We start from the raw sequence: 57671 nt of genomic DNA, 5'->3' as shown, positions 1-57671 counted from the left end.
CTCGCGCCGCTCACGGTCGGCGATGATCGAGAGATCAAGCACCTTCTGTAGATTGGCGGCATGGCGGAAATCGGGGTCGGCAACGCCGCCTTCCATCACCGCTTTGGCGAATTTTTCGTAATTCGTTGCCACCGGATCGACGTCGATCGTCTTCCAGATTGCCTTTTCCACATCTTCGCCGATGCAGGCCCGCAGGCTGGAATAGTCAGGCGTGTGGATGACTTCGAGCGCGCCTTTGTCGCCATGGATACGCAGGCGGAGTTCGTTGAGGTGGCCCGTCGCCCAGCGGCTGGCATGGATGACGCCCATGGCGCCGTTTTCCAGTTCGGCGGTCATGGTGAAGCTGTCATTGGCGTCGAGATCGTAGACGCCGATCCTGTTGCCTTCATATTTGTCGAAGGTCTTCAGCCTCGTAAAGATGCGCTCCACATCACTGCCCGCGCCATAGGAGGCGAAGTCGAGAATGTGGATGCCGACATCGCCGAGAACGCCGTTGGAGCCGTGCTTGGTGGAAAGCCGCCACAGCCATTTGCTCTCCGTCATCCAGTCGCCCCAGGCCTTGGAAACGAGCCAGCTCTGGAGATAGGAAGCTTCGAGATGGCGCACCTTGCCGATCTTTCCGGCCAGCACCATTTCGCGTGCTGCCTGCAAGGGGGCGACATTGCGATAGGTGAGGTTGACCATGGCGACGAGGCCCGCCTTTTCGGCCGCATCGGCCATTTCTGCGGCCTTGGCGTAGTTTTCCGCCAGTGGCTTTTCGCAGAAGACGTGCTTGCCCGCTGCGAGCAGTTTCAGGCTGGTGGGGTGGTGGATGGCGTCAGGTGTGACGTTTGCCGCTGCGTCGAATTCGCCCCAGGCAATCGCGTCATCGAGCGAAGTGAAGGAGAGTGGAATGTTGTGGCGCAGCGCGAAGCCCCGCACCACCACATCGTCCACATCCACCGCAGCCACCAGTTCGACGCCGGGGATTTGGGAGAAATATGTGGCATGGTTGTTGGCCATGCCGCCGGTTCCGAGAATGAGAAGTCTCATGGCTTATTACCTGTAACCTGCTTCGCCAGCCTTATGCAGCTTGGGGCCGCGTTCTTCGATCGGCTCCAGCGCCTTGTCGACGGGAACATTGGGGGCAGCATGGATGCTCGTCAGTGCGCCGGCCGGATTATAGGCCCATTTCACCGAATTGCTGATGACCTTCTGCACATTGGCGTCGTGGTAGGTCGGATAGGTCTCGTGGCCGGGGCGGAAATAAAAGATGTTGCCCGCGCCACGGCGCCAGGTGAGGCCGGAACGGAAAACTTCGCCGCCCTGGAACCAGGAGATGAATACGGTTTCCAGAGGCTCCGGCACGGAGAACTGCTCGCCATACATTTCTTCGTTTTCCAGCTCGAAATGCTCGGGCAGGCCGGCTGCGATCGGGTGGCGCGGATTGATCGTCCACAGACGCTCACGTTCACCGGCCTCGCGCCACTTCAGCGCGCAGGGCGTGCCCATCAGCCGCTTGAAAGGCTTGGAGAAGTGGCCGGAATGCAGGACGATGAGGCCCATGCCTTCCCAGACGCGCTTGGCGACGCGCTCGACGATCTCGTCCTGAACCGCGCCATGGTCCTTGTGGCCCCACCAGACAAGAACGTCGGTCTTGTCCAGACGCTCCTGCGAAAGGCCGTGTTCCGCCTCCTGCAGCGTCGCGGTGGTGGCGCTGATCTCGGGGTTCTGGTTCAGCGCGTCGGCAATGGTGTTGTGCATGCCGTTTGGATAGATCGAACGCACCGTCTCATTGATGTGTTCGTGGATATTTTCGCCCCATACAACGGTGTTGATGGTCATTTTCATGCTCCTCGGTGAAAGCCGGGACCTTGGGTGATCCCGGCGAAAGTTGAATGTTCAGGCAGCACCCCGGGCGGGGTTGCGGGCTAATGCCCGGCCTTGCGCGTCGAAACGGTGGATTTGTGCCGCATCCGGCACGATGGCGATGCGTTCGCCCGCCTTGCGGTTGGTCACACCCTCCTCGCGAACGACGATGGGCTCGCCGGCACCGATCTCGACATAGATGTAGCTGTCCGATCCCAGCATTTCCGAATGCACGATCTCGCCGTTCCAGCCATTTTCGCCTGTGTTGATGGTGATATGTTCGGGACGGATGCCGATGGTCGCGGCACCTTCCGTCTCCGCATATTTGCCGGTGAGGATGTTCATCTTCGGCGAGCCGATGAAGCCGGCAACGAAGGTGTTGACCGGGCTTTCGTAAAGCTCGAGCGGCGTGCCGATCTGTTCGACGCGGCCATCGCGCAGAACGCAGATGCGGTCGGCGAGCGTCATGGCTTCCACCTGGTCGTGGGTGACGTAGATCATCGTCGTGTCATGCATCTCCCGGTGCAGCTTGGCGATTTCGAGACGGGTTGCGACGCGAAGCGCCGCATCGAGGTTGGAGAGTGGTTCGTCGAACAGGAACACCTTCGGATCACGCACGATGGCACGGCCGATGGCGACACGCTGGCGCTGGCCGCCGGAAAGCTGCTTCGGCAGACGTTCCAGATAGGGCGTGAGCTGCAGCATTTCCGCTGCCGCCTCTACACGCTTGCGGCGCTGCTCCTTGTCGGCGCCTGATAGTTTCATGCCGAATGCCATGTTTTCAAATACGGTCATATGCGGATAAAGCGCATAGGACTGGAAGACCATGGCGACGCCACGCTTGGCGGGTGGCAGGCGGTTGACGGCCTCTCCGTCAAAGGAGAGCGTGCCGCCAGTGATTTCCTCGAGCCCGCAGATGAGGCGTAGCAGCGTGGACTTGCCGCAACCGGAAGGGCCGACGAAAACCATGAACTCGCCGGAGCGGATGTCCATGTCGATGCCCTTGATGACATCGAAGGCGCCGAAGGATTTGCGAAGATTGCGCAGTTGAATGGTGGTCATGAGATTTCTCCTAGCCTTTGACGCCGCCGGCGGTGAGGCCGGAAATGATGCGTCGCTGGAAGATAAGAACGAGGACGACGAGCGGGGCGGTGACGATGACGGAGGCCGCCATGATCGTTCCCCAGGGGATTTCAAACTGCGAACCGCCCGAAAGAAGTGCGATGGCGACGGGCACCGTGCGCTGTTCGTTCGATGAGGTGAAGGTGAGCGCGAAGAGGAACTCGTTCCATGCCGCAATGAAGGCGAGGAGCCCTGTGGTGACGAGTGCCGGCCACATCAGCGGCATGAAGACCTGGGTGATGATGACCCATGGCGTTGCGCCATCGACGATTGCCGCTTCCTCGATTTCGATCGGCAGGTCGCGCATGAATGTCGTCAGCACCCAGACAGTGAAGGGCAGGGTGAAGATCATGTAGGAAAAGATCAGCGCGAGCGGCGTGTTGAAGATGCCAGCCCAGCGGATAAGTTCGAACAGGCCGGCGAGAACGGCGATCTGTGGAAACATCGAGACCGAGAGGATGGTGAGCAGAAGCAGCGAGCGGCCCCGGAAACGGACACGGGCGAGAGCATAGGACGCCGTTACCGCAAGGAACAGCGACAGTACGACGACTGAAGATGCAACGAACAGCGAATTGCCGAGATTGCGCAGGAACGTGCCGTTGCCGATGACGAAGTTGTAATTGGTCAGCGAGAATTCACGCGGCCAGTAGTTCACCTGGAACAGCGCTGAGCCGGATTTCAGGCTGGTCAGTATCGCGTAATAGAACGGGAATACCGAAATCACCATGATGACGGCGACCAGCGCATAAAAGGCGGTGGTTTTCAGGATGCTTGGCAGGGTCATCGCGAAGCTCCATCTGTGTTGACGCGCCCGAGCCACATATAAACGACTGTTATCGAGGCGATGATGAGGAACAGCATGGTGGAAGCGGCTGCGCCATAGGCGAACTTGTCGAAATCGAACAGGTTCTCACGCGCCAGCACCGACATCGTGCGGGTCTGGGCGTTATTCGGCGTCAGAATGTAGATGAGGTCGAAGACGCGCATCGCATCCAGCATACGGAAGATGACGGCAACCATGAGCGCTGGCCGGATCATTGGCAGGGTGACGCGGAAGAACACCTTGACGGGGTGGATACCGTCCACCTTCGCCGCCTCATACATGTCCTTCGGCACCATTTGCAGGCCGGCGAGAATGAGCAACGCCATGAAGGGCGTCGTCTTCCAGATATCGACAATAAGAACGGCGACCATTGCGGTGTCCGGATTGGCGGTCCATGCGATCTTGTGGGAGATCAGCCCGAGATTGAGGAACAGGTCGTTCAAGATACCGAACTGGTCGTTCAGCATCCACGCCCACATCTGCGCCGAAACGATGGTGGGAATGGCCCATGGAACGAGGATGGCGGCGCGCACGAGGCCGCGTCCCTTGAATTCCGCGTTCAGCACCAGCGCAACGATAAGGCCGAGAACGGTTTCGAAGCTGACCGAAAGGATGGTGAATTTCAGCGTGTTCAGAACCGCGCCCCACCAGGCGGGATCAGCCAACAGGCCGCGATAGATGGTGCGGCCGCTGCTGAGCGTGATCCAGGTGAGGTAGTTCTTGAAGCCAACGAATTGTGCGCCGTCAAGATTGGTCAGCGACGCGTCGGTGAGGCTGAACCAGACGGTGCGCACCAGCGGCCAGCCGGCCACCATCGCAAGTACCAGAAACGTGGGGGCTAGGAACAGCCATGCGGATTTCAGGCGTTCCGACTGAAGGTCGGAGCCGGTGCCGGATGCCGCGGCCGGTCTTTGAAGGGCGGTATCGTTCATGGGGATATCTCGCAGTTGGGGTGTGGGAAACGCTCAGGCTAGACCGCTTCCCACACGGGCCGGATTACCAGCCGTTGCCTTTGAGATCGGTCAATTCGACTTCAAGGAGCTCAAGGTTTTCCGCCGCCGTGCCGTTGCCGGAGAGCGTGTTGTGCACGGCACCCCAGAATTTCGCTGAAACCTCGTTGTATTTCACCTTCGCCGAGGCAGAGGGGCGTGGAACGGCGGTCTGGAAAATCGGCTTCCATGTCGGCATGAAAGGCTGTGCGTCCGCGACATCCTTGTCGTCATAAAGCGAGGCGATCGTGGGCATGTTGGAAAGCTGGATCGCACGCATCTTCTGGGTATCCTTCGATGCGAGGAACTTCACGAGCTGGATGGCAGCTTCCTGATCGTCGGAATATTTCGAAACGGCGAGGTTCCAGCCGCCGAGCGTTGAGGCGGGTGCCGCACCCTCTTCACCGGCCGGCAACGGCGTGACGCCGAATTTGCCCTTGATGGCGCTGTCGGCACCGTTTCCAAGCGCATATGCATAGGGCCAGTTGCGCATGAAGACGGAATTGCCGGTCTGCCAGACGCCGCGTGCTTCCTCTTCCTTGTAGGCAAGCACGCCCTGCGGCGCGATGGTGCCGACCCAGCCCTTGGCGGCTTCAATCGCGGCTGCGGCTTTCTCGTTGTTGATGGAGATGTCGCCGTTGGTCTCAACGATATGACCGCCACCGGCGGATGCGATCCATTCCAGCGCGTTGCAGGTCAGACCTTCATAGGCGCTGCCCTGGAAGACGAAGCCCCAGAGGTCCTTCTGCCCGCCTTCGCGTTCCTTGTCCTGAATTTCCTTGGCGGTCTCGCCCAGTTCCTTCCAGGTTTTCGGAGGCTGCTTGCCGTATTTTTCCAGAAGGTCCTTGCGGTAGAACAGAGCGGGTGCATCGGTGAACATCGGCATGGCGACAAGTTTGCCGTCCACGGTCTGCGACGCAACGATGGAGGGGAAATGATCGCCGATGACGTCCTTGGTCGCTTCGGTCAAATCCACGAACTGGTCGGAGAGCTGCGGCGCCCAGATCACGTCGGTCTGATAGACGTCGACATCCTTGTTGCCGGCCGCGAGCCACAGGCGGTACTGGCTGAATTGTTCGCTTGATGAAGAAGGCATGGTGACGAGATTGACCTTGTGGCCGGTCTCTTTCTCGAAGGCGGCGATCCGCTCCCGGAAGAACGCGATGTTCTTGCCGGTGGAATTGGCGGCGATGGAAAGTTCGGCCGCCTGCGCTGAAACGGCGGCGGAAAGTACGCTGCCGCACAGGAACAAAGTCTTCATGGAAATATTCATTGTCAAACTCCTCCGTTGACGCTTCCGATTGTCCTCAAAATTGAAAGCGCTTTTGACTGAGGCGAGGCTCGCAAAAGCGGACCAATCTGTCAATACTCTTTCTACTTGTGCGAAAATTCGGCATTTCTGACGGTTGTTTTGCGGTGTTTGCATTTCAAAATGACCAACTGTAAGGTTTCAGTTGGATAAAAATTGAAATCGTTTTCAATTATTGTCCGCTTGAAAAATCTGCTGCGGCAACGCATGCAGGGGCAAATTGGCGAAAAACATGAAACTCAAGGAATTCGCAGAAAAGGTCGGGCTGTCGCCCACCACCGTCAGCCGGGCGCTTGGCGGCTATCCCGAGGTGCGCGAGGAAACGCGGCAACGGGTGATGGAGGCTGCGCTGAAATACGGCTACCGGCCGAATGCCAACGCCGTCAGGCTGGCAACCGGCAGGGCGGGCGCCATCGGCGTCGTCATGGGCCGTTCGGGCGGCGGACATTTCTTTTCGGAATTCATGGGGGGCATGGCGACCCGTCTGGAACAGGAAGAAACCGACATTCTCGTCAGCGTCACCGTCGACAATAATCTCGATGAGGAGCTGGCGATTTTCAGCCGGCTGGCGGCGAGCGGCCGGGTGGATGGCATCATCGTGCATTCGCCGCGCCCCGAGGATGAGCGCATCGCGCTGCTTCACCGGCTGGGCGTGCCCTTCATCGTGCATGGCCGCTCCAAGACGCCGTTCGAACATGCCTGGCTTGATATCGACAACCACGATGTAACCTATCGACCAACGATCCATTTTCTGGAGCGCGGCCATCGCCGCATCGCCCTGATCAACGGTCCCGTCGGCCGCACCTTCGTTCAGGACCGCGAGCAGGGGTTCAGGGATGCGCTGGCCACCCATGGCATCACGCCCGATCCGCGTTTCATGATGAACGCGCATTTCAGCGAAGATACCGCCTTCCGCTTTGCCCGCTCGCTGCTGGAACAGACGCCGCGCCCGACGGCCTTCGTCGCGGGCGCGATGATGACGGCGCAGGGTGTCTATCGCGCCGCCACGCAGATGGGGCTGGTGATCGGCAAGGACGTTTCCGTCATCGCCCATGACGACGTGTTTCCCTATCTGACGCCGGAAAGCATTATGCCGCCGCTTTCCACCACCCGCTCGCCCATGCGCATGGCGGGCATTCGGGTGACGGATCTGTTGTTGCAGATCATCGGCGGTCGTCCCGTGCGCGAGGTTCAGGAATTGTGGCCGGTCGAACTGATCCTGCGGGAATCGGTCGGCCCTGCCTGAGCTTCTCGTCATAGCTCACTGATTCCACTCCGTTTTGTGAACGTCAGTTGATAACGTTCGTCTTTCGTCATCTATACGTCCGCGCCGTCTCATGTATAATCCGAACAGTTACGGGTGTTATGGAACAGGACCCGGGCCGGCGCGTTGAGGGGACGTGTCGAAGGAGGTGGACGGATGTTTGAATTTTTAAAACCGCAACAGCAGACTGTGATCGATGACGTCGAGGCAACCGGCACCTATGCCGATGCGCTGCTCAACGTTCCGAGCCCGGAACTTTCCCGTTCGACCGCGCGCGAGCATGGTCACGAGGCTCATTCCCGCGATTATTGCGAAAACCGCGATATTTCCCGCAGCGCGCTCGGTTTCGCCTGAGCGTCGCAAAAACTTCCTTAAAAAACGGAACGGACAGGCCGTGCCCGCGTTTCCCTGTACGACCCGCTGGGCGGCGCAACCGGACCGAAGGGACCTGACCGGCATTTGACCGATGGGCGAATTGGGTGTCGCGCCGCCCGATTGGCGACGGCGCGAAGGCGTTGTCCCGAGAGATAAAAACGCAGCTTGTGTCCATTGCGGCAAAGCGTGTTTATCAGGAGGCCGCGATGCCAGCCGTTCCCGTCGAACCCTATCCCGAACCGCCGATGCCCGTGCCGCCGCAGCCGGATATCCCGCCAGTGGAAGAGCCGGAACCCGATAGGTTGCCGGACGAGGTGCCGGTACCCAACCCCGACGAAAATGACGGGCCGCCGAAGGTGCTCTCGTCTTTCACGGGTCTCCATTCTGGAATTTCTTGCTGACGAAAGCCGAGCCCTTGAGCCCGAAGCGCCACGGGTATTCTGTGGCGCGGCTGATGCCGATTCGCCTGCCGCTGGTGATGGCGGCGGCTTCTTTCGGCAACCGCAGGAAAAACGGCGGTGCGTTCAACGGCGCGCCATCCATCTCTCCCGTAATCGCGAGCGCCTGGCAAAGTCGGCCCGGGCCTGAACATAGAAGTTTCGGCTTGTCAGTTCCCCGGCGCAGTTTCATCATGTCTATACCGGTGATCGGTTCGATGGCGCGCAGAAGCACGGCGGAGCCCGGAGCGCAGACAAAGTTGGCGCACCAGTGAATGCCGTAGGACCGGTAGACATAAAGACGGCCGGCCGGGCCGAACATCGCCCTGTTGCGCGGGGTCTGCCCGTTGAAACTGTGGGATGCCGGGTCGTCCGGATGATAGGCTTCGGTTTCCACGATGATGCCGCCGGTATTGCCGATGCGGAACTCCGCGCCGATGAGGGCGCGGGCCACATCCACCGCATCGCGCAGGAAGAAACTCTCCTGCATTTCCGGGCCAAAGGCCTCATCCATCCGGAACCCCTTCCGCTCTGTGTCGTTCTGAAGTCAGCTTATTCGTTTCCCCGCACCGGTTTTGCCGGTGCTTTCCAAGCCGGAGGGCATGTCATGCAACTTTCGACGACCTATGTAAAACGCAATAACGGGGTTATCTCCGTCGAGTTCGTCGGCAGCGACGGTGACCAGGTCTCTGTTCGCCTTGCCGATGGTCTTGAAGGGATCGACGATGCGGAGGCCATCAAGCGGGCAAGTGCGGTGATGGTGCAGCTCACCGCCTTCGGAACACGCCATGGCGCGGATGCGCCTTCGCAATTTTCCGCTCTCGGCACGGCGCAGGATGAAGCTCCGCACGGTCAGGCGAGCGCCCGCACATCGAAGGATCGCGACGTTCTGGAGGAGGAGTTGGAAGAGGGGCTGGAGGAAAGCTTTCCAGCCAGCGATCCCGTCTCGGCGATCGGCACCTCCATCGCCTCCAGAAAGGGAGGCCTGTAACATTGGCTGACGGCAAAGTCGCTCTCGTCACCGGCGCTGGCTCCGGCATCGGCCGCGCTGCCGCCCTTCATCTGTCTGCGGAGGGGTTCTCGCTCGGCCTGCTTGGCCGCACCGAATCAGAATTGAACGATGTCGCGCGGGAAATACGCGCCGCATCCGGTTCGTCGAAGGTCCTTGTGGCCGATGTGGCGAATGAGGAGGCTATGCGTCATGCGGTCGCAGCACTGGTTGGGGATTTCGGGCGGCTTGATGTCGTGGTGGCGAATGCTGGCGTTAACGGCGTCTGGGCACCCATCGATGAATTGAAACCGTCCGAATGGGACGACACGATCCGCATCAACCTGCGCGGCACCTATCTCACCGTTCATGTAAGCGTGCCGCATCTGAAGGCGGCCGGCGGCGGATCCATCGTCATCATCTCGTCGATCAATGGTACGCGCACCTTCACGTCGCCCGGCGCTACCGCCTATTCCGTGACGAAAGCCGGACAACTTGCCATGGTGCAGCAACTGGCGCTGGAACTGGGGCGTCACCGTATCCGCGTCAATGCGGTGTGTCCCGGCGAAATCGAAACGGCAATCGACGAAAATACCGATATACGCGGGCGGGAAAAAACGGAGGTTCCTGTCCGTTTTCCCGCCGGGGACATTCCTGTGACCGGCGGCGTGGCCGGAACGAGCGACGACGTCGCCGCGCTGATCGGTTTCCTGGCGTCGGATGCATCCCGTCACATTACCGGCACGCCGGTATGGATCGATGGCGGCCAGGGGCTGCTCCGATAATCACGGCATCCAAGCTCAGCGCCAACGGCATCACGGGCTTGTGTCCCTATGATTAACGAATGGGTAACGTCTGTTCACGAGACTTTGTACATGGGCGAGGTTGCCGTGTTGTGGCCACCTTCGATAGTTAAGCGTCTGCCGGAAAGGCGGGCAAATCAGGCGGGCAGAACAATCCATGGGCATGCAGGCATTGCTGGATTTCGCGGTTGCGGGGTTGCGGCATAAGGTAAAGGCAGGGGCAAGAATGGCTGCGGTCGTCGCGATCGGCGGCGGTCTTGCGGCGTGCACCTCCATGGGCCTCGACAGTGTCAAGAAAGACCCGCCGAAACTGTCGTCCAAGATGATGGCGCAGATGTCGGCCAAGAGCATGCGCCCGGAAAGCCCGGTCCTCGTTCGTATTTTCAAGCAGGAGAGCGAACTCGAGGTCTGGAAGGTCGACAAGACAGGAAATTACGCGCTCCTCAAGTCCTATCCCATGTGCCGCTGGTCGGGAAAGCTCGGCCCCAAGATGAAGACTGGTGACCGGCAGGCGCCGGAAGGTTTTTATCATGTCTCGGCCGGCATGCTGAACCCGAACTCACAATATTACGTTTCCTTCAATCTCGGTTATCCCAACCGGCTGGAATCGGCGCTCGGTTACACCGGCGAGGCGCTGATGGTGCACGGCGCCTGCTCCTCTTCCGGCTGCTACGCCATGACCGACGCCCAGGTGGGTGAGATTTACGCTATCGTCGCGCGTGCATTGCAGGGCGGACAGGACCGCTTTCAGGTGCAGGCCTATCCCTTCCGCATGAGCGCCCGGAACATGGTGGCGCATCGGGATGATCCTAACATGCCGTTCTGGAAGACGCTGAAGGAAGGTTACGACTATTTCGAGGTGACGCGCCGGCAGCCCAAGGTTTCCGTCTGCGGCCGCCGTTATGTCTTCAACAGTGAATTTGCTGGCGGCGAGCCTGCCGATCCGCTGGCGGCGTGCCCGCCGGCCGTCAACCAGCAGGATCCGCTGGTGGCGTCAAAACTCGGTGAAGAGCAACAAAAACTTGCCGCCGCGATGAGCGAGGGAACTTCTGCCTCCCTCAGCGCGTATGTGGACGGCGGCATGCATCCAAGCTTCCGGGCCATTCTGAAATCCAGCGGCGCCAAGGCCATGGCATCGCAGGTTTCCGGCACGAAGTACCCTATCAGCCGCCCAGAGGCGGCGCTGGCAGATCCCTTTGCCAGCGTGAGATGACGTAAATGAGGTTTTTCAATTGAACGAGACGACAACGACCCGGCGGGGTTTCCTGCTTGGAGCAGGTGGACTGGCGCTTGCCGGCCTTGCGGGCTGCAACACAACGGCGCGTGAGGCCGCCCGGCCCGCGGCACCTGCCGAAGACCCGATGTATGCCGCCATGTACGGTCCGAGGCCTGACGAGCAGTTCCCGCTGCCGGAAATCCCCTATAAGCGGATTCCGCGCCAGTTCCTGCGGCAGATGGTGGCGAACCCGACCGGTGAACGCCCCGGCATCATCGTGGTCGATACGGCCAATCATTTCCTCTATCTCACCTATGAGAATGGTCAGGCCATGCGCTATGGCGTCGGTCTCGGCCGTGCAGGCTTCGAATGGTCCGGCCGCGGCGTCATTCAGTACAAGCGTCAATGGCCGCGCTGGACGCCACCCGATGAAATGGTCGCCCGCCAGCCGGAACTGGAACCCTATAGCAGCCGTAACGGCGGTATGGAGCCGGGCCTCAAGAACCCGCTCGGCGCGCGTGCGCTCTATATCTTCAAGGATGGCAAGGATACGATCTACCGCCTGCACGGCTCGCCTGAATGGTGGACCATCGGCAAGTCGGTCTCATCAGGCTGCGTGCGCCTGCTGAATCAGGATATCATCGATCTTTATAACCGCGTGCCTGACGGTACGCCGATCGTCGTGACGGCACTCGGCCCTGCGCAGCAGGGCGTGCCGATCGGCCAGGAAGGTGTGCCCGTGGCGCAATACGGCAATGGCGTGATCGGCGACGGCCTGTCGCAGCCGACACAGGCTTATTGATCAAGAAACGTTCACCTCACGGCGCAGGCGCGCCGTGAGGGTGGCCCGCCTCAAGGACTGTATGATGCGAGGCGATGTTCTCGCGTTTCACCATTGCTCTCACGCAACTCGGCGTGTCTCTTCCCGGCTGCCAGTAATTTCCATCTCAAGACGGAAACGCGATACCAGCGCGCGCAGCTTTGCCGTTTCGGCGGCAAGTGTTGCGGAAGCGGCGGTGGATTGTTCCACCATGGCCGCATTCTGCTGGGTGGCGTGATCCATCGAGTTTACGGCCGCGTTGATCTCCGCAAGGCCGGTCGATTGTTCGGCGGCCGATGTGGCTATCGCATTCATATGGCGGTCGATGCCGGCAATGCGTTCGCCGATATCCTTCAGCGCCGTGCCGGTATCGAGAACCAGCTTCACACCGCTTTCTACCTCGACGGATGACTGGCGGATATGATCGCGGATTTCACTTGCGGCCTTTGCCGCGCGCTGGGCGAGATCGCGCACCTCCTGCGCCACCACGGCAAAGCCCTTGCCGGCCTCGCCGGCGCGGGCGGCTTCAACGCCAGCATTCAGCGCCAGAAGATTGGTCTGGAAGGCGATCTCGTCTATGACGCCGATGATGCCGGTGATCTGCCGCGACGAGGTCTCGATGCGGCGCATCGCCTCTTCGGCATGGCCGACCACTTCGACCGATTTCAGCGCGCTTTCGTTGGCGTCTGTGGCGGCGAGCCTTGCTTCTGCGGCGCGCTTGTTGGCGTTCGACACGTTGACCGTGATTTCATCGAGCGCAGCGGCCGTCTGTTCAAGGGAGGCGGCCTGATTTTCCGTGCGGCGGGAAAGATCGCCGGCGCCGGCGGCGATTTCGCGGCTGCTACCGTCGATGGTGCCGATGCCATCGGAAATGGCGAAGAGCGTTTCGGCCAGTTGCCGCACCGAGCTGTTGAAATCGTGGCGCAGGGCTTCAAATTGCGGGGCAAAGGCATCGTCGAGCTGGAAGGCCAGATCGCCCGATGCGAGCCGCTTCAGGCCGGCCGCGAGGCCGGAGGTGGCGATGCGCAGCCGCTCGGAAGCATCTTCCTCCGCCTGCCGCCGCGTTTCCTCCTGGTCGGCTTCCGCCTGCCGGCGGGTGGAAGCTGCCTGCTCTTCGAGCGCCCGGTTGGCGATGGCTGCCTGCCGGAATATCTCGACCGCGCCAGACATGGAGCCGATCTCGTCCCTGCGGTCGGTGCCGGAGGGCGGTTGCGACGTATCGCCGGCCGCCAGGATTTCCATATTCTTCGACAATTGCAGAACGGGGAGGATGATTGACTTGCGGGTGAGGAGGAAAAGTCCGGCGGAGAAAAGCACGGCTAGAACCAGCAGCCCCTTCAAAACGAGGTTGATGGTCGCCTTGGTCTTTTCGCTTTCGGCCGAGGCGGCGTCGGAAAGGGCTTCGATCTGGTCGCCGGCTGTTTCCATCGCTTTTTCAAGCGCCGAAAATTGCCGCGTGAATTCGGGCATCAGTTTGAGAGCCTCTTCCTGACGGGCGCCGGCAAGGCCGACAACCGCATTTGCGGCATCGATATAAGCAAGAAGCGGTTTTTCGGCGCCGTCGATGACGGCCCTGACGTTCGTACCGGCTGACAGAGACCTGTTTTCCTCGATCATTTGCCGGAAGGTGGATTCATGTTCCGCGAGATCGGCTTTTACCGCATTCAGCTCCAGGCCCATCCCTTCATCGGAAGAAAGGATGGCGGCGAGCACGTCGGAACGCAGCGCGTCGTGCATCATGTCCGCTTGCATGTGGTTGCGAAGTACATGGGCCGAAAGCGCCACATATTCGCTATTACGGTTGAGCGTTTCCGTTGCCCACATGCCGACACCTGTGGCGCTGCCGGCGATGAAAAAGATGGCGACGCTTGCCAATATTGTCTTCTGCTGTATCGACGCCATGGAACGCTCCCGCGCTGTTGGTTATGCTGCGAAAAAATAATAGAATATGCTTAATAAATGATCTATTTCGCTCTGCTCTTGATAAAAGCAAAAAAAAGGCTGCAATTTTTATTGCAGCCTTTGCTTTATTAGAAGTTTATACTTTAATTTGCGCGTTTCAGTGCATCGCCGAGGATTGAGACAATATCGTCGAAATGGGATTTTTCGGCGATCAGCGGCGGTGAAAGGGCGATGATATCGCCGGTGACGCGAATAAGCAGGCCGCGCTCGAAGCAATCCGTAAAGACATCATAGGCGCGTGCGCCGGCAGCACCTTCGCGTGACTGCAGCTCGATACCGGCGATGAAACCGATGGTGCGGATGTCGATGACGTTGGGCAGGCCCTTCAGGGAGTGGATGGCGTCGTGCCAGACATCCTGCAACTCCGCCGCGCGGGTGAAGAGGCCCTCATCGCGGTAGATGTCGAGCGTCGCGATGCCGGCGGCGCAGGCTACCGGGTGGCCGGAATAGGTATAGCCGTGGAACAACTCGATCTGGTTTTCCGGCCCATGCATCAGCGCATCATGCACCTTGCGACTGGTGAAGACCGCGCCCATGGGGATCGCGCCGTTGGTCAGGCCCTTGGCCGTGGTGACGATATCTGGCGTAACGCCGAAATAGTTACTGGCGAAGGTGGAGCCCATGCGGCCGAAACCGGTGATGACCTCATCGAAAATCAGCAGAATGCCGTGCTTGTCGCAGATGGTGCGCAGGCGTTCCAGATAACCTTTCGGCGGCACCAGCACGCCGGTGGAGCCGGCCACGGGTTCGACGATGCAGGCGGCGATGGTTTCCGCGCCATGCAGGGCGACCAGGCGTTCCAGATCGTCCGCAAGCTCTGCGCCGTGCTCGGGCTGACCCTTGACGAAGCTGTTCTTCGCCGGATCATGCGTGTGGCGCAGATGGTCTGCGGGGATCTGCGGGAAAACGCGGCGATTGTTGACAAGGCCGCCCACGGAGATACCGCCGAAACCGACGCCATGATAACCGCGTTCACGGCCAATCAGCCGGCTGCGGGTGCCCTGGCCGATGGCACGCTGATAGGCGATGGCGATCTTCAGCGCCGTATCGACTGATTCCGATCCGGAGCCCGTGTAGAAGACGCGATCAAGCTTCGCTCCTTCCGGGCCGGGCGCGATTTCCGCCAGCCGTTCGGCAAATTCAAAGGCAACCGGGTGTCCCATCTGGAAGGAGGGTGCGTAATCCATGGTCGAAAGCTGGTGCTTTACGGCAGAGGCGATCTGCTGGCGGCCGTGGCCGGCATTGACGCACCATAGGCCAGCCGTGCCGTCGAGAACCTGGCGGCCGTCATTGCTGGTGTAATACATGCCTTCGGCGCTCGTCAGCAGGCGAGGATTGGCCTTGAACTGCCGGTTGGCGGTAAACGGCATCCAGTAGCTGTCGAGTGAGGTGGAATTGGATCGGCTCGGATTGTCCATGGTGGTCTCCTGTTCGTTGCCGGTGATTGAAAGCTATTTTTGCGACTGAACAAGCCCTTTTCTCTCTGTGGCCAAGTCATTGAAAATGCTATAGGCCTCAACACAGATTTTCGATATTTCGAACAAGGGCAACGGGGGCTCGGGCATGTCGGTGGATATAGGTGGACGTTTGCGGCATTTGCGGCTGCGCCATAATATTTCCCAGCGGGAACTGGCAAGACGTGCCGGTGTCACCAATTCGACGATTTCGCTGATCGAATCCAACACCTCCAATCCATCCGTCGGTGCGCTGAAGCGCATTCTTGACGGTATACCGATCGGCCTTGCCGAGTTTTTCGCTTTCGAGCCGGAGACAAGCCGGAAGGCCTTTTACCGGGCGGATGAACTGGTCGAAATCGGCAAGGGGCCGATCTCCTTCCGGCAGGTAGGGGAAAATGTTTTCGGCCGCAGCCTGCAAATCCTGAAGGAATGTTACCAGCCGGGCGCCGATACCGGCAAGGTGCCGCTGGTTCACGATGGGGAAGAGGGGGGCATCATTCTCTCCGGGCGTCTGGAAGTGACGGTCGATGATGAGAGGCGGGTGCTCGGGCCGGGGGATGCCTATTATTTCGAAAGCCGCAGGCCGCACCGATTCCGTTGTGTGGGTCCCGTGCCGTGCGAGGTCATCAGCGCTTGCACTCCGCCAACCTTCTGATTCCAGCGGATTTGGCGCTTAGCGCCGCTCGTGAAACGGCTGAGAGGGTGAGGTGGAGAGAATTCGATTGTCAGCTCTTGCATTTTTGCGTAGCTGCCATGATCAGAACGCACTGTCGCGCCACTATTTTGCCGTCTTTGCGCCCTTCTTGCGATTTTTCCATCGTTTTTTATTGGCGCAGTGGCAATGTCGGGCAAAAAAATCCCAGCCAATATGTCAAATTTTATATGCATTGCCACAATCTTGCTGCGCTGCAACAAACTTTAATAGTCTTTTACGGGCATGTCTGTTCTTGGCGTTCCTGTCTCATCTGCGCAAGTCATAAGAAACACATAAGAAAAGACTGTAGACGGCACAAAACCCAATACATGCCGGCGCGACACCCATGCTCTCAACACATGGCCGCCCGCCCATTTGTTGCTTTTTTATGCAACCGTTAATATTGCCCGGACGTTAATCGGCCGCTCGCGCAAGAAATCGCATAGACGGTTATGGGCAATGTGCCTTACAAAAAATCCATTAGCATCAAATTCCGAACACAGACTTGTTATCTCTTTTAGACGGAAAGACGCGCCTCCGGGCACCGACCAATCGCAAAACATAAATGGAGTTCTCTCTATGAAGTCCGCGACCCAATCGGCTGAACAGACACTCAGCAGCTCCGAAGATTTCGATGTCAGTTTCCCTATCGGGGGCATCGCAAAACGCAGCTTCGATATGACATCGGCTGCCCTTGCGCTGCTCATCTTCAGCCCGATATTCCTGTTGATCGCCGCGCTGGTGAAATTGTCTGATCCCGGCCCGATCTTTTATGGCCACCGGCGTGTGGGACATAATGGCCGTTATTTCCATTGCCTGAAATTCAGGACGATGGCGATGAACGGCGATGAGATTCTGCGGCAATATCTTGCCGCCAATCCGGAAGCCGCCGAAGAATGGCGCGCAACCCGCAAGCTCAAGAACGATCCGCGTGTTACGGCCGTCGGCGCCGTGCTGCGCAAGCTCTCGCTTGACGAACTGCCGCAGCTCCTCAACATCATCCGCGGCGAAATGAGCGTGGTTGGCCCACGCCCGGTCGTCGATGAGGAACTGAGCTATTATGAAAGTGCTGCCGCTTATTATCTCAGCACCCGTCCAGGCCTGACCGGCCTGTGGCAGATCAGCGGCCGTAACGACGTCTCCTACAAGACCCGCGTCGCTTTCGACACGCAATATGTCCAGAACTGGTCGATGCGGCAGGATGTCTTCATCATCGTCAAGACCATTCCCGCCGTGTGCCTTTCACGCGGAAGCTACTGAAAACCGATATTGAGTTCGGCTTTATCGATCTTCGTTTCGACACGCACCCCGACCGGGATCCCAAGTCCGGTCTTTGGGTGCGTCATTGGTGCTAATCATACCGGCCGCTTTTTGCGGCGCTGCGCAGCCGGCCTTGCCCGGTTGCGCGACGGCCGGGCCGCCTGCATGGCGATCCGCTAACAGGGAGTTTCCCGATGAACGGCCTTATTGCTGCCGCCCACCGCCCGTTTGTGGCCCTCGTTCTTGTCGCTTCCGTCGCCCTTGCCGCGCCGCTCTCCGCACTGGCTGCGGATGGCGCTCAATATAAGCTCGGTACCGCCGACAAACTGCGTATCCGCGTTGCCGAGTGGCAGCCGGCCGATGGCAGCATCCGCAACTGGGACGTCATCAACGGCGATTATTCCGTCGGCCCGTCTGGTGCGTTGTCTCTGCCTTTCATCGGGCAGCTGGATGTCGCGGGCAAGACGCCCTCGGAGGTCAGCGAACAGATCGGCGCGCAGCTTCAAAGCAAGTTCGCCCTTCGCAACCTGCCTTCGGCCTCCGTCGAAATCGCCCAGTTCCGGCCGATCTTTCTGAGCGGTGATGTGCAGACGCCGGGTGAATATCCCTATGCCGCCAATCTTACCGTGCTGAAGGCCGTCAGCCTTGCCGGCGGCCTGCGACGCTCCGACGCCGGGCAACGTTTTGCCCGTGACTTCATCAATGCCCGTGGTGATGCCGCGGTTTACGACAACCAGCGGGCAAGGCTGCTCGCGCGTCAGGCGCGGCTGGTGGCCGAGGTCAAGGGTGACACGACCATCGCCAAGACGCCTGAAATGGAGAAGATCAGCGAGATCGACGTGCTGCTGGCCAGCGAGAGCGCGCTGATGAAATCGCGAACCGACCGTTACACCCTGCAGCTCAAGGCGCTGACCGACCTGCATGCGCTTTTGCAGAGCGAAGTTGAATCCCTGAAGAAGAAATCAGAGACACAGAACCGCCAGCTGCAGCTTGCCAATGAGGACCGCGACCGCGTCAACCGGCTGAACGAGCAGGGGCTTGCGTTGTCGCAGCGGCGTATTTCCGCGGAAGAACGCGCGGCGGAGGTGGAATCCACCCTGCTTGATATCGATACGCAGTCGCTGCGCGCCAAGCAGGACATCAACAAGGCGACCCAGGACGAGATCAACCTGCGCAACGACTGGGTGGCGCAGCGCTCCAAGGAATTGCAGGACACCGAAGCGGAACTCGACAAGCTCAATCTGCAGCTGACCACCAGCCGCGAATTGATGTCGGAAGCACTGGCGCAATCGGCCGAAGCGATCCGTTTCGATCCGTCGGGCAAGTCCGCGACGATCAGCTATGTCGTGGTGCGTGAGGAAAACGGCAAGCCGAAGGAAGTGAAGGTGGATGAAAACGCACTTCTCCAGCCCGGCGACGTCATCAAGGTCTCGTCCGAAATCCTGATGCAGTGAGGTTTTCATGCGGATCGCCAAATCGGCGCTGATCGATCCCGAACGCAATGAAATCTACGGAATGACGGCGGTTGCGCTGTCATTCTTCGTTTTCGCCTATTCGTCGCGTTTCGGGCAAATCTCGGTTCTGGCCTATTATGGCATGTGGCTGCCGCTGGTGGTGGTCGATTACCGGCGCGTGCTCGGCAACTATCCGCGTTATCTGTGGATTTTCGCCTTCGGCATTTTGACGGTTCTGTCCAGCTTCTGGTCGGAAGCTGCGTCGGTGACCATGCGCGCCTCCATCCAGTATATGACGCATATCGTCTGCGCGCTGATCGCGATGCGGGTGATCTCGATCCGGACGCTGACGCGTGGCGCGCTTATCGGCATCGCCGTCGTTCTGCTCTATTCGCTGCTGTTCGGCATCTACCTCTTTGATGCGCTTGACGGCACCTATAGTTTCGTCGGCGCTTTCTCCTCCAAGAACCAGCTCGGCTTTTATGCCTCGCTCGGCGTCATCTTTGCCGCCGCGTCGGTGCTGGTGCTCAAGCAAAGGGGCATCTGGCTGCCGATTGCCGGCGTCACCGGGCTCCTGTCGGCCTATAGCCTCCTTGCGTCGCAATCGGCCACATCCACTATTACCACGGCGGCGGTGGTCGCCCTCATCATCGGCTTCATTCCCATCGGCATGCTTTCGCCGGCGAACAGAAAGATGACGTTTTTCGTACTCGGTGGACTCGGCGCATTGCTGGCGGTCGCTTCCCTGCAATTCGGCCTGCTTGACGCCATTCTCGGCATTTTCGGCAAGGATTCAACGCTGACCGGCCGCACCTATCTCTGGCAGCAGGGCATCGAGGCGGCAAAACAGACGCCAATCCTCGGCGTTGGTTATCAGGGGTTCTGGGTCGCGGGTTTTCCCGATGCCGAACGCCTTTGGAACGATTTTTTCATTACCGGCCGCACCGGCTTCCACTTCCACAATACCTATATCGAAACCGTGGTGGAAAACGGCTTTGTCGGCATGCTCCTGCTTGGCATGGTGCTTTACGGAACTTTGCTCGGGCATCTGCGCTCGGTGCTGATGCGCAAGAGCGACCCGCAGGGCGTCATCCTGTTTGCAATCTGCGCCCTGTTTGTCGTGCGTTCCTTCGTGGAGATCGACATCATCTTCCCCTACCAGATCGGTTCGTTCCTGCTTTATTTCGCAGCCGGGAAACTGTGCCTCCCGGCAAGGGCCGCAGAGGGTAGCGAGCCTCACCCGGCGATCGGCATGCGGTTACAGACGAGAGCCTAGAGATAATCCGCCGAGACATGCGGACTGGCGTGGATGAAACTCCACATGTCCTTGCTGACCTCCACGATGTCGGCGATTGATTTTTCCAGCTGGCCGATTTCCTTCTCGTCCATGCGCTCGACCTTGCCGTAACGCACCTGGCTGTCATCCTCCACCAGCCGCATCAGCTGTGTGCTGGCGATTTCGCCCTTCTCGTCGAAGGAATAGATGCAGTGATTGTATTTGTTGCGCGTCTTCGCTTCCTTCTTCAGCCGCGCCATGATGGAGAGGATCGTCTTGCGATCCTTCGCATCGGTGGAGGGAAGCTTCGCCAGGCGCTCGATGAGATCCATACGCGCCCGCGTGGTGTTGAGGGTCAGGAATACGACGATGGCCGCTTCCTTCTCCACTTTTAGGAGATGGACGATCAGATAGATCATCAGGCTTTCGGTGTTGGTCCACACGTAATTCAGCCTGCCGACCAGCAGCAATACGTCCGACATCACCGCCATGCCCGCTTCTCCCACCCCAAAGAATTATACGGGCATTATATGCCGACAGGGGCGGGATTGACAGTGTAAATCCCTGTTATCTCTTCATCTTTCCTTGAAGGCGCGGGACATGCTGTCGGAGATCGGCTTGGTCAGATATTCGAAGAAGGTACGCTCCGAGGTCTGGATCAGCACGTCGGCGGGCATGCCGGGCACGGGATGGAAATTATGGACCTTGGCGATCTCTTCGTCAGGTATCTGGACGCGCACGATATAGACGTCCTTGACCTGCAGGCCGGCATTTTCCTCGATGCTATCGGCTGAAACGTAGAAAACCTTCCCATTCAGAACCGGCGTGGTGCGGCGGTCGAGTGCCGAGAGGCGGATCGCGGCGGTCTGCCCCTCATGCAGCTGGTCGATGGAGGTCCTGAGCACCTGTGCCTCGAGGATGAGGGGAACATGGGCGGGCAGGATTTCCATGATCGGCTTGCCTGTCGTGATGACGCCCCCAGGCGTGTGATAATAGGCGCGTACCACGGTGCCGTTGACGGGAGAGCGGATGATGGTGCGTTCCAGCACTTCGGCTGCGCCGCGCACCTGTTCGCGTACGCTGTCTAGATCGGATTCAGCAATTTCCAGCGCGTCGAGCGCCGCCTGCTTGTTGGCGTTGACGGCGATGATCGCTTCCTGCCTGAACTTGGCGATCTCCGCCTCACTCTGGTTCATTTCGCCGCTCAGCCGGGCGATGTCACCCATCACATCGGCAATGGCGCGCTCCAGCGCCAGCATGTCGGTCTTGCGAATGACGCCATCCTTCGCGAGCCTCTCCTTGGAATCGCGCTCCTGCGTCAAAAGCGCCAGTTGCCGGTCGAAGGACTGTTTTTGTCCGTCATAACCCGCATAGCGGAACTCCAGCGACCGGATGTTCTTGTCGATCAGGTTGAGCTGTTCCTCCAGCTTGACGAGCTTGCTGTGGAACACGATGTTCTGGCTCTGGATGATGGCGTTGATGTCAGGATCGCCGGCTTCCTTCATGACGATATCAGGCACCTTGAAGCCCTTTTCCCCCTGCGCTTCGGCGCGCAGGCGCGTGACGATGGTTTCGAGGCGAAGCCGTCTCATCTGCAACATGCGTTCATTGGCAAGTGCCGTCGTCTTGTCCAGCGTCAGAAGAACGTCGCCTTCCTTGACTGTCTCACCTTCGCTGATCATCATTTCCTTGATGATGCCGCCTTCGAGATGCTGGACGACCTTGTTGTTACCGGTGGCGACGAAACTACCCTGGGCGATGATGGCAGAGGAGAGCGGTGCCGTGCCGGCCCAAAATCCGAAACCACCGAAGGAAGCGAGCAGCACGGCAAGACCGATCGAACTATGCAGGCGGATCGAGCGCGGCACTTCGCTATACCATTCGAGCTGGCCCTGGGGTTTGATTTCGGCAACGGCGTTTTTCTTCTTGAACATGACGGTCCTCAACCCTCGATCTGCGGGGACTGGCTGGCCGGGCGGCCATTGCCGGAAAGCGCTTTCAGCACATCCATCCTTTCGCCGAACATGGCGACCGATCCGTCCTTCAGCACCATGATCTTGTCGACGCATTGAAGAAGCGCCGGGCGCTGGGTGATGGTGACGGTGGTGATGCCCTGTCTTTTGGCGTGCAGCAGGGCTTTGGCCAGCGCCTGTTCGCCCTGCGTATCCAGGTTGGAGTTCGGCTCGTCCAGCACCACGAATTTGGGGTCGCCGAAGAAGGCGCGGGCAAGCGCGATGCGCTGTTTCTGGCCGCCGGAAAGCGGCGCGCCGTCGGCGGCGACCACGGTCTCATAGCCCTGCGGAAAACCGGCGATCAGCTCATGCACATCGGCCAGTACCGCTGCCTCGTAAATCTGCCGGTCCTCGATATCGTCGCGCATGCGGCAGATATTGGCCTTGATGGTGCCCGGAAAAAGCTGCACGTCCTGCGGCAGATAGCCGATGCTTTCACCGAACTGCCGCTGGTCCCAGTTGCGCAGATCCATGAGGTCGAGGCGCACATTGCCTGAAGTAGGCAGGATCGAGCCGACCAGCATCTTGCCGAGCGTCGTCTTGCCGGAGCCGGAATTGCCGATGATGGCAAGCGATTCCCCCTTTTTCAGCGAAAAGGAGATGCCGTTCAGGATCACCTTCTTCTGCGGCGGCGGCACGAAGAGGATGCGCTCCACGTCGAGACGCCCTTCCGGATTGGGCAGGCGCAGGCGCGGGAAATTCAGCGGCGAATTGACTAGAAGCTGCTTGATGCGGCCATAGGCGGCGGCCGATTTGTTGAATTGGTGCCAGCCTTCGATTGCCCCTTCGATGGGCGCCAGCGCACGGCCGGAAATGATGGAGGCTGCAATCACCATGCCGCCGGTCAGTTCACCTGATAGCGACAGATGCGCGCCCCAGCCAAGCAGCGCCACCTGGGTGATCATGCGCGCCGCCTTGGAAACGCCCGAGAACATGATGTTGCGATCCTGCGCCGCCACATGAGATTTCAGGGACCCTGCGGTTTCGCGCCCCCACATCTTCACCGCTTCCGGTATCATCGCCAGCGCATTGATGATCTGCGAATTGCGCGACATGGAGTCGAGGTGGAAATTGGCGCGGCTGAGATAACCGGACGCCTCGGAAAACTGTCTCGCGGTGAAGCGCTGGTTCAACCAGGCGATAATGAACAGCACGGCGCAGCAGACCATGATGATGATGCCGAGATGCGGATGGACGAGATAGACCACCACGATAAAAAGCGGCATCAGCGGTGCGTCGAGAAAGGCGATCAGGGTGCCGGAGGTGATGAACGAACGCAATTGCTGCAAGTCCTGCAATGTCTGGTAGTCCTTGCCGCTGCCATGCAGGGAGGCGCGGGCGGCGGCCGAAAGGATCGGCGCGCCAAGCTGTACCTCAAGTTCGACGGCGGTTCGCATCAGGATGAAGCGGCGGATGGCGTCCATGAAGGCTTGCAACAGAACCGCGCCGAGCACGGCAACCGTCAGCATGACAAGCGTATCCATCGAGCGGCTGGTCAATACTCGGTCGGAAATCTGGAACAGATAAAGGGGGATGGCGAGCAGCAGGACGTTGATGGCGACGGTGAACAGCATCACCACCACCATGTTGCGTCGCACGGCGGCGATGCCCTTGGCGAGACTTGCGGCGAAGTTGATCGGCTCGCTGCGCTTATGGAAACCGCTCTTGCTTCCGCCACCGCCACCGCCGCCGCCGCCGCCACCGCCATTGTCCGTCGGTTCCTTGCCGCCACCACCCGTTACCGGCCGGCGCTCGTTTTCACGGATCGGCCCTTCATTGTTATCGATGGTCTTGACGAAAGGCAGGTCGGTATTGTCGATCTTGGCATGTGGTTCCGGCGGAGAGACGGGTTGCCGGTCCTGCTGAGGCGCCGGCTTTTCCGGGGGAACGTCGCGTAGCTGTTCCGCCTGTTCTATTTTTGCATGAGGTTGGGGAAGAGATTGTGGGGGAATGATCTGCGTTGGTGATGAAACGGTTTTTGCGGCCTGTTCCGCGCCGGATAATTGGCGCAGGTTTTCGACGGCTTCATTGATGGCTGAAATACAGGCGTCCGTCAGTTTGCTGTCTTCCGCCTCCTGATCCAGCGGCAAGTCCAGCGAGCGTCCGTCGGCAATGGTTTTTCTTGAAATATGATCCATTTTTTATCGGTCCCCTCGGTGATCTCACGGTGTTTGCGGTTCGGCCGTGACGGGACGCGATTGTCGCCCCGCCAGCCAAATCTACGCGGTCACCGCCTGCATGACGTCGGCCGAATGTCCGTTCGACCATGACAGGTCGTGACCGGCATTGATGACGCCATCGGATTCGTTTTCGATGGTGGCGGGATCGTCGTGAAGAAAGGCGATGACCTCGTTTGCCAGCTGACCCTGCTGGGGTTGCGACGTGTCGTTTTCGATGATGCCGCCCTGAATAAGGATGGCATCGGAATAAACGCCGCCGGCGACATAGGTGGTGGAGCCAAAGCTGTCGTAATCGACGATCTGCGCCAGATTGACGACGGCGTTGCTGCCGGTATCGATGTGGACGGTGGCGTCCTCGTTGTTTTCGAGAACCTTGGCGGCTGCCTGCGTCACGTCGTCGGAATCGCCCAGCACGCTCACCTGCTTGATGATGCTGACATCATAAAGATTGCCGGTGATATAGAGGACGTTCAGCCCCTCATAGCCGGCGAAATTGACGTCATGAGCCAGCGCATCCGGCATGTTGGGGTCGCGCGCGTTGATCGCGTTGACCGTCTGCGTCATGTAATCAGGCATGGTTTCAAAACGGTCGTTGCTGCCAACATTGTGAATGGCGGCATCGTTCCACAAAAGGTTGTTGCCGGACTGGATGGTGGCGCCATCGGGCGCATCGGGATTGGCGCGCGCCCAGTCATTGTCGTAAAGCACGGCGATCTGGCTAATCAGGTTCATGTCCAGCACATTGCCGCCGACGATGATCAGGTCGTATTGCATGCCGATGCCGAGGAAATTCGCAATGTTGAGCGCGGCGTTGCCGCCCGTCAGCAGACTGACGGTAGCGCCCGAGGTTGTTATCGTCATCGTGTCGTTGTCGCTGACGAACTGGTATTGCTCGATCCAGTGCACGAAGGAAACGTCGCCTTCCAGCACGCTGACACGCCAGGCGGTGGGGAATATTGGGGGGGCGCCCGTTTCCTGGCTGTCCGCTGCGGCGTTTTCCGCGCCGGGATAGATGGTGCGCTCGAAGCTGGCGATGTTGAAGGCAACCGTCGCCGCCTGATCTTCCGAGTGTGTGAACACGGAGTCGATCTCGTCCCGGTCGCTATAGATATAGGCCTGGGTGATGGCGTCGATCTGATGATAATCGCCCATGACGGCGGTCACCGAAGTCATGACGCCTGTATTGACCAGAGTAGCGATGTTGGCGACGACGTTGGCGCCTGCGGCGACATCAAGGCTGTTGCCGGCCGGGCTATCCTCATGCAGCGAAACATCGCTCTTTTCCGGCTCTTCCGGCGGCTTGGCGATACCGCGATCGGGCATGTAGTCATCAAGCATCGGCTTTTCGCTGGCTGTCGAGCCATTGACGTAAAGACCGTCGATATCGTTGCCGGCCAGAACGAAATCCTGGTCCGCACCGGTGCCAAGAGAGGTGACATCGTTTTCACGGGCATGGTCGATATAGTCGTGTGCGGATTTGGCGAGCGCCTGCAGCGCATCGTAACTGTCGGTGCGCTGGAAAACGGAAAAAGGCGTAAAGATAGCTGCTTCATTGTAGAACTCGACGGTACGCTCTGTCACGAAGCTGGTGTCGCGCCACACATAGGGGCCATCAGTCATGTTCAGATAGTCGTCGTCCTGAAGAATATTGACCTGCGCTACATGCGCGATGACCGAGCCGGGGCCGGGGTGAACCACAAGTTCATATTCCTCCTCAAAGGAAAGGCGGCCCGGGAAGCGGAAATGTGCGGCGGAAATATCGACCGGAATGGCATTTGCAAGCTGCTGCATGTCGTATTCGACAGCGCGGGCGAAATGCGGTCGGATATAGTCAAAATCATAATAGCCGGCGCTGTATTTGACGCCGGGGTCGTAGTCCTGCAGCGGCACGTCGTAGTTCTTGTCGAGCAGCTTTGCCGCTTCATCGTCCGGCAGGCGGTCCGGATCAGAACGTGCCGGGCCCTCGCTATAGTTGGTTCTCAGACGCGCATCCTCGATCACCGTGTCGAACAGGCCGATGAAATGCGCAATCATGTCCGAAATCTTGTCGATATGCATTGGAGGTCCCTCCCTGATCATCGCGGCAGAGCCTGGGGCTGCGCATGGCACACGTCTCAGAGGCGGTGCTTCGTTTTACGCAAACCCGGTCCTTCAACCGCGAACTGCACCGGCGGGTGCCGGTGCAGCTCTTTTCGTCAAGAGGTGGGTATCAGGAGTGATCCTCACCGACGTCAGAAACATGCGAGTTACCGCCTGTGATCGTGGCGTCAACTGCGTTGGAGAGCATGTTGGCACCCTGCACCAGTTCCAGATGGAAGCCGGAATTTGCAAGGATTGCCGATGCATCTGCAGTGCTGGTACCTGCGGCGTCGTCGCCGGCCTTGAGGTCCCATCCCTTGCCGTCGATGCCTTCGGCGCCGAAGGCGTCACCGGCATTGGCGCTCAGATGGTTTTCCGCACCGCCATTCTGCATCTTGATGTCATAGGCCTCATCCTGATCTGCCAGGTGGTTGGCCTGCACCATGCTGAAGCCGGTGTCGTTGCCGTCGCCATTGAGCGAGCCGTTGAGGATGTTGTCAACGTCCAGCGTGAAGGAGAAGTCGTCACCGAGGTTGAAGGTGAGGTCTCCGCCGGCGATGCCGAGATTGCCGACATCCTTGACGCCCGTGATGTTGCCGAAGTCGTCATCCGACTTGTAGAAACTGTCAGCGGAGTTGAAGCTGTCGGAGGTCGTTGTGGTCTTGGTGGAGGTGTCGTTGTCGGAATAGTTGGACGTCTTCGTGTCCGTATCCGTAATGGTCTTCACATTGGTGTCGTTGTCGCTGTACGACTTGCTTTCATAGCTCCAGTCGTAGTCGACCTTGATATCGGTGTTGGTTTCGGTGCTCGTCTTGGTGCTCGTGTCGTTGTCGCTATAGGACTTGCTGTCATAGCTCCAGTCATAGTCGTTGTCGCGATTGTCACCGTTATTGGCGGAAACATCGACCTTGGCGTCAACATCCACATTGGTGCTGTTGTCGCTGTTGTCGTTGTTGCGGTTTTCACCGTTTGCGGTGCCGACGTTGCTGTCTTCCACCTTGGCGTCGTTGGTCGCCGTGTTGGCAAAACCATCGGAAAGCGCGCCGATCTTGGTGATATCGTCGCCGGACTTTGGATTATAACCCATTTCGATTTCCTCCGAAAAGCTCGGAGCAGCTTTCGAAATCCCTCTCATCTCAAACGGGATTTTTTCGCGCTTGCTCCTGATAGCATTAAGATTGATGTTTGCAGATGCACTCGGTACGCATCATCTGCGGTTCGGTATTGACCCGTGACCGGGCTCTTTTCGTTCAGCCCTTGTGCGCTACTCGGTAAAACGGCGCACAAATCCGTTCCTCGCTCCGATGGGGAGCGCGGTGGCTTTCGTCTTTTTCGCTTTGCATATTTCTTGAAAAGGGACCGGCGTTTTCAAACACACGTCAAGGCCGGAGGTGTCTTTCCATCGGCCGCCGTTCAGCGACGGTCAGACTGTGCCGCAGAAAAATTGCGCTTCCTAGATATCAATTCGGGCTAAACACATCGGCGCCCATCCCGAATATATATGTCGCGAGCGGTGGTCCGGCGGTCCGTTTCGCTGGTTTGGCCGTAGAAAAATGCCGCTGTGCCGGGAGAAACGCGGCTTTTCGAAAAACATGGTTTATTTCGGTGGGAAAAGGCCATTATCCCGAAACGGAACAGCTCCGGGGGTCTTTCGCCGGCGAGCTATGTAAAGGGATATCAACTAAAAGTTATATTTTCCAGGATTGCAAAACCACAGCGAAAGCTTTTCCGACGTGTTTGTTTTTGCAGTGGGTTACCGGATGAATGATTCTATCTCGGCGTAACCTATTTTGTATGTCAATTGTAAAAAATAACCCGTTTGGGCCATTTATTTACACAGCTTTTCGTATTAGCGTGTGTTAATTAACGGGTGATTAATAATAGTTGACATGGCCTGAGGCGGGGAGAGGCCCCTAAAGATCCAGGGGAAAGATACCCGACGGACAACAGACTGCACAACCAAAAGAACGTAATGCGTAAGCGCTTTAGGGAGGCGTCAATGTTCATGGGAACTTCAGATTATGCGGCAAAACAAAAAAACGCCGTTGCTCCTATAAATGGAACTTTATTGGTCATCGCGGATCCGGACCTGTTTTCCGAGTGCCTCATGGAGGCGCTGGGCAAAAAGTTCCCTACATTCGCGGTGGTGAGTATAACCTCGTCAGGGGGGATCGAGGACGATTACGGTAACAATGTGCGGTTGGTTTTGCCTTACCGGATGTCCGGTGAGCGCCTTCATGCCGTTCTTTCGGAGGTTCGGGAAAAGCATCCCGACGCGCCGATCGCGCTCGTCGTCGAAACCATCGACAAATTCGAAGAGCCGCTGAAAAGGCTGGTGGGAATGCGCGTCATTGATGGCGTGCTGCCGCTCAATCTCAGGCTCGATGTCTTTATGGCGGCCGTCGATCTGCTTATGAAGGGCGGGGAACATTTTCCCGCAGCTCTTCTGGGCAAGCTCACGCCCTATTCGCCTTCCATCAATGGCAAGAGCGTTCAAAGCAATGCCGTGATCGCCAATCGTGCCGATGCCCTTGCTGCGAGCAGGGGTGACGTGGCCGCGCTGACGACGCGCGAGGTGCAAATCCTCGACCTGCTTTGCAAGGGAACGCAAAACAAGATCATCGCTGATCGGCTGCATCTGTCCGAGAACACTGTCAAGGTTCACGTTCGCAATATCTATAAGAAAATGAACGTGCGCAACCGCACGGAGGCGGCGTCGCGCTTCTTCAACAAAGACGAAGACACGACCTTCTCCGGCGGCTGGAAGAACTGAGCGTCGGGGCGGCTAGAGCCGTCCGGACGCCAGTTCCCTCCGGTTTCTCTCCAGGAGGCTCAGGGCCTCAGGAAGCAGCGGGATTTCTGCCCGAATCCGCTCGGTGAGCAGATATAGGGAGAAGAACCCGAATAGGACTGCCGCGATGCCGCGGGTGTGCCCGAGGCATCGGCAACAAGCGTAACGGCTGCGTTGCCGGTTTTTTGATAACCGTAGGACGCCTTCGCCGGAGCAACCCGGCTGTTGATCGTGGCGGTATTGGCCGACGCGGTCTTGATGAGAACGGCGTCTTCGACCACTGAGCATGAAGCCGTCGCGAAAGTGAAAGTTACAAGTGCTGCGGCAACAAGCGCAAAACGACAATGGCGGGCTGCTTTGCCGCCATGGGAATAAGGCATTTCATTCATCATGTGTGTCCCCTGAAATCGACTGTCTGTCGCATCTCGCCGGGCGGTTTTGTTCCCGGTGGACCGAGCCTTACAAAACCAGGATAGCCCCGACTGGTTGAGCGAAGCTTGCGCTAATGCTCAATAAGAAAGGCATAATGGAGGCATAGTTAAAAAGTATTAAATGAAGAGACTATTTTGAGTAATTTTGGGTAATCAATTGTAATATTTTGATGAAATTAAGTTGACCTGTTTTCTTCCGCGCCTATCATGAAAGTTGAAATTTATCGAATCGAAATATTAAAACCTCCAGAAGAAGTAAAAACCGGAGGATGATATTCAAGATTTCGTGCAATCGGGAGTTTGATCCAGTTTAGTTGAATCAGCTGCGCTGATTCCTCATGGGGAGGAGTGTGTAATGCGTAATTTCGTTCCCAACGAACATGACAACGGCGTCACCATCTACTCCGAGTGGAGGCCTGGCCAACGTGTTCTCGTCAATGGCGGCGCCGGTTTTCTCGGTTCCCATCTTTGCGAACGCCTGCTGAGTTGCGGTCACGAGGTGATCTGTCTCGACGATCTCTCGACCGGGCGCACTGCGAATGTGGCGCATTTGCGGGACAATAAGCGGTTTTTGCTGGTCGAGCACGATGTGCGCAAACCCTATGACATCGATGTCTCGCTGATCTTCAACTTCGCCTCACCGGCCTCACCGCCAGATTATCAGCGCGATCCCGTCGGCACGCTGCTCACCAATGTGCTTGGCGCCGTCAACGTGCTCGAGGTAGCGCGCAGATGCGGTGCAACCGTAGTGCAGTCGTCGACCTCGGAAGTCTACGGCGATCCGCACGTCAATCCGCAGCCGGAAACCTATTTCGGCAATGTAAATACAATCGGGCCGCGAGCTTGTTACGATGAAGGGAAACGCAGCGCCGAAACGCTGTTTTTCGATTATCACCGTAGCTTCGGTGTCGATATCAAGGTGGGACGCATCTTCAACACCTATGGGCCGCGTATGCGCCCGGATGACGGACGTGTGGTTTCGAACTTCATCGTCCAGGCGTTGAAGGGCGCTGACATCACCATTTACGGCGATGGCAGCCAGACCCGTTCCTTCTGCTATGTCGATGACCTGATCGACGGTTTCCTGCGCTTCTCGGCCAAGCCGAAGGATTGCACCGGGCCGATCAATCTCGGCAACCCGACGGAAATTCCGGTGCGGCAGCTCGCCGATATCGTCATCCGCATGACGGGTTCCCGGTCGCGCATCGTGCATCTGCCCGCCGCGATCGATGATCCGCAGCAGCGTCGCCCCGATATTTCGCGGGCAAAGGAACTGTTGAGATGGCAGCCGCGCGTGCCGCTCGAAATCGGCCTGGAAAAAACCATCGTCTATTTCGATGCACTGCTGGCAGGCAAGACTGTAGCGGAGGCCGTATGAGATGCCCCGCACAATCCTCGTCACGGGCGGGGCCGGATTCATAGGCAGCCACATCTGCAAGGCGCTGGCCCAATCCGGCTTCAAGCCCATCGCTTATGACAATCTCTCGACGGGTCACGCGGATTCTGTCCGCTGGGGTCCCTTCATCGAGGGGGACATTCTGGATCGTGGTCTCCTGAAGGCCACGCTCAGGGAATTCTCGCCGGCCTTCGTCATTCATTGCGCCGCCAATGCCTATGTCGGCGAATCCGTCGAAGATCCGCGCAAATATTACCGCAACAATGTCGGCGGCAGCCTGGCGCTCCTGGATGCCTGTCTCGACCAGAATATCGGCGGGCTGGTGTTTTCCTCCAGCTGCGCCACCTATGGCGTTCCGCCGCAATTGCCGATCCGCGAGGAAACGGCACAAATGCCGGTCAACCCTTACGGGCGCACCAAGCTGATATTCGAAATGGCGCTTGATGATTATGCTGCGGCCTATGGTCTGCGGTTCGTTGCCCTGCGTTACTTCAATGCCGCCGGTGCCGATCCGGACGGTGAGCTTTACGAACGGCATGAGCCTGAAACCCATCTGATCCCGCGGGCGCTGATGGCGGCTGCCGCACGGCTGCCGCAACTGGATGTCTTCGGGGCGGATTACGACACCAGCGACGGCACCTGCATTCGCGATTATATCCATGTCAGCGACCTGGCCGATGCCCATGTCGCCGCCGTCAACTATCTTGCCGAGGGTGGCGAGACGTTGCGCGTCAATCTCGGCTCCGGTCACGGCACATCCGTCGGTGACATCATCCGGGCGATCCACCGCGTGACGGGGCAGGAAGTGCCGGTTCATTTCGGTGCGAGGCGTGCCGGCGATCCGCCAGCCCTGTTTGCGGATATAAAGCGTGCGGAAGAGATGCTCGGCTTTATCCCGAAGCGTTCGGATATCGATACCATCATCCGGACGGCCGGTCCCGGTTTCGGACTGGAGGTGCGGTCATGAAAGCGCGTTCAACCCCTTCCGTTCCCTCGGCCCGCGCCGTCGCAGTCACCAGCGATCTGCGGATGCTGCCGGTCTTTGCCGGCTGGAACCGCATGGCCTATCTTCTCGGCATCGGCGGATGGATGGTGACGCTCGCCTATTTCTGGATCTGGTGGCTTGATCGCGATCGCGTCATCGACTGGCCCTATTATACCGTCGTCACGATCACGCTCGCGTGGATCACGCTTCTGCCGTCCTATTTCATCTTCATCTTTCTCAACGCAAGGGTCGTCGACCGGCGCTCCCCTCTGCCACGGGGCAGGGTGGCGATGGTCGTCACCAAGGCGCCGTCGGAACCTTTCGCCGTGGTGAAGAAGACGCTGCTCGCGATGCTGGAGCAGAAGGGCCTGGAGTTCGACGTGTGGCTTGCCGATGAGGCTCCGGATGCGGAAACGCTGAAATGGTGTGGCGCGCACGGCGTTTTCGTTTCCACCCGACAGGGTGTCGCCGAGTATCATCGCAAGAGCTGGCCTCGGCGCACGCGCTGCAAGGAAGGCAATCTCGCCTATTTCTACGACCATTACGGGTATGAGCGTTATGATTTCGTCGCGCAGTTCGATGCGGACCATGTGCCGGAACCGGATTATCTGAGCGAGATCATCCGTCCCTTTGCCGATCCGAAGATTGGATATGTTTCGGCCCCGAGCATTTGCGACGCCAATGCCGGTGAAAGCTGGGCGGCGCGCGGCAGGCTATACGCCGAGGCGAGCCTGCATGGCGCGCTGCAGCTGGGTTACAATAATGGTTGGGCGCCGCTCTGCATCGGCTCGCACTACGCCGTGCGCACGAAGGCCCTGCGTGAAGTGGGCGGCCTGGGGCCGGAGCTTGCCGAGGATCATTCCACCACGCTTCTGATGAACGCCGGCTGCTGGCGCGGTGTTCACGCCGTCAACGCCATCGCCCATGGCGACGGACCGGTGACGTTTGCCGATCTCATCGTGCAGGAGTTTCAGTGGTCGCGTAGCCTTATGACCATTCTGCTGCAATATTCGCGGCACTATGTGCCGAAGCTGTCGCCGCGGCTGAAGTTCCAGTTCCTGTTTTCGCAGCTCTGGTATCCCCTGTTTTCCGGCTTCATGGCGCTGATGTTCGTGCTTCCCGCCGTTGCGCTGATGCGCGGTGATGTGCTGGTCAACGCGTCCTATCCGGCGTTCCTGGCGCATTTCCTGCCGGTTTCGCTGATCATGATCGTCTTTGCGTTCTTCTGGCGTGCCACGGGCGCATTCCGTCCGCATGATGCGAAGCTCTTCAGCTGGGAAGCTATAGTGTTTCTGTTCCTGCGCTGGCCCTGGTCGCTGATGGGTGTGTTGGCGGCGATACGCGACACGATCCGTGGCGATTTCGTCGATTTCCGCATCACGCCGAAGGGCACGCAGGCAAAACCGCCGCTGCCGCTGAGGGTCGTCGCGCCTTACATTCTTCTGGCGGCGCTCAGCCTTGTGGCCATGGTTCTGGCGCCGCGTGAAAACGGGGCGGAGGGCTTCTTCGTCTTCGCCGCCCTCAATGTGGCGATCTATGCGGGCCTTTCGGTGTTTCTGCTCATCCGCCATGCGATGGAAAACGGGGTGCCAAGGCTGCCGGCATTGCGTGGGGGAGCGACCGCTGCTGCCTGTTCGCTGCTGCTGGTGGCGGGGAGTGCCGCAGAACTCAGCTCCCATGCGATCGGCGGGCTGGAAGCCCTGTCGCACGGGCAACCCTATGTCAGTTTCACTGAAACGCGGTTCACGGTCGCCGGCGCGGGCGTGGAGGGTGCCAGATCGGTACGTCTGAAACTGCGCATCGCCGTGCCGGGACTGCGTGGACCGCAGGAAATGCAGGCGGAACCCATGGTGGTGCCGCCGCCGGCGGTGACAACCGGAGAGATCATGCTGGCCGACAATAGGGTCGGACAATGAAGGAGGAGGCTGTGATGAAAACAACAATAAGCAAATGCGGATTCTCCGCTTTCGTACTCTGTCTTGCGGTGGTCGTGCCAAGCGCCGTCCACGCTGCAGGCGGCACGAAGACGCCGAAACCGCTCAGAACCAGCGAAGTCGTGGACATGTACTTCGACAAGACCTGGAAATGGGAAACGGGCGGCGGACGCTTCATTGCCGATGGCCGCAAATTCGTCGCCGCAACGGAAGAAAAGGGCAAGAAGTCCATCGGTGAAGGCCGCTGGACCGTCGATGCCAATGGCACCCTGTGCATGCGCGCCACCTGGAAAAGCGCGGCAGGAAACGGCAAGGCCGATACCTGCTTCGACCATGGCCGCATTGGCAAGGTGCTCTACCAGCGCAAACAGGGCGGGCCATGGTACGTGTTCCGGCACAACCCGCCACGCCCTGGCGATGAGTTCCTCAAACTCGTCCGCAAGGACGATGTCACGCCGCAGATCGCCGCTTACGACAAGGCGATGACGGCAACAAGGTAGGGAGTAAGGTGTCATGCAGATAACAAGAAGAAAACTTCTGTTCGCAGGTGGTGCCGCCGCAGCCTTTACCGCCGGTATGTATCCGGTGCTCAAGCTCGACGCACAGGGTGTCGCCCCCATGACGTCGACGGGCATGAAGACACTTGCCGACAAAAGACCGACATTGCATGCGGACGGTATCCGTTTCGGTGCCTACGATCCGCACGGCGATTTCACGGCCCAGACCGGGGTGGCGTCGGAACATCTGTTCCTGCCCTGGGAAGACGTGGATCTCGACAGTCTCGCACTTGCGGATGCCTACGCTCTGGAGCGCAAGCGCAACGTGTTGATCACGGTCGAACCCTGGTCCTGGGACGTTAACTGGCGGCTCACCTCCGACGAGTTGCGCCGCAAGGTGATGAGAGGTGACTATGACCAGAACATGCAGGCGATCGCCGCGCGCATGTCGGCGATGAAAAGCCCGCTGATCCTGCGCTGGGGACAGGAAATGGAAGACACGTCCGGCCGCTTCTCGTGGTCGGGCTGGAACCCGCGTGATTACATCACGGCGTATAAACGCATGGTGGACATGACCCGCAAGGCGGTTCCCAGCGTCAAGGTGATGTGGTCACCGAAAGGTCTCGAGGGTCTGCAGGCCTACTACCCCGGTGATAGTTACGCCGATCTGGTCGGCCTTTCGGTCTTCGGTCTCGAGGAGTACGACAAGATCGAATATGGCGGACCGAAGACCTTCACCGATCTGCTGCGCAAGGGCTATGGACTTGTCGAAACCTTCAACAAGCCGGTCTGGGTTGCCGAACTGGGTTATGAAGGCGGCGATTCCTATGTTCGTCCGTGGATGAATGACGTGACGCTGAAACAGGCGGATTTTCCAAAGCTGGAAGAGGTCGTCTATTTCAACGACAAGGATGTTCATTCCTGGCCGCACAATCTCGGCAGACCGGACTGGCGCGTCGTGCGCCCGGCCAAGGCCTGATCGACGTCGAAAACCGGCGAGCGGCGATGCCGCTCGTCCGGTGCTCCAATACTAGTTAACCGTCGCCAGCACTGCCTCGGCCTCATAGATGGCGCAGACGATGTGATAAAAGGTGCTTGCTGGCGCCGGCTCGTCGAGCATCGGCCTGTCGGCCGGCCATTTGTCGAACCAGAGACCCTTGACCGGCGTGTCAAGGAAAGGCTGTAGCGCGCCGATGGCGCTGAGACCGGAGGCAAGGTAACGCTGCCGCTCCTCACCGTTCGTGACGCTCGCCAGCCGCACCGAAGCCTTCAGCCATTCCGTCTGCGGCCATAACCGCGCCAACCCGTCATGCATCGAGAAATCGTCGTAGAGGCTCATCACCGCCACCTTGCGGCGCGGGCAGATGCCGTGCTCTTCCCCGATCTGGAACAGGCGTTTTGCCTTGTCGATCGCTTCACCGTTCCCGCGCAGGCTGCCCCAGCGCACCAGAAGCCATGCCCATTCGAACTGGTGGCCCGGCTCCATGATCCGGCCCTTGTCGCTATCATGGGGTGTCCAGTCATGGGCGAAGAACTCGCGCAGCCCGCCATTGCCGCTATCGATGAAGCGAGTCAGCGCCAGACCGGCAATCTCATCGGCAAGCGCCGACCACGGGCCTTGCGGGTCCTGCAGCTCCCAGGCCAGCATCGCCTCGAAAAGGTGCATATGCGGATTGGAACAGAGCGGCGTGCGCGGCGGGTTTTCTTCCTCGAAGCCCGCAATGGGGTGTCTGTAGTCGCGCTCGAGGATGGCAAGGATATCGAGCGCCCGGCCGCGCATCTCGTCCCTGCGCTCGGGAAGGCTCGCGGCCGCCTGCGCGGCGGCGAAAAGCGCAAAGGCCTGATTGTAAAGATCGAAGGAGGGGTCGATCAGCCTGCCGGTCTGGTCGGCAAGGTTGCCGTAAAGGCCGTTTTCAAGGCGATAAACCTTCTCGAACCAGGAGAGACCGTGGAGGAGCGCATCTTTCCACGGCCCCTGCCATCCGTGCTGGCCGGCGGCGGCGAAACAATAGGCCTGACGCGGCTGCACGCGGGCGCGGCGGTCATCGGAAAAAACCGGCTTCGCATCCTGGCCGAGACGCTCGTAAAAGCCGCCATCCGGGCGGGCCGAACCCGCCTCCCACCACAGGGGCAGGGCGTCTTCATCCAGCCATTTGCGTAATGTTCCGATCTCTTCGGCAAGCGTCTGCGCGATGCTCGGAAATTGCACTGTCATATGGTAACTCTCTGTTTTTACAGTTGAATTAAAAATTTGACCAATAAAAATACGTAATAATAGACGCAAGTAGACCATGGGACATATTGCGCTGCAACCGTAAAATTATCGGCCTGACAGGACGCCAACCCCTGGCGGCGTCATTGGTTCCACCTTCTTTCGTGGGAGATGAGGGCCGCAACGGCGATTCGCGATTCATAAAGTGTCAGAAATTACAACGCAAATTTGAGATTGCTTATTCGTAGTCCTCACGTATTTCGTAGCAATGGTCTGGTCATTAGTGATTCGGTCTCCTTTTAACCTGGGCGGCGTTGGGGAAACAAAGGGGCGCAAGGCAGTGAAATTTTCTGCCTATACTTCATTGCTGTTCTCCGTTGCGGTTCTTTCGGGCTGCAATACTCCCGCGGGCGTTCGGTCGTTCGGCGGCGCGCAGATGGCATCTCCTTCCGAGGCGCTGGTTTTCCCCCCACCCGGCGGTCCCGAAATCGTCACCGTGGTCAACCGAACCTATTCCAACGCCGTGGCGCAGCAGGTCATTTTGCGCTCCGAGGCCGCGACCCCCGGGCAGAACTATATCAAGGCTGAGTTTTTCGGTCCGCAACAGGCCGGCGACACCGGTGGCGACGCCCTGGCTTTTTCCGGTTTCAGGGCATCTTCCGTTGCGCGGGAAATCCGCGCCGAGTTTCCGGGCGAAAACATAGCCATGTCGGCAAATTACCTGCAGAACGGTTATGGTGCGTTTTCCTATGCCGCCGGCCACGGCCGCGGCGACGATACCTGCCTTTATGGCTGGCAGGACATACGCTCGCCGGAAAGCATGCGGCAGGATTTCCGCAATCTCGGACGCATCAAGGTGCGGCTGCGTCTTTGCCAATCTGGCGCAAGCGTCGAGCGGCTGCTGGCGGTCATGTATAATTACACCATTACCGGCACCTATGCCTCGCCAAGCTGGAACCCCTACGGCACGCCGCGGGCCGTCGATCAGAACCTCGGGCGACCCGGAAGCCCGGTCTATCCCATGAAGGCGGAGGATGTGCCGATGCGACCGGGCAGCGAAGTGACCGCCAGTGTGCCCGTCCGGCCAGTCCGCCGCGTGGCGACCGTCATACCCGCGCAGCCGGAACCACAGCCTTTGCCGCCCGTTGCTGCCGTCAATATCCCATCGCCCACATCGACGGGTTCGCCGATCCAGCCTGTTCGATCTTCGGTGGCGGGCAGGCGGATGGATGGCGGGCCGGTGGAAAGCAACCGGCAACCGTCGCAGGTGCCGCAGGTGTCCATTCCCTCGCCAGCTTGTCTGTCCGGTTCGGGAGCGTCACCAGGATGCAGGTGATCGCCGGAACCAGCGGAGAAGGAAGCGCCGAGGCGCATATCGCAAAATTTCCGGGCCGAAATTCCGGATGGGGACGAGAACGGAAAGTTTCTGGATGAACAAGGCCATCACAGTCATTGTCTGGTTGCTTGTGTCGCTTTGCGTTCTGGCCATCGTCACGATGCCGGTCAGCCTGCAGACGCATCTGGTGGCGACCGCGATTTCGCTCATCCTTCTGGCAACGATCAAGAGCTTCAACGGGCAGGGCGCGTGGCGCCTGGTCGCGCTCGGTTTCGGCACCGCCATCGTTCTGCGTTATGTCTACTGGCGTACCACGAGCACGCTGCCGCCCGTCAACCAGCTCGAAAACTTCATCCCCGGTTTTCTGCTTTATCTGGCGGAGATGTACAGCGTCGTGATGCTGGGCCTCAGCCTTGTCATCGTGTCGATGCCGCTGCCGTCGCGCAAGACGCGGCCCGGTTCGCCCGATTACCGACCGACGGTCGATGTCTTCGTGCCGAGCTACAACGAGGATGCTGAACTTCTCGCCAATACGCTGGCAGCGGCCAAGAACATGGACTATCCGGCTGACCGTTTCACCGTATGGCTGCTGGACGACGGCGGCTCGGTGCAGAAGCGCAACGCCAGCAATATTGTCGAGGCGCAGGCGGCGCAGCGCCGCCACGAAGAGCTGAAGAAGCTCTGCGAAGAGCTCGACGTGCGTTACCTGACGCGCGAACGCAACGTCCATGCCAAGGCTGGAAATCTCAATAACGGTCTTGCCCATTCGACCGGCGAGCTTGTGACCGTGTTCGACGCCGACCACGCGCCCGCCCGCGACTTCCTGCTGGAGACGGTGGGATATTTCGAAGAGGACCCCCGGCTTTTCCTGGTGCAGACGCCGCATTTCTTCGTCAATCCCGATCCAATCGAGCGCAACCTGCGCACCTTCGAGACGATGCCGAGCGAAAACGAGATGTTCTACGGCATCATCCAGCGCGGTCTCGACAAATGGAACGGCGCTTTCTTCTGCGGTTCCGCCGCCGTCCTGCGGCGCGAGGCGCTGCAGGATACGGAAGGTTTCAGCGGCGTCAGCATCACGGAAGATTGCGAAACGGCGCTCGCGCTGCATTCCCGCGGCTGGAACAGCATCTATGTCGACAAGCCGCTGATCGCCGGGCTGCAACCCGCCACCTTCGCCAGCTTCATCGGCCAGCGCAGCCGCTGGGCGCAGGGCATGATGCAGATCCTGATCTTCCGCCAGCCGCTGTTCCGGCGCGGTCTCTCGTTTACGCAGCGTCTCTGCTACATGTCATCGACGCTGTTCTGGTTGTTTCCGTTTCCGCGCACGATCTTCCTGTTCGCGCCGCTCTTCTACCTGTTCTTCGACCTGCAGATTTTCGTTGCCTCCGGCGGTGAGTTCCTGGCCTATACGGCGGCCTATATGCTCGTGAACCTGATGATGCAGAACTATCTCTATGGCAGCTTCCGCTGGCCATGGATTTCTGAGCTTTACGAATATGTGCAGACGGTTCACCTTCTGCCCGCCGTGGTTTCGGTGATCTTCAACCCCGGCAAGCCCACCTTCAAGGTGACGGCGAAAGATGAATCCATTGCCGAGGCGCGGCTTTCGGAAATCAGCCGGCCGTTCTTCGTCATTTTCGCGCTACTGGTGGTGGCGATGGCCTTTGCCGTATGGCGCATCTACAGCGAACCCTACAAGGCGGATGTCACGCTCGTGGTCGGCGGCTGGAACCTGCTCAATCTCATTTTTGCGGGCTGCGCCCTCGGTGTCGTTTCCGAGCGCGGCGACAAGTCGGCATCGCGGCGCATCACGGTCAAGCGGCGTTGCGAAGTCAAGCTTGAGGGCAGCGACGCCTGGGTGCCGGCTTCTATCGATAACGTGTCGGTGCACGGGTTGCTGATCAATCTCTTCGATAGCGCGACGAATATCGAAAAAGGGGCGACGGCCATCGTGAAGGTCAAGCCGCATAGCGAGGGTGTGCCGGAAACCATGCCTGTCAACGTGGTGCGGACGGTTAAGGGCGAGGGTTTCGTCTCGATCGGTTGCACCTTCTCGCCGCAGCGCGCCGTCGATCACCGCCTGATCGCGGACCTGATTTTCGCCAATTCGGAACAGTGGAGCGAGTTTCAGCGGGTGCGCCGCAAGAACCCCGGCCTTATCCGCGGCACGGCGATCTTCCTGGCCATCTCGCTCTTCCAGACGCAGCGTGGCCTCTATTATCTGGTCCGGACGCTTCGGCCCGCTCCCAAAGACGCCAAACCTGTCGGAGCCGTAAAATGACCGGCCGTAAATCCATCCGGGATTCTCTGGCAGTGCTGGTATGGGGGGCCGTTGCGACGGGCGCGATGGCGCAGTCCTCCCCCTTCGACATGTCGCCGGAACGGCCCGCCCAAACTGCTCCGACACCCGTACCGCCGTCCGCCATTCCGCCTGCCGTACCGCGCCAGCAGCCTCCTGCCCAGAAGCCGGCCCCAACGCCGTCTCAGCCATCCGCCACGCCGCCCTTTTCGGTTCAGCCCGCGCCGCAGCAGCAACAACGCCCCGCCGTTCCGTTGCCGCCGCCGGTTTCGGCTCCTCCGCGTCAGGAAGGCGCAAGGCCGGTTCCGGCGCAGGCCTCGCCGCTCAGCGCCGACAGCCGCCGCCGATATATCCTGCCCTATGAAAAGCTCAGCCTTTCCGGTGAGATCGACCGCCGGCAATGGAGCATCTATCTGACGCCGGAGCAGGTGAATGCCGCCGTTTCGCTCAATATCGGCTATCAGAACGCCATCGTGGTCGCGCCGGAAAGCTCGAATTTTCAGGTCAGCCTGAACAATGTCCCGCTGGAGCCGGCGCGTATTGAAGCGCCCGACAGCGAGGGCAATGTCTCCTTGAAGATTCCGCCCGGCGTCCTGCAGGTCGGCTCAAATGTCGTGAGACTGGGCGTGCAGCAACGCCACAGAACCGATTGCACGATCCAGTCCACCTATGATCTGTGGACCGATGTCGACCCTGCGAGCACCTATATCGGCTTTAATGCCGATGTCGCAGGAAGCTTTGCCAATATCGACGATATTCAGGCAACGGGGCCGGACGGCAAGGCGATGACGTCGATCGAGATTGTCGCGCCGGCACTCGGCAATCCGGCGTTTGCGGATTCTTTCCTGCGTCTTTCACAGGCGCTGGCGCTCAGAACCCAGATGCCGAACCAGGCGATCCGTTTCGTGGCCGCGCCTTCCACAGAACGCAAGGCAGGCACGCTGACGGTCCTCGTCGGAACCGCCCGTGAGATTGCCGGGATAGTCGGTACGCTGCCGCCCGAGGCGTCGGCGGGCGCCTTTGCCGGCTTTGGCGCCGCAGCACCTGGTGGTCTTTCGCCGCTTTTCGTCAGTGGCCCCACCCCGCAGGCGGTTCAGGCGGCAATAGAGACGCTGTTTTCCTCGATATCGCGTACGCCCGGCGCGCAGAGAACGACCTTTTCGACCCGCAGCTGGCATGCGCCCGATGTGCCGCTTGTGATGTCGGACCGCCGTATCGCGCTTTCCGAACTTGGCCTCGAAAGCACCGAATTTGGCGGCCGGCGTTTCCGCAATGAGTTTTACGTGGGCATGCCCGCCGATTTTTATGCCTCGGCCTATGGTGAGGCGTCGCTTCTGCTCGACGCCGCCTATTCGTCGCAGGTACTGCCGGGCAGCCATATCGATATCTACGTCAATGACGAGATCGCCTCGACCGTGCCGATTTCCAACAATGGCGGCGGCATTTTCCGGCATCTGCCGATCAATGTGACGATGCGTCATTTCAAGCCGGGGCCCAACAAGGTAACCATCGAGGCGGTGCTGATGACGGCGCAGGATCAGGCCTGTGCGCCGGGCGCGCCCGCCAGCACGACCCCGCGTTTTGCGTTGTTCGACACCTCTGAACTTCATATTCCGGACTATGCACAGATCGGCCGCAAGCCCGACCTCGCCGCGATGGCGGGCGCCGGACAGCCCTATCGGACCGGCGGAACTCCTGTTGCACTGTCGCTCGACCGTTTTGACACTGACACCATGTCTGCGGCAGCGACGCTGATCAGCCGGCTGGCAAGCGTGGCGGGGCATCCCATCAACATCGAGACTGTCGCATCGCCGCTGGTGATCGGCGACCGCGACGCGCTGTTCGTCGGAACGATTTCGCAATTCCCGCAGGCATTGATCGGCCAGTTCAATCTCGTTCCGTCCAGCCAGATATCCTGGAAAATGGGAACCGGCGTTCAGCCGCCCGCGCAGAGCAGCGAAACCCTCTTCAACGACTGGCGGGAGCGGGTGGACGGAGGTGTCTGGGAGGGGCAGGTGTCGTCTCTCGAGGACTGGATGAAGCGGAATTTCGACCTGAGCTCGGATACGCTGCGCTTCCTGCCGGCGGCCGAGCAGCTCTATGCGCCACCCGGCAATGTCTCCTTCATGCTGGCGCAGGGACTCAGCCCCTCCGGCCAGGGGGTATGGACGCTTGCCACAGCACCGACATCAGCGGAACTTCTTGACGGCATGGCGGCGATGACGCGGGAAAACCGCTGGCGCGGTGTCACGGGTCGTGTCGCCGCCTACGATGCCGCTGCCGAAAAGCTCGAAACGGTGGAAGTGGAGCGGCCGTATTTTTACGTCACGCGGGCGTTTTCCCTTTCCAACTGGAGGCTGGTTGCCGCCAACTGGCTGTCATCCAATGTGCTTTCCTATTCGCTGGCATTCATCGGTTTCGTGTCTCTCCTCGGCCTCGCAACTTTCACGATGCTGCGCATGATGGGGCGGCATCGATGAAGAACGGGATCTCGAAACTGGCCGGCATTCTCCTCCTGTCCGTGATGGCGGTGTTTGCAGGTATTTCCGTCAGCTGCGCCGCTTCGGTCTCACCGGGAGCGTGGTCGACCTATAAGGGTGCATTTCTGGATTCCGGTGGTCGTATCATCGACACCGGCAACGGCAATATCAGCCACAGCGAAGGGCAGGGCTACGGCATGTGGCTTGCCGTGCTTGCAGACAACCTGTCCGACTTCGAATTGATCTGGAGTTTCACACGTACCGAGCTGCTGGTGCGTGATGACGGGCTTTCCGCCTGGAAATGGGATCCGCGCACCAAGCCGCATGTCACTGATATCAACAATGCCACGGATGGCGATATTCTGATCGCCTATGCGCTGGCGCTGGCGGCCGGGCAATGGAACCGTCAGGATTATGCCGAAGCATCCGCGGCCATCGCATCCGCCGTTCTCAAGAAGACGGTGGTACAACGTGGCGGGCGGGTGCTGCTTCTGCCGGCTGCCAGCGGTTTTGACGAGGGCGACCGGGAGGACGGGCCAGTGGTCAATCCTTCCTATCTGATTTTCGAGGCGTTTCCGGTCCTCAATCTCGTCGCGCCATCGCCGCTCTGGAAAGCTCTTGCCGATGACGGCGTGGCGCAGATCGGCGCCTTCGCTTTCAGCGATAGAAAACTGCCGGCCGATTGGGTGTCTGTGAAGACGAAGCCGCAGCCGGCGTCGGGTTTTCCGCCGGAATTCGGTTATAATGCGGTGCGTATTCCGCTTTATCTTGCAATGGCGAAGATGGGCTCGCCGGATCTGCTTTCCCGTCTGAAAACCGGCATGACGCTGGAAAGCGGCGCTGCCGGAACCTTCGACCTGAAGAGTGGCGAGGTCAAGGATGTCCTGTCCGATCCCGGCTATCGTATCATTCCGGCGCTCGCCGGCTGCGTCAGCGGGGGGGCGGCCATTCCCGCCGAACTTAAAAACTTTCAGCCAACACTTTATTATCCTTCCACATTGCATCTTCTGGCATTGTCGTTTCTGGCAAGGAATAACGGGGAATGCCGATGAACAAGCCATTGTCGACCTCGGCTCTCATCCTGCTTCTGATTGCGCTCGCCGCCTTCCACTGGCGCGACAGCATTCTCGGGCGGGTTTCGGACGTGCATACCTCGGCGGTCGGTGATAACCGCGCCGTGCAGCGCATTTCGCCGGCAGCCAATCCGGCCCAGATCAACGCTTTCGTCAAAAACCGCGAGATGGCGCAGGTGACTCAGCCCGCGACACCGCCGGTAACGGTGCCGGCGACCGATCCTTTGCCGGTGACGCAGGCCGGCGGGCAAGCACCGCAAACACAGACGGCGCAGGCACCGGCCCCCCGTACGCCCCAGCCCACATCGGGCAGCATGCCCGAAGTCGATCTCAGCGCGCTACGCTATTTTGCGGCGAGAGGCGATACCCAGCGCCTTCAGGCTGAAATCGCGCGTCTTCGCACGCTTTATCCCAACTGGACGCCGCCGGCCGATCCTCTCGCCATTCCCGAAAACGGCGATCCGCGGCTCGATGCCATGTGGCAGCTTTATACAGATGGCCGTTATGCCGAGGTGAGAAAGGCGATTGCCGACCGCCAGCAGGGGGAACCCGGCTGGCAGCCGCCCGACAATCTGACGGGCATGCTCACCTTGGCCGAAGCGCGCCAGCGGCTCGTCAATGCCTCCGATCTCAAGCAATATGCGACGGTGGTGGATACGGCGGCCAACAATCCCGGCCTGCTGACCTGCAGCGAAGTCGATGTTCTGTGGCGGGTGGCCGACGCCTTCGCCAATACCGACCGGATGGGACGGGCGCGCGACGCCTATCTCTACATTCTCAACAATTGCACTGTTGCAAGCGACAGGCTCGCCACGGTGCAGAAGGCATCTGCGCTTCTGCCGGCGGAAATGATGAACGATCTGCTGGCCAAGGAAAAACCTGGCGCAGACGGCCAACTGGAATTCGAACCGGTGAAGAACGATCTCGCCCGCCAGTTTGTAGCCAAGGCCGGGGAAAAAGTGAAAGAGGGCGAAAAAGAGGGGGTTGCCGTTCCCTCCGCCTATGTGATGCGGCTTGAGCGGCTTGCCGAAACCGACAAGCTTGCGAGCGACGCCCTGTTGCTCGGCTGGTACAATATCCGCCAGAAGAACATGACAGAGGCGGAAAAGTGGTTCCGCAAGGCGCGGGAAGAGGAAGACAGCGCGTCCGCCTCTCAAGGGTTGGCGCTGGCGCTGATCGACCGTAACGAGCCGCGCGAGGCCGAGGACGTCATGTATAAATGGCGCACGGCTTCCGACGATGCGCTTGCGACGTATCTTGCCGCAACGGCCAATCTTCTTGCGCTGCAGCCGCCGGTCGTGCTGCCGCCGGATGTGTTGCAACGCATCGCCGTTGAAACCGTGGCGCGCAAGGATGCGGCCACCGCGCAGCAATTTGGCTGGTACTCGCTCGCCTTCCGGCAGACCCCGCTTGCGTTGCAATGGTTCAGCACGGCTCTTGGCTGGAAGCCCGATGATGAGCCGTCTGCCTACGGCATGGCCGTCAGCTATCACGATCTTCGCAATCTCGCCGGTCTGCGTGGCATCCAGCAGCAATGGGCAAGCCGCTCCCAGCGGATCGCCGATGTGGGAACGGCGCGCATGGTGGATCAGTCCGGGCAGACGGTTGCCCCCATAACCGCGCCGTCCACTGCCCCACAGGCGACGGCGCCCGTATCGGCCTATGTGCCGCAGGCCGAGACGGCGGTGGTATATGCCCCGCCTGTCGTCCAGCAGCCGGAACCCGCACGCAAGCAGGCGCGCCGACCGGTGCAGGTGCAAAGGGAAGCCAGCGCCGCATCGCGCCCACGCTCCTGCGCGGCCTATCCCGATCCGCAGCGTCTGCCGCCGCAGCAGGCGCTCGATCTCGGCTGGTGCCTGATGGAGACGAACCGGCCGGCGGAGGCGCTGAAAGCCTTCGAAGCCGCGCTTGAAGGCGGTCAGTCAGCAGTTAAAAGCGACGCAGCCTATGGCCAGAGCCTTGCTTATCTGCGTATGGGCTTGACGGACCACGCCGCCGTTTCGGCGACGAAATCGAGCATGGACCGCCCGCGCGCGACGGAGCTGCAGGTCTCGATCCTTGCTGATCGCGCGGTTTCTGCCTTCCAGTCGAAGCGTTATGCCGAAACGCTTCTCCTGCTCGACCAGCGGGCACGGCTGGCGGATGAGCGCACGGACCTGATGGTGCTGCGTGGTTATTCCTACCTCGCCATGCGCCGTTACGGCGAAGCGGCGCGGATTTTCGAAAGCCTGACAGCCATCGGAAATCAGGATGGGATCAAGGGCCTGGCTGCCGTGCGCGCCGCTCGTCCGAGTAACGGCCCGCAGGGCGGCGGCTGAGGCAGGCCGGCGTGACGCCGGTGGCCGCTTATTTCACGTCGGTGAGGTTGCGGATGATACGCATGAAGATGCGTGCTCCGCTGCCGATCAGCGCGTCCGGAAAATCGTAATCGGGATTGTGCAGGTTGGGGTAGTCCCTGCCTGCGCCGAGAAAGAACATGGCCGAAGACGAAACGGCGCGAAAGCGGCCGAAATCCTCGGAAGCCCGCATGGGCAGCCCTTCCGAACCGTGGGAGATTTTCTCCTCGTCCAGCGCTTGCCGGATATGCTCGACCGCGTCGGGCGCATTTTCGCAATGGAGGAAAATATCGTCATAGGTGATGTCGAGCGTGAGCTTCTGCTCGGCTGCAACCTTTCTCGCCAATGACTCCGCAGCCTCGCAGAGTTTTTCCATCCGGTCGTCGGTCAGTGTCCGCAGCGTCGCCCAGATTTCCGCATCGGCCGGGGAAATACCGAAAGCGGCTTCGCCCATCACGGCATGGGTGATCGTCACCATCGAAAAATCAGGCTCAGGCGGGAAACCGGAGCCGAGTTCGGCCAAGGCCGGCATTAGCTGAGAGATGGCCCGCATGGGGGAAATGCCGTGTTCGGGCGAGGAAGCATGCGCGGTCTTGCCGGAAAGGCGGATTTTGACACCACGCGACGCGCAGTTGACCGGTCCCTCCACGACGCTGACATGGGCGAAAGGCAGGCCCGGCAGGTTGTGGAGTGAAAAGGAGTAGTCCGGCTTTATGTGTTCGAAGCGCGGGTCGGCGAGCACGGCGGCGGCGCCCGCACCGGTTTCTTCCGCCGGCTGGTACAGAAGGATCACGCGGCCGGTCTCCGGGCGCTGCCGGGAAAGGCCGAGCGCCAGCGCCGTCAGAATGGTGGAATGGCCGTCATGGCCACAAAGATGGCCCTTCCCATCAGTGCCGGAGCGGTATTCGGCCTCACTCTTTTCGTGGATAGGCAGAGCATCGAGCTCCGAACGGATCAGGATCGCCGGACCGCTTTTGCCGCTGTCATAAATCGCGGCGACGCCATGGCCGCCGAGATCCGCAAAAAGCTGGTCGGGCTGCGCCTGCTTCAGGAAAGTGCGGATGCGCCGCGCTGTTTCCTTTTCTTCGCCGGAGATTTCCGGATGACGGTGCAGATCATGGCGAAGCTCAACGAGATCGAGCATGTCCTTGTTGGTCAGAAACATCAAAAATCCTTGCAAGTCGTCCGGCCGGTTTTTCCAGCCGCAACTTACAGGGCGTTGCCTTTAATGCAAAACCTTTGGCGGATGCCAGCGTTTGCCCGCCGTTTTCGGCTTGGTAGCGAGGGTGACGATATCTGACGGCAGCGGAACCTTTGTCTTTGCCAGTTCCAGCCTGGCAAGGGCTGCACGGGCTTTTTCTGCATATTCCAGATGCGCCGCATCGTCGGAATGATAATGCTGCAGCCTGTCGAGGATTTCAGCGCCTTCCACCGTTCTTTCGGCGGCAATCAGCGCCACCGCGCATTTATAAAGCGCTTCCCGGTGGAAGGGTGCGCGATTGGTTACCTGGCGGAAGGCCTCGGATGCCTCGTGGTAGTACTGCTGCGCCAGCCGGGCCTCGCCGATGCGAAGCCACAGGACGACGGGTTCCTGGCCAGCGGCCAGAAGGCTTAGAAAGGCGATCTCGGCCTCCCGGAATTCACCCCGGTCGAACGACAGATTGGCGAGCCCGAATTGCGCGCCGAGATGGTCAGGTGCTGCGGCAAGCACCTGCCCGAAGGCGATATTGGCGGCCGCCTTCTGGCCGCTCTTGTAGAGTTTGAGCGCCTGTTCGTAGACAAAACGGATGCTGCGGGGGTGAAGCGTGCCGCCGAGATTTTCGCCCGAGCGGGTGCGGAACAACGTGCAGCTCAGCTTCTGCTCCTCCGGCCCGAAGAAATATTTGTAAGGCTCGTTGCCGCGCAGGAAATCATAGGTCCTGAAACCCTGCTCGATCGCCCGGCGGATGCAGTGGCCATGCAGCACGAGGCCGGGGGAAGGGGTCTTCCAGTTCTCGTCGCGGCCGGTGATATAGAACAGGACCGACTTCTTCTGGCGGTCGATGATATTGGCGAGTGCCCCCAACGGCTGGTCGCCGAACCAGAGGACCGGTACTTCCAGATCGCCGCGGATATAGACATCCATCAACATTTGTCGTGTCGCGCCGATCAGGAGTTCCGTACGCTCCTTGCCCTTGTGCGGCGCCCAGCGGATGCGCCAGAAATCGAACAGGATATCCATATCCCGCCTGATCGTCTCTCTCGTCGCGAAGGTGATGCTATATTCATCGCCGCCTTCGACCTTTCTCAGGAAACGTCGGAGCTTTTGCCGGGTCTGGCTGCTCATATGGCTGTCGAGATAGCTATCGAACGTCTCCGGCAGGGCCACCACTGGGCAGATGCAATTGTTGATGTTGTAGGGGTTGGTCGGCATGTTGTCGCGGAACATGACGAGCGGACCCTGAAGCGCGCGGATCATTGCGTCGCGACGCTCCGGCGGGCCGGAGAGATAATCGAGTTTCAGTTCTGTCCAGTTCTGCTGGCGTATATAGGAGCAGAAACCGGCAACGGCGTGATCTTCATAGTCCGGCAGGGTGATGAAGCCGGTGTAATCCGCCGCCGCATTGCCTGCCATGACGATGCTATCATGGAAGCGGCCGGTTTTCTTGTCCGGTTCGGTGACGATGCGCAGCGGGAAAAACGCCACATAGGGCGAGCCTTCCGGCCGTTCGCGCAGCGCAAGGATGAACCAGCGCCTGCGGCGCGGCATATAATCCCTGAGCCATCCCCAGGAGAGGAAATGCCGGGCATGGGGATCGGCCATGAACACCGCATCCCAGTTTTCGCGGATCGCCTCGAAGCCGGCGTCCGTGTCGATGATATCGATGCGCATTCATCCCCCTCCCAATACTGATCACACATTCGGGAGGCTTCATTTTATGGGGAAACGGTCGGCTTCAAATATTCCCTTCGGGTGAAAGCCGTACATCAAATGGGATTAGCCCGTCGCCGATCCGCCATCGCTGCGCCGCGACAAAAAAGACCTTGTCAGCCGATGGCAGCGCTCTAACATGCGGGGCTGAATGCGCGGCCGGCTCAACGGTCCGCATGGCACAGGAGTTCTCATATGGCTGTTCCTTATATGCTTCTGACCGGCGCCAGCCGCGGAATAGGGCATGCCACCGTCAAGCTGTTTCAGGAAAAGGGCTGGAGAATTCTCACCGTATCGCGGCAACCCTTCTCCGAGGAATGCCGTTGGCCGTCTGCACGGGAAAGCCATATTCAGGCTGATCTGGAGGACTTGTCCCGTATTGACGCTCTGGCGGACGAGGTGCGTTCACGCCTGCCGGAGGGAAAGCTTGCGGCGCTTGTCAACAATGCCGGAATTTCGCCCAAGGGTGAAGGCGGAAGTCGTCTCGGTGTGAAGGATACGACGGCGGATATCTGGACGCGGGTGCTGAACGTCAATCTCGTTTCGACGGCGCTGCTTGCCCGCGCGCTTTTGCCGGAACTTGAGGAGGCGAAGGGCTCCATCGTCAACGTCACATCGATTGTGGGCTCACGTGTGCATCCTTTTGCAGGCGTGGCCTACGCCACATCGAAGGCGGCGCTCGCGGCGCTGACGCGCGAACTTGCGCATGAGTTCGGCCCGCGTGGCGTGCGCGCCAACGCCATTGCGCCGGGTGAGATCAACACCGCCATCCTCTCCCCCGGAACGGCGGAACTGGTGGACGCGCAGGTGCCGCTCGGGCGGCTCGGCACCACTGCCGAGGTGGCGCAGACCATCTATTTCCTCTGCTCGGAACAGTCGAGCTACATCAACGGCGCGGAAATTCACATCAACGGCGGCCAGCACGTCTGACACGCCGACCATCAACCGAAAATGGAGCCTTTATCGATGACCATCCTGCCGAATTCCGTCGAGGCACGCGATATCGCCTATCAGATGCATCCGAACGTCAATCTGCGCAAATTCGAAAAGACCGGCGGGCTTGTCATCGAGAGCGGCGAAGGCATCTATGTGACCGACAGCAGCGGCAGGCGCTATATCGAGGCGATGGCGGGGCTCTGGTCGGTGGCGCTCGGTTTCGGTGAAAAGCGGCTGGTGGAAGCGGCGACGAAGCAGATGCAGAAGCTGCCCTATTACCACACCTTTTCCTACAAGACACACGGTCCGTCCGTCGATCTTGCCGAGTTGCTGATCGAGCTTTCGCCGGTACCGATGTCCAAGGTGCACTTCACCTCCTCCGGCTCCGAGGCTAATGATCTCGTTGCCAAGATGGTCTGGTATCGCTCGAACGCGCTGGGCAAGAAGGACAAGAAGAAGATCATTGGCCGCATCAAGGGTTATCATGGCGTGACCATCGCCTCGGCCTCGATCACCGGCCTGCCGCGCAACCATGAAAGCTTCGATCTGCCGCTGGACCGCATGCTGCACGCAGCCTGCCCCTCCTATGTGCATTTCGGCAAGGATGGCGAAAGCGAAGCGGAGTTCACCGCGCGTATCCTCGGCGAATTGGAGGATTTGATTCGGCGCGAAGGTCCCGAGACCATCGCCGCCTTCTGGGGCGAGCCGGTGATGGGCGCCGGTGGCGTTCTCCTGCCGCCTGAAGGTTATTGGGAGGGTGTGCAGGCGATCCTGAAGAAATACGATATTCTGCTTGTCGTGGACGAGGTGATCTGCGGTTTCGGCCGAACCGGCAAGATGTTCGCCTGCGAGACCTATGACATCAAGCCGGACGTGCTTGTCGTCTCCAAGCAGATTTCGTCGTCCTACATGCCGCTTTCGGCGATCATCATGAATGACAGTTTCTACCAGCCGATTGCCGATGAATCCGATCGTATCGGCTCCTTCGGCCACGGCTACACCGCCTCTGGCCATCCGGTCGCAACGGCTGTGGGGCTGGAAAACCTGAAGATCATTCAGGAGCGCGACCTTGTCGGTAATGTCGCCCGACTGGAAGGAAAGTTCCTCGATCATCTGAACGCGCTTGCCGACCACCCGCTTATTCATTCCTCGCGCGGTATCGGCCTGATCGGCGCGCTGGAGGTAAAGCCATGGGAGGGCATGAAGGCGGGTGATACCACGCTCACGCTGGCTGCGGCCATCGAAAGCGAAGGCGTCATCACCCGGCCGATCGGTGAAGCCATCTGCTTCTGCCCGCCACTGATCATCACTGCCGAGCAGCTGGACGAGCTGTTTGCCGGTGTGAAGCGCGGTCTCGACAAGGCATTGGCCGCGAAAGGCTGACACTGCACAGTTTGCAATTCCGCAACGGAAAAGCCCGGAGTATCGCAAGATGCTCCGGGCTTTCTGTAGTTGCCTGCCCGGGAAAAACCGGGACAGGCCAGACCTTGGGAGGTCGTATTATTCGGCCGGCTGGGCCGATGCCGGAAGCGAATCCACATCGGCGATGCCGGTGAACTCTTCCTTGCCGCTCAGAACGCGGGCAAGCTGGTCCTGATCCAGTTCGCCTTCCCAGCGGGCGACGACGATGGTGGCGACCGCATTACCGACGAAGTTGGTAAGCGCACGGCATTCTGACATGAAGCGGTCGATGCCGAGGATCAGCGCCATGCCGGCAACTGGAACCGAAGGCACGACGGAGAGCGTGGCTGCGAGCGTGATGAAGCCAGCGCCGGTGATGCCGGCCGCACCCTTGGACGAGAGCATGGCAACGAGCAGCAGGAGGATCTGTTCACCGAAGGAGAGGTGGATACCGGTCGCCTGTGCGATGAAGAGAGCGGCCAGCGTCATGTAGATGTTGGTGCCGTCAAGGTTGAAGGAGTAACCGGTGGGGATGACGAGGCCGACGACGGAGCGCTTGCAGCCCGCCCTTTCCATCTTGCTCATCAGGCCAGGCAGGGCGGCTTCGGAAGACGACGTGCCGAGAACCAGAAGCAGCTCTTCCTTGATGTAGCGGATAAGCGCGACGATGGAGAAACCGTTGTAACGGCAGACGGCGCCGAGAACCACGAACACGAACAGGAAGGAAGTGATGTAGAACGTGCCGATCAGCATGGCGAGGTTTGTAACGGATGAGATGCCGTATTTGCCGATGGTGAAGGCCATCGCGCCAAAAGCGCCGATGGGAGCGGCCTTCATCAGGATCGCGACCAGCTTGAAGATCGGATACATCAGGGCATGCATGAAATCGGTGACGGGCTTGCCCTTTTCGCCGACGATGCCGAGCGCGATGCCGAAGAGAACCGAGAAGAACAGCACCTGCAGGATGTCGCCGCTGGCGAAAGCACCGACGATGGTGGTCGGGATGATGTTCATCAGGAAGCCGGTGATAGTCTGCTCATGGGCCTTGTCGGCGTAGGTCGCGACAGCCTTGGCATCCAGTGTGGCGGGATCGATGTTCATGCCGGCGCCCGGCTGCACGGTGTTGGCGACGATGAGGCCAACGATGAGCGCAAGCGTGGAGAATACCAGGAAGTAAATCATGGCCTTGCCGGCGACGCGGCCCACCTTCTTCATGTCGTTCATGCCGGCGATGCCGGTTGCGACGGTGAGGAAGATGACGGGAGCGATGATCATCTTGACGAGGCGGATGAAGCCGTCGCCGAGCGGCTTCAGCTGTTCGCCGAAGGCCGGATAGAAATGGCCGAGCGCGATACCGGCGATGATGGCCACCAGAACCTGAAAATACAGGTGCTTGTAAAATGGCATTTTGGCGTGGCCTGCGGCCACGGCTGTCGTATCGATCATGTTTTTTCCTCCTCGGCCTCACCCTGCCTTTATTGGCCTCCCGGGATCGCCGTGTCGTTGACGGCTTCGCGCCGATTGTGGAGTCATGTGCAATACGCATGCCAGACTTGCTTATTTGCCGTAACCAGCTGATTTCAAAAGTAGTTTTCATTGAAGCTTCGCCGGCTCAAGGGCATTTGTGCGGAATTCCGGACAAAATCTCTTGCGATCTGTGCGTAAATCCGCACAATTATCCCATGACCTATCAGGATCAGACACCTCATTCCCAGGCGAAACGGCGGGCGCAATGGCTGGCGCTGGCGGGTCTGTGGCTGCTCGTCAGTCTTGGTGTTCTCTTGGTGGCCGATGAGTTCGCCCGCAACCAGGCGCTGCGGGTGGCGGGTTCCGACGCTGCCACGGACGCCGAACTGAAGATCGCGCTCCTGAATGTTGCGCTGGAGCGGCCGCGCGCCATTCCGCTGGTCCTGTCAGGAGATCCCGATCTTGCCGTGGCGCTGGATGGTGGTGGTGCTCCTGCCCTCGATCGGCTGAATCGCAAGCTGGAGGGGCTTATTGAAGGTACGCAATCCTCGGTGATCTATGTGACCGGGCCGACCGGATTGACCATTGCGTCGAGCAACTGGCGGCAGGCGGACAGCTTTGTCGGCTCCAATTATGCTTTTCGCGAATATTTCCAGGCGGCGATGAAGACCGGCATGTCCGAACATTATGCGCTTGGCAATGTCAGCCGCCGGCCGGGTCTTTATATCTCCCGCCGTATCGATTCCGCCGACGGGCGGCCGCTTGGCGTCGTCATCGCCAAGGTCGAGTTCAACCGGCTGGAGACCGACTGGAACATCGGAGGCAAACCGGTCTATGTGGTCGACAGAAACGGCGTCGTGCTGATGACCAGCGTGCCGGAATGGCGCTTCCGGACCGTCGCGCCGATTGATGAGGCGCAGCGGAAAATCATTTCCGAGAGCCTGCAATTTGGCAATGAGGCGCTTTCAACCTTGCCATTTCACGCTGCGCGGCGCTCAAGCGAGGGCGTTCCGCTCATTCATGTTGATGAACCGGGGAGCGAGCGCGGCGACTACCTGCAACTCGAAATGCCGGTTCCGACCACTTCATGGACCCTGCATTATCTGCAGCCCGTGGCGCCGGCGCTGAACGCCACAATCCGCGAGGGCAGGGTGGTGGCGTTGGCGACGCTGATGCCGCTGATGGCGCTTTCGGCCCTGTGGCTGTGGCGCCGGCACAAGGCGCTTAAGGAAAAGGAAGAGGAACAGCGTGCCCGCACTGAGCTGGAAATGAAGGTGCAGGAACGCACCCGCGACCTGACCAGAACCCGCGATCACTTGCAGGCCGAAATCGCCCTGCATGAAAAAACCACCGGCGAGTTGCGTAATGTGCAGCACGAGCTGGTTCAGGCCAACCGCCTTTCCATTCTGGGGCAGGTGGCGGCGGGTGTGGCGCACGAGATCAATCAGCCGGTGGCGACGATCCGCGCCTTTGCCGACAATGCCCGCACCCTGCTGAAACGCGACCGCATGTCCGAGGCCACCGAAAATCTCGAAAACATCGCGGCGTTGACCGAGCGTATCGGCACCATTACCGGCGATCTGAAAATATTGGCCCGCAAGGGCCGCACCGCCGCCGAGCCTGTCAGCGTTCGCTTGGTCATCGAAGGCGCGGTCATGCTGTTGCGCAGCCGCTTTTCCGGGCAGATGGATGCGCTGGATATCGCGTTGCCGGATCAGGACCTGAAAGTGCTCGGCAGCCGTATCCGGCTGGAGCAGATCCTCATCAACCTTCTGCAAAATGCGCTGGAAGCCACTGAAGAGATTGGGGCGGCCCGTGTCGAGGTGCGTGTGCGCGAGGAAGGCGGCATGGTCGTGCTTTCCGTCTGCGACAATGGCACGGGTATTCCTGAAGCCATCCGCGCGCAGCTTTTTTCGCCCTTCAACACATCAAAGGAAAGCGGCCTCGGCCTCGGTCTCGTCATTTCCAACGATATTGCTTCGGATTATGGCGGGCGTATCGAGATGGAAAGCAGCGAGGCGGGTACTCGTTTTTCCGTATTTCTGAAGCGAGCATGACATGACGGTGGACGGAACCATATTCCTGGTGGACGACGACTCCCAGCTGCGCAAGGCGATGGTGCAGACGCTGGAACTCGATGGATTGCCGGTTACTTCGTTTTCTCGCGCAGAACAGGCGCTTGCGGCCTTGAACGAGGATTTCGACGGCGTCGTCATCACCGATGTGCGTATGCCGGGCATGACCGGGCTTGAGTTTTTCGACCATGTCCGCAAGATCGATGCCGATCTACCTGTCATCCTCATCACAGGGCATGGCGATGTGCCGATGGCCGTCGATGCGCTTCACAACGGTGCATATGATTTTATCGCCAAGCCATTTCCTGCCGAGCGCATGGTGGAAAGTGCCCGCCGGGCGCTGGAAAAGCGCCGGCTGGTGCTGGAAAACCGCGCCCTTCGCCGGGCGGCGGGGCAGGCAGAGGATGATCTGCCGCTGATCGGCCAGACGCCGGCCATGGAGCGCCTGCGCACCACGCTCCGGCACATTGCCGATACCGACGTGGATGTGCTGGTGGCAGGCGAGACGGGCAGCGGCAAGGAAGTGGTGGCAACGGCCCTTCACCGCTGGAGCAAGAAACGCTCAAAAGGCAATTTCGTGGCGCTCAATTGCGGGGCGCTGCCGGAAACGGTGATTGAAAGCGAGCTTTTCGGCCATGAGCCGGGAGCTTTTACCGGCGCACAGAAAAAACGCGTCGGCCGCATCGAACATTCGAGCGGCGGCACCCTGTTTCTGGATGAGATCGAAAGCATGCCGCTTGCGGTGCAGGTGAAGATGCTGCGTGTGCTGGAAATGCGCGAGGTCTCGCCACTCGGGTCGAACGAGGAGCGGCCGGTCGATATTCGCGTGGTGGCGGCGGCCAAGGTCGATCTTGGCGATCCGTCCGAACGTGGTACGTTTCGCGAGGACCTCTATTACCGGCTGAATGTGGTGACGCTGTCCATTCCGCCGCTGCGCGAACGCAAGGCGGATATTCCGCTGCTGTTCTCCCATTTCGTCACCAAGGCCGCCAACCGTTTCAACATGCCGGTGCCGCAGATCAGCGCCGGTATTTCCCGTCGCCTCAATGACCACGATTGGCCGGGCAATGTGCGCGAACTCGGGCATTTCGCCGAAAGGGTGGTGCTGGGGTTGGAGACGGAACCGGCGGACGCGCCTGCATTGCAATCCGCGCTCCCCGCGTCCGGCACCTTGCCGGAGCGCATGGATGAGATCGAAGCGCGCATCATCCGCGAAACGCTGGAACAATCGAATGGCGACGTGGCGGAAACCATCGCCACGCTCGGCATAGCCCGCAAGACCTTTTACGACAAGCTGCAACGCCACGGCATCAACCGGGCGGATTATGTGAAGAGCGGCGCGGCGTGAGCCGGCGCGGGGCCCGGTTGACGCATGATGAAAAGCCGCGGACGTTTCCGTCCACGGCCTGACAATAACGACCATAATTGTGCCGAAGGTCGGCTTGATCAACCCGCTACGCAGAAATGACGCTGGCCATCATAATCCGTATAGGTCCCGGTGCGGGAATTGAAGCTCCGGTAACGCTGCGAGCAATAGTCGTACCAGGCGTTGGTCCAGGGCTCGATGGTGCGATAGGTGGCGCGCTGGCCGTAAACCGGGCGGCTGTCATAGACAGGCTGCGGGCGATAGACCGGGGCGGGGCGATAAACAGGCTGCGGCTGCGGCCGATAATAACGATAGTCCGGCTCTTCGTAGACGTAGCTCGGCTCATAACGACGGGGCGGGTCGATATAGACGCGCTCATCATCCACCGGCGCCGGGCGGGACATTGCGGAGCCGACGGCGACACCAGCGGCAAGACCGAGTACGCCACCCAGAATGGCAGCATCGCGACGATCACGGCGGTCCCAGTCGCCAGCGGATGCGCTGCTCAAGGGAACAATGGTAGCGGCGGCGACAGCAATTGTCAGAACTGTTTTAGCTGCAAAGGACGACATGGTGTGTTCTTCCGTACAGGTGGCAGGGTGCTGCCAGTTGCAAATTCGATGGTTAAGGAAATACAGCCCGGCTGCTGAACGGGCGCTGAATGAATTGTGGCGGACCGGCGGCTGCCCGCAATTCCTGTTTGCGTGCGCCGCACTTCGCGCTAGAACAAAAGAACAAACAGGACACGCCCATGAGCCTTGCCCACATAACTGTCTCACCCGACACCTCCCATGAAGACCGCGCCCAGGCCATTCGCGATACGCTGCGTGACGCCATTGTCGACCGCCGGCTTGCGCCGGGAACCAAACTGTCGGAATCGGAAGTGGGTACGCTGTTCGATGTCAGCCGCACGGTAGTGCGCGCCGCACTTCAGATGCTGGCCTATGAGGGGCTGGTGAAGGCTGAGCGCAACCGCGGCGCCTTCGTTTCCAATCCCACACCGGATGAAGCGCGGCAGGTGTTCGCCTCGCGCCGGCTGATCGAACCCGGTGTCGTCGATGCCGCCATCGAAAAAATCACGCCGGCGGCAGCGAAGCGGTTGCGGGAGCATCTGGTACAGGAAAGCCGCCACCAGCATGAACGTGGCCCGAGCGCCAGACGCGCGGAAATCAAGGCATCGGGTGATTTCCACCTGATGCTGGCCTCGCTTGCCGGCAATGCCATTCTGGAAAAATTCATGGACGAACTGGTCGCCCGCTCGTCGCTGGTGATCGCGCTTTACGGCCGCTCGGGTGTCTCGAGCTGCGGCCACAATGATCATGCCGATCTCTTGGATGCGCTGGAGGTAAAGGATGCGGCAAAGGCTCGTGCGCT

Annotated in this window: 47 protein-coding genes (2 of these 47 only partly in view); 27 read left to right on the top strand and 20 right to left on the bottom strand. The window is 59.8% G+C overall.

Features of this window, described 5'->3' with window-relative positions:
• The 6 genes from MRBLRC7O_RS16025 to MRBLRC7O_RS16000 all read right to left on the bottom strand — a co-directional run.
• Positions 1 to 1032, bottom strand: partial view of a Gfo/Idh/MocA family protein gene (locus MRBLRC7O_RS16025; RefSeq protein WP_020811973.1) — the 5' portion only. The gene continues 18 nt to the left of window position 1, outside the view; only the first 1032 of its 1050 coding nucleotides appear in the window; it begins with the start codon at positions 1030 to 1032; its stop codon lies off the left edge, out of view.
• A gap of 6 nt (positions 1033 to 1038) precedes the next feature.
• The gene (locus tag MRBLRC7O_RS16020; RefSeq protein WP_003506309.1) at positions 1039 to 1824 is read right to left on the bottom strand and encodes a ThuA domain-containing protein; all 786 of its coding nucleotides are present in this window, start codon (positions 1822 to 1824) and stop codon (positions 1039 to 1041) included.
• A gap of 57 nt (positions 1825 to 1881) precedes the next feature.
• A complete protein-coding gene (locus MRBLRC7O_RS16015; RefSeq protein WP_003506311.1) occupies positions 1882 to 2910 on the bottom strand; it encodes an ABC transporter ATP-binding protein in 1029 nt (342 codons plus the stop codon).
• 10 nt (positions 2911 to 2920) lie between these two features.
• Positions 2921 to 3754 (bottom strand): carbohydrate ABC transporter permease, encoded by an 834-nt coding sequence (locus tag MRBLRC7O_RS16010; protein WP_003510927.1) that lies wholly within the window; start codon positions 3752 to 3754, stop codon positions 2921 to 2923.
• Complete coding sequence (locus MRBLRC7O_RS16005; protein ID WP_003510926.1) at positions 3751 to 4725, bottom strand: carbohydrate ABC transporter permease; 975 nt, start codon at positions 4723 to 4725, stop codon at positions 3751 to 3753. Before MRBLRC7O_RS16005 ends, MRBLRC7O_RS16010 begins: the two co-directional genes overlap by 4 nt.
• A 64-nt stretch (positions 4726 to 4789) precedes the next feature.
• Positions 4790 to 6055, bottom strand: coding sequence for an ABC transporter substrate-binding protein (locus MRBLRC7O_RS16000; protein WP_020811974.1), 1266 nt, complete (start codon positions 6053 to 6055; stop codon positions 4790 to 4792).
• A gap of 268 nt (positions 6056 to 6323) precedes the next feature.
• Between MRBLRC7O_RS16000 and MRBLRC7O_RS15995 the strand changes: the two genes are divergently transcribed.
• From MRBLRC7O_RS15995 to MRBLRC7O_RS15985, 3 genes are all read left to right on the top strand, one after another.
• A complete protein-coding gene (locus MRBLRC7O_RS15995; protein ID WP_031234232.1) occupies positions 6324 to 7337 on the top strand; it encodes a substrate-binding domain-containing protein in 1014 nt (337 codons plus the stop codon).
• A 174-nt stretch (positions 7338 to 7511) separates the two neighbouring features.
• Positions 7512 to 7709, top strand: coding sequence for a hypothetical protein (locus MRBLRC7O_RS15990; protein ID WP_003506320.1), 198 nt, complete (start codon positions 7512 to 7514; stop codon positions 7707 to 7709).
• A gap of 227 nt (positions 7710 to 7936) precedes the next feature.
• On the top strand, positions 7937 to 8131 hold the full coding sequence (locus MRBLRC7O_RS15985) for a hypothetical protein (RefSeq protein ID WP_077998680.1): 195 nt from the start codon (positions 7937 to 7939) through the stop codon (positions 8129 to 8131).
• On the opposite strand, the gene MRBLRC7O_RS15980 is transcribed toward MRBLRC7O_RS15985, so the two are convergent.
• Positions 8100 to 8681: a DNA-3-methyladenine glycosylase gene (locus tag MRBLRC7O_RS15980; protein WP_020811977.1), complete on the bottom strand. Its 582-nt coding sequence runs from the start codon at positions 8679 to 8681 to the stop codon at positions 8100 to 8102. The genes MRBLRC7O_RS15985 and MRBLRC7O_RS15980 overlap by 32 nt on opposite strands.
• Positions 8682 to 8774: 93 nt before the next feature.
• Between MRBLRC7O_RS15980 and MRBLRC7O_RS15975 the strand changes: the two genes are divergently transcribed.
• The 4 genes from MRBLRC7O_RS15975 (at position 8775) to MRBLRC7O_RS15960 (ending at position 11976) form a co-directional block, all read left to right on the top strand.
• Complete coding sequence (locus MRBLRC7O_RS15975; RefSeq protein WP_031234233.1) at positions 8775 to 9158, top strand: hypothetical protein; 384 nt, start codon at positions 8775 to 8777, stop codon at positions 9156 to 9158.
• A gap of 2 nt (positions 9159 to 9160) precedes the next feature.
• Positions 9161 to 9940, top strand: coding sequence for an SDR family oxidoreductase (locus MRBLRC7O_RS15970; protein WP_020811979.1), 780 nt, complete (start codon positions 9161 to 9163; stop codon positions 9938 to 9940).
• Between the two features lie 175 nt (positions 9941 to 10115).
• Complete coding sequence (locus tag MRBLRC7O_RS15965; protein WP_003506328.1) at positions 10116 to 11171, top strand: L,D-transpeptidase family protein; 1056 nt, start codon at positions 10116 to 10118, stop codon at positions 11169 to 11171.
• Between the two features lie 19 nt (positions 11172 to 11190).
• Positions 11191 to 11976 (top strand): L,D-transpeptidase, encoded by a 786-nt coding sequence (locus MRBLRC7O_RS15960; RefSeq protein ID WP_003506330.1) that lies wholly within the window; start codon positions 11191 to 11193, stop codon positions 11974 to 11976.
• A 99-nt stretch (positions 11977 to 12075) separates the two neighbouring features.
• On the opposite strand, the gene MRBLRC7O_RS15955 is transcribed toward MRBLRC7O_RS15960, so the two are convergent.
• Positions 12076 to 13896, bottom strand: coding sequence for a methyl-accepting chemotaxis protein (locus MRBLRC7O_RS15955; protein WP_020811980.1), 1821 nt, complete (start codon positions 13894 to 13896; stop codon positions 12076 to 12078).
• 143 nt (positions 13897 to 14039) lie between these two features.
• Positions 14040 to 15374, bottom strand: coding sequence for an omega-aminotransferase AptA (gene aptA, locus MRBLRC7O_RS15950; protein WP_020811981.1), 1335 nt, complete (start codon positions 15372 to 15374; stop codon positions 14040 to 14042).
• Positions 15375 to 15519: 145 nt separating this feature from the next.
• On the opposite strand from aptA, the gene MRBLRC7O_RS15945 reads away from it, so the two are divergent.
• The 4 genes from MRBLRC7O_RS15945 (at position 15520) to MRBLRC7O_RS15930 (ending at position 20097) form a co-directional block, all read left to right on the top strand.
• Complete coding sequence (locus MRBLRC7O_RS15945; RefSeq protein WP_003506334.1) at positions 15520 to 16068, top strand: cupin domain-containing protein; 549 nt, start codon at positions 15520 to 15522, stop codon at positions 16066 to 16068.
• A 618-nt stretch (positions 16069 to 16686) separates the two neighbouring features.
• Positions 16687 to 17367, top strand: a complete 681-nt coding sequence (locus tag MRBLRC7O_RS15940; RefSeq protein WP_003506336.1) for a sugar transferase — start codon at positions 16687 to 16689, stop codon at positions 17365 to 17367.
• Between the two features lie 194 nt (positions 17368 to 17561).
• The gene (locus MRBLRC7O_RS15935) at positions 17562 to 18821 is read left to right on the top strand and encodes a polysaccharide biosynthesis/export family protein (protein WP_020809649.1); all 1260 of its coding nucleotides are present in this window, start codon (positions 17562 to 17564) and stop codon (positions 18819 to 18821) included.
• A gap of 7 nt (positions 18822 to 18828) precedes the next feature.
• Positions 18829 to 20097: an O-antigen ligase family protein gene (locus MRBLRC7O_RS15930; protein WP_020011877.1), complete on the top strand. Its 1269-nt coding sequence runs from the start codon at positions 18829 to 18831 to the stop codon at positions 20095 to 20097.
• Here the strand turns inward: MRBLRC7O_RS15930 and MRBLRC7O_RS15925 are convergent.
• The 5 genes from MRBLRC7O_RS15925 to MRBLRC7O_RS15905 all read right to left on the bottom strand — a co-directional run bounded on the left by MRBLRC7O_RS15925 (position 20094) and on the right by MRBLRC7O_RS15905 (position 27455).
• On the bottom strand, positions 20094 to 20588 hold the full coding sequence (locus MRBLRC7O_RS15925; protein ID WP_003506345.1) for a hypothetical protein: 495 nt from the start codon (positions 20586 to 20588) through the stop codon (positions 20094 to 20096). The two genes, MRBLRC7O_RS15930 and MRBLRC7O_RS15925, sit on opposite strands and share 4 nt — an antisense overlap.
• A gap of 84 nt (positions 20589 to 20672) precedes the next feature.
• Entirely contained in the window at positions 20673 to 22031 is a 1359-nt protein-coding gene (locus MRBLRC7O_RS15920; RefSeq protein WP_003506347.1) for an HlyD family type I secretion periplasmic adaptor subunit, read from the bottom strand.
• 8 nt (positions 22032 to 22039) lie between these two features.
• Positions 22040 to 24247 (bottom strand): type I secretion system permease/ATPase, encoded by a 2208-nt coding sequence (locus tag MRBLRC7O_RS15915; RefSeq protein WP_364653149.1) that lies wholly within the window; start codon positions 24245 to 24247, stop codon positions 22040 to 22042.
• 81 nt (positions 24248 to 24328) lie between these two features.
• Positions 24329 to 26347, bottom strand: a complete 2019-nt coding sequence (locus MRBLRC7O_RS15910; RefSeq protein ID WP_020809647.1) for a hypothetical protein — start codon at positions 26345 to 26347, stop codon at positions 24329 to 24331.
• Positions 26348 to 26498: 151 nt separating this feature from the next.
• Entirely contained in the window at positions 26499 to 27455 is a 957-nt protein-coding gene (locus MRBLRC7O_RS15905) for a hypothetical protein (protein ID WP_003506352.1), read from the bottom strand.
• Positions 27456 to 28367: 912 nt separating this feature from the next.
• Here MRBLRC7O_RS15905 and MRBLRC7O_RS15900 point away from each other — a divergent pair.
• Complete coding sequence (locus tag MRBLRC7O_RS15900; RefSeq protein WP_020809646.1) at positions 28368 to 29141, top strand: helix-turn-helix domain-containing protein; 774 nt, start codon at positions 28368 to 28370, stop codon at positions 29139 to 29141.
• 59 nt (positions 29142 to 29200) lie between these two features.
• On the opposite strand, the gene MRBLRC7O_RS15895 is transcribed toward MRBLRC7O_RS15900, so the two are convergent.
• On the bottom strand, positions 29201 to 29551 hold the full coding sequence (locus tag MRBLRC7O_RS15895) for a hypothetical protein (protein WP_020011870.1): 351 nt from the start codon (positions 29549 to 29551) through the stop codon (positions 29201 to 29203).
• 394 nt (positions 29552 to 29945) lie between these two features.
• On the opposite strand from MRBLRC7O_RS15895, the gene MRBLRC7O_RS15890 reads away from it, so the two are divergent.
• From MRBLRC7O_RS15890 to MRBLRC7O_RS15870, 5 genes are read left to right on the top strand one after another with little or no spacing between them, the layout of a single operon-like run.
• A complete protein-coding gene (locus tag MRBLRC7O_RS15890; RefSeq protein WP_003506358.1) occupies positions 29946 to 30968 on the top strand; it encodes a UDP-glucuronic acid decarboxylase family protein in 1023 nt (340 codons plus the stop codon).
• Position 30969: 1 nt separating this feature from the next.
• On the top strand, positions 30970 to 31953 hold the full coding sequence (galE, locus tag MRBLRC7O_RS15885) for a UDP-glucose 4-epimerase GalE (protein WP_003506360.1): 984 nt from the start codon (positions 30970 to 30972) through the stop codon (positions 31951 to 31953).
• The gene (locus MRBLRC7O_RS15880; RefSeq protein ID WP_060726901.1) at positions 31950 to 33887 is read left to right on the top strand and encodes a glycosyltransferase family 2 protein; all 1938 of its coding nucleotides are present in this window, start codon (positions 31950 to 31952) and stop codon (positions 33885 to 33887) included. The genes galE and MRBLRC7O_RS15880 overlap by 4 nt, the downstream gene beginning before the upstream one ends.
• 14 nt (positions 33888 to 33901) lie before the next feature.
• The gene (locus MRBLRC7O_RS15875; RefSeq protein WP_003506364.1) at positions 33902 to 34405 is read left to right on the top strand and encodes a DUF995 domain-containing protein; all 504 of its coding nucleotides are present in this window, start codon (positions 33902 to 33904) and stop codon (positions 34403 to 34405) included.
• A gap of 13 nt (positions 34406 to 34418) precedes the next feature.
• Positions 34419 to 35381 carry a glycoside hydrolase family 26 protein gene (locus tag MRBLRC7O_RS15870; protein ID WP_060724773.1) on the top strand — a complete coding sequence of 321 codons (963 nt, stop codon included), beginning with the start codon at positions 34419 to 34421 and terminating at the stop codon, positions 35379 to 35381.
• A gap of 51 nt (positions 35382 to 35432) precedes the next feature.
• Here MRBLRC7O_RS15870 and MRBLRC7O_RS15865 read toward each other — a convergent pair whose 3' ends face one another.
• Positions 35433 to 36617: an AGE family epimerase/isomerase gene (locus tag MRBLRC7O_RS15865; RefSeq protein ID WP_020808996.1), complete on the bottom strand. Its 1185-nt coding sequence runs from the start codon at positions 36615 to 36617 to the stop codon at positions 35433 to 35435.
• 433 nt (positions 36618 to 37050) lie between these two features.
• On the opposite strand from MRBLRC7O_RS15865, the gene bcsN reads away from it, so the two are divergent.
• The 5 genes from bcsN (at position 37051) to MRBLRC7O_RS15840 (ending at position 46123) form a co-directional block, all read left to right on the top strand.
• Positions 37051 to 37950, top strand: coding sequence for a cellulose biosynthesis protein BcsN (gene bcsN, locus MRBLRC7O_RS15860; protein WP_049832268.1), 900 nt, complete (start codon positions 37051 to 37053; stop codon positions 37948 to 37950).
• A 94-nt stretch (positions 37951 to 38044) separates the two neighbouring features.
• Positions 38045 to 40234, top strand: coding sequence for a UDP-forming cellulose synthase catalytic subunit (gene bcsA / locus MRBLRC7O_RS15855; protein ID WP_003506371.1), 2190 nt, complete (start codon positions 38045 to 38047; stop codon positions 40232 to 40234).
• Complete coding sequence (locus tag MRBLRC7O_RS15850; RefSeq protein ID WP_087745619.1) at positions 40231 to 42732, top strand: cellulose biosynthesis cyclic di-GMP-binding regulatory protein BcsB; 2502 nt, start codon at positions 40231 to 40233, stop codon at positions 42730 to 42732. The genes bcsA and MRBLRC7O_RS15850 overlap by 4 nt, the downstream gene beginning before the upstream one ends.
• Positions 42729 to 43784, top strand: coding sequence for a family 8 glycosyl hydrolase (locus MRBLRC7O_RS15845; RefSeq protein ID WP_020808999.1), 1056 nt, complete (start codon positions 42729 to 42731; stop codon positions 43782 to 43784). Before MRBLRC7O_RS15850 ends, MRBLRC7O_RS15845 begins: the two co-directional genes overlap by 4 nt.
• Entirely contained in the window at positions 43775 to 46123 is a 2349-nt protein-coding gene (locus tag MRBLRC7O_RS15840; protein WP_003506377.1) for a hypothetical protein, read from the top strand. The genes MRBLRC7O_RS15845 and MRBLRC7O_RS15840 overlap by 10 nt, the downstream gene beginning before the upstream one ends.
• Before the next feature lie 28 nt (positions 46124 to 46151).
• On the opposite strand, the gene MRBLRC7O_RS15835 is transcribed toward MRBLRC7O_RS15840, so the two are convergent.
• Both MRBLRC7O_RS15835 and MRBLRC7O_RS15830 read right to left on the bottom strand, forming a co-directional pair.
• Positions 46152 to 47306 (bottom strand): amidohydrolase, encoded by a 1155-nt coding sequence (locus MRBLRC7O_RS15835; RefSeq protein ID WP_003506379.1) that lies wholly within the window; start codon positions 47304 to 47306, stop codon positions 46152 to 46154.
• A 60-nt stretch (positions 47307 to 47366) separates the two neighbouring features.
• Positions 47367 to 49013, bottom strand: a complete 1647-nt coding sequence (locus tag MRBLRC7O_RS15830; RefSeq protein WP_003506381.1) for a GNAT family N-acetyltransferase — start codon at positions 49011 to 49013, stop codon at positions 47367 to 47369.
• A 234-nt stretch (positions 49014 to 49247) separates the two neighbouring features.
• On the opposite strand from MRBLRC7O_RS15830, the gene MRBLRC7O_RS15825 reads away from it, so the two are divergent.
• Both MRBLRC7O_RS15825 and MRBLRC7O_RS15820 read left to right on the top strand, forming a co-directional pair.
• Positions 49248 to 49982: an SDR family NAD(P)-dependent oxidoreductase gene (locus MRBLRC7O_RS15825; protein ID WP_003506382.1), complete on the top strand. Its 735-nt coding sequence runs from the start codon at positions 49248 to 49250 to the stop codon at positions 49980 to 49982.
• Between the two features lie 36 nt (positions 49983 to 50018).
• On the top strand, positions 50019 to 51371 hold the full coding sequence (locus tag MRBLRC7O_RS15820) for an aspartate aminotransferase family protein (RefSeq protein WP_367727489.1): 1353 nt from the start codon (positions 50019 to 50021) through the stop codon (positions 51369 to 51371).
• A gap of 117 nt (positions 51372 to 51488) precedes the next feature.
• On the opposite strand, the gene MRBLRC7O_RS15815 is transcribed toward MRBLRC7O_RS15820, so the two are convergent.
• Positions 51489 to 52835, bottom strand: a complete 1347-nt coding sequence (locus MRBLRC7O_RS15815) for a dicarboxylate/amino acid:cation symporter (protein WP_060726899.1) — start codon at positions 52833 to 52835, stop codon at positions 51489 to 51491.
• 236 nt (positions 52836 to 53071) lie between these two features.
• Here MRBLRC7O_RS15815 and MRBLRC7O_RS15810 point away from each other — a divergent pair, with 236 nt between their 5' ends.
• Entirely contained in the window at positions 53072 to 54913 is a 1842-nt protein-coding gene (locus MRBLRC7O_RS15810; protein ID WP_060726898.1) for a sensor histidine kinase, read from the top strand.
• 1 nt (position 54914) lies between these two features.
• Positions 54915 to 56279 (top strand): sigma-54-dependent transcriptional regulator, encoded by a 1365-nt coding sequence (locus MRBLRC7O_RS15805; protein ID WP_060726897.1) that lies wholly within the window; start codon positions 54915 to 54917, stop codon positions 56277 to 56279.
• A gap of 98 nt (positions 56280 to 56377) precedes the next feature.
• Here the strand turns inward: MRBLRC7O_RS15805 and MRBLRC7O_RS15800 are convergent, their stop codons facing one another.
• Complete coding sequence (locus MRBLRC7O_RS15800) at positions 56378 to 56869, bottom strand: BA14K family protein (protein ID WP_060726896.1); 492 nt, start codon at positions 56867 to 56869, stop codon at positions 56378 to 56380.
• Positions 56870 to 57048: 179 nt separating this feature from the next.
• On the opposite strand from MRBLRC7O_RS15800, the gene MRBLRC7O_RS15795 reads away from it, so the two are divergent.
• Positions 57049 to 57671, top strand: partial view of a GntR family transcriptional regulator gene (locus MRBLRC7O_RS15795; protein ID WP_003506391.1) — the 5' portion only. Its footprint extends 88 nt past the window's final position; 623 of the gene's 711 nt are visible here — the first part of the coding sequence; its start codon is at positions 57049 to 57051; the stop codon falls past the right edge of the window.

The sequence above is a fragment of the Agrobacterium radiobacter genome, from assembly GCF_040801995.1.
GTDB classification, from domain to species: domain Bacteria; phylum Pseudomonadota; class Alphaproteobacteria; order Rhizobiales; family Rhizobiaceae; genus Agrobacterium; species Agrobacterium radiobacter.
The sequence above is the reverse complement of the archived record's forward strand: the minus strand, read 5'-3'. Positions and strand labels throughout refer to the sequence as shown.

Bases quoted from the DNA above. Each gene is read 5' to 3' on its own strand.
- MRBLRC7O_RS16020 (WP_003506309.1), bottom strand. From the start codon at position 1,824: ATGACCATCAACACCGTTGTATGGGGCGAAAATATCCACGAACACATC.
- MRBLRC7O_RS16015 (WP_003506311.1), bottom strand. From the start codon at position 2,910: ATGACCACCATTCAACTGCGCAATCTTCGCAAATCCTTCGGCGCCTTC.
- MRBLRC7O_RS16010 (WP_003510927.1), bottom strand. From the start codon at position 3,754: ATGACCCTGCCAAGCATCCTGAAAACCACCGCCTTTTATGCGCTGGTC.
- MRBLRC7O_RS16005 (WP_003510926.1), bottom strand. From the start codon at position 4,725: ATGAACGATACCGCCCTTCAAAGACCGGCCGCGGCATCCGGCACCGGC.
- MRBLRC7O_RS16000 (WP_020811974.1), bottom strand. From the start codon at position 6,055: ATGAATATTTCCATGAAGACTTTGTTCCTGTGCGGCAGCGTACTTTCC.
- MRBLRC7O_RS15995 (WP_031234232.1), top strand. From the start codon at position 6,324: ATGAAACTCAAGGAATTCGCAGAAAAGGTCGGGCTGTCGCCCACCACC.
- MRBLRC7O_RS15990 (WP_003506320.1), top strand. From the start codon at position 7,512: ATGTTTGAATTTTTAAAACCGCAACAGCAGACTGTGATCGATGACGTC.
- MRBLRC7O_RS15985 (WP_077998680.1), top strand. From the start codon at position 7,937: ATGCCAGCCGTTCCCGTCGAACCCTATCCCGAACCGCCGATGCCCGTG.
- MRBLRC7O_RS15980 (WP_020811977.1), bottom strand. From the start codon at position 8,681: ATGGATGAGGCCTTTGGCCCGGAAATGCAGGAGAGTTTCTTCCTGCGC.
- MRBLRC7O_RS15975 (WP_031234233.1), top strand. From the start codon at position 8,775: ATGCAACTTTCGACGACCTATGTAAAACGCAATAACGGGGTTATCTCC.
- MRBLRC7O_RS15965 (WP_003506328.1), top strand. From the start codon at position 10,116: ATGGGCATGCAGGCATTGCTGGATTTCGCGGTTGCGGGGTTGCGGCAT.
- MRBLRC7O_RS15955 (WP_020811980.1), bottom strand. From the start codon at position 13,896: ATGGCGTCGATACAGCAGAAGACAATATTGGCAAGCGTCGCCATCTTT.
- aptA (WP_020811981.1), bottom strand. From the start codon at position 15,374: ATGGACAATCCGAGCCGATCCAATTCCACCTCACTCGACAGCTACTGG.
- MRBLRC7O_RS15945 (WP_003506334.1), top strand. From the start codon at position 15,520: ATGTCGGTGGATATAGGTGGACGTTTGCGGCATTTGCGGCTGCGCCAT.
- MRBLRC7O_RS15940 (WP_003506336.1), top strand. From the start codon at position 16,687: ATGAAGTCCGCGACCCAATCGGCTGAACAGACACTCAGCAGCTCCGAA.
- MRBLRC7O_RS15935 (WP_020809649.1), top strand. From the start codon at position 17,562: ATGAACGGCCTTATTGCTGCCGCCCACCGCCCGTTTGTGGCCCTCGTT.
- MRBLRC7O_RS15930 (WP_020011877.1), top strand. From the start codon at position 18,829: ATGCGGATCGCCAAATCGGCGCTGATCGATCCCGAACGCAATGAAATC.
- MRBLRC7O_RS15925 (WP_003506345.1), bottom strand. From the start codon at position 20,588: ATGGCGGTGATGTCGGACGTATTGCTGCTGGTCGGCAGGCTGAATTAC.
- MRBLRC7O_RS15920 (WP_003506347.1), bottom strand. From the start codon at position 22,031: ATGTTCAAGAAGAAAAACGCCGTTGCCGAAATCAAACCCCAGGGCCAG.
- MRBLRC7O_RS15915 (WP_364653149.1), bottom strand. From the start codon at position 24,247: ATGGATCATATTTCAAGAAAAACCATTGCCGACGGACGCTCGCTGGAC.
- MRBLRC7O_RS15910 (WP_020809647.1), bottom strand. From the start codon at position 26,347: ATGCATATCGACAAGATTTCGGACATGATTGCGCATTTCATCGGCCTG.
- MRBLRC7O_RS15905 (WP_003506352.1), bottom strand. From the start codon at position 27,455: ATGGGTTATAATCCAAAGTCCGGCGACGATATCACCAAGATCGGCGCG.
- MRBLRC7O_RS15900 (WP_020809646.1), top strand. From the start codon at position 28,368: ATGTTCATGGGAACTTCAGATTATGCGGCAAAACAAAAAAACGCCGTT.
- MRBLRC7O_RS15895 (WP_020011870.1), bottom strand. From the start codon at position 29,551: ATGATGAATGAAATGCCTTATTCCCATGGCGGCAAAGCAGCCCGCCAT.
- MRBLRC7O_RS15890 (WP_003506358.1), top strand. From the start codon at position 29,946: ATGCGTAATTTCGTTCCCAACGAACATGACAACGGCGTCACCATCTAC.
- galE (WP_003506360.1), top strand. From the start codon at position 30,970: ATGCCCCGCACAATCCTCGTCACGGGCGGGGCCGGATTCATAGGCAGC.
- MRBLRC7O_RS15880 (WP_060726901.1), top strand. From the start codon at position 31,950: ATGAAAGCGCGTTCAACCCCTTCCGTTCCCTCGGCCCGCGCCGTCGCA.
- MRBLRC7O_RS15875 (WP_003506364.1), top strand. From the start codon at position 33,902: ATGAAAACAACAATAAGCAAATGCGGATTCTCCGCTTTCGTACTCTGT.
- MRBLRC7O_RS15870 (WP_060724773.1), top strand. From the start codon at position 34,419: ATGCAGATAACAAGAAGAAAACTTCTGTTCGCAGGTGGTGCCGCCGCA.
- MRBLRC7O_RS15865 (WP_020808996.1), bottom strand. From the start codon at position 36,617: ATGACAGTGCAATTTCCGAGCATCGCGCAGACGCTTGCCGAAGAGATC.
- bcsN (WP_049832268.1), top strand. From the start codon at position 37,051: ATGGCATCTCCTTCCGAGGCGCTGGTTTTCCCCCCACCCGGCGGTCCC.
- bcsA (WP_003506371.1), top strand. From the start codon at position 38,045: ATGAACAAGGCCATCACAGTCATTGTCTGGTTGCTTGTGTCGCTTTGC.
- MRBLRC7O_RS15850 (WP_087745619.1), top strand. From the start codon at position 40,231: ATGACCGGCCGTAAATCCATCCGGGATTCTCTGGCAGTGCTGGTATGG.
- MRBLRC7O_RS15845 (WP_020808999.1), top strand. From the start codon at position 42,729: ATGAAGAACGGGATCTCGAAACTGGCCGGCATTCTCCTCCTGTCCGTG.
- MRBLRC7O_RS15840 (WP_003506377.1), top strand. From the start codon at position 43,775: ATGCCGATGAACAAGCCATTGTCGACCTCGGCTCTCATCCTGCTTCTG.
- MRBLRC7O_RS15835 (WP_003506379.1), bottom strand. From the start codon at position 47,306: ATGTTTCTGACCAACAAGGACATGCTCGATCTCGTTGAGCTTCGCCAT.
- MRBLRC7O_RS15830 (WP_003506381.1), bottom strand. From the start codon at position 49,013: ATGCGCATCGATATCATCGACACGGACGCCGGCTTCGAGGCGATCCGC.
- MRBLRC7O_RS15825 (WP_003506382.1), top strand. From the start codon at position 49,248: ATGGCTGTTCCTTATATGCTTCTGACCGGCGCCAGCCGCGGAATAGGG.
- MRBLRC7O_RS15820 (WP_367727489.1), top strand. From the start codon at position 50,019: ATGACCATCCTGCCGAATTCCGTCGAGGCACGCGATATCGCCTATCAG.
- MRBLRC7O_RS15815 (WP_060726899.1), bottom strand. From the start codon at position 52,835: ATGATCGATACGACAGCCGTGGCCGCAGGCCACGCCAAAATGCCATTT.
- MRBLRC7O_RS15810 (WP_060726898.1), top strand. From the start codon at position 53,072: ATGACCTATCAGGATCAGACACCTCATTCCCAGGCGAAACGGCGGGCG.
- MRBLRC7O_RS15805 (WP_060726897.1), top strand. From the start codon at position 54,915: ATGACGGTGGACGGAACCATATTCCTGGTGGACGACGACTCCCAGCTG.
- MRBLRC7O_RS15800 (WP_060726896.1), bottom strand. From the start codon at position 56,869: ATGTCGTCCTTTGCAGCTAAAACAGTTCTGACAATTGCTGTCGCCGCC.